The organism is Amycolatopsis pigmentata, assembly GCF_042684065.1.
In the GTDB taxonomy this organism is placed as follows: domain Bacteria; phylum Actinomycetota; class Actinomycetes; order Mycobacteriales; family Pseudonocardiaceae; genus Amycolatopsis_E; species Amycolatopsis_E pigmentata.
The window spans coordinates 57,672-114,198 of the sequence record NZ_JBHUKR010000024.1 but is presented as its reverse complement, the minus strand read 5'-3'; the positions used below and the strand labels follow the sequence as shown (position 1 = coordinate 114,198).

Annotated in this window: 54 protein-coding genes (2 of these 54 only partly in view); 40 read left to right on the top strand and 14 right to left on the bottom strand. The window is 69.6% G+C overall.

What is annotated here, in order from left to right:
• Both ACFSXZ_RS37330 and ACFSXZ_RS37325 read left to right on the top strand, forming a co-directional pair.
• Window positions 1–202 carry the 3' portion of a DUF2332 domain-containing protein gene (locus ACFSXZ_RS37330; RefSeq protein ID WP_378270877.1) on the top strand. The gene continues 893 nt to the left of window position 1, outside the view, so only the last 202 of its 1,095 coding nucleotides appear in the window; its start codon lies off the left edge, out of view; its stop codon occupies window positions 200–202.
• Window positions 203–267: 65 nt separating this feature from the next.
• Complete coding sequence (locus ACFSXZ_RS37325; RefSeq protein WP_378270876.1) at window positions 268–1,872, top strand: acyl--CoA ligase family protein; 1,605 nt, start codon at window positions 268–270, stop codon at window positions 1,870–1,872.
• Here the strand turns inward: ACFSXZ_RS37325 and ACFSXZ_RS37320 are convergent, their stop codons facing one another.
• The gene (locus ACFSXZ_RS37320) at window positions 1,873–2,274 is read right to left on the bottom strand and encodes an NUDIX hydrolase (protein WP_378270875.1); all 402 of its coding nucleotides are present in this window, start codon (window positions 2,272–2,274) and stop codon (window positions 1,873–1,875) included.
• 152 nt (window positions 2,275–2,426) lie between these two features.
• Between ACFSXZ_RS37320 and ACFSXZ_RS37315 the strand changes: the two genes are divergently transcribed.
• The 4 genes from ACFSXZ_RS37315 (at window position 2,427) to ACFSXZ_RS37300 (ending at window position 4,758) form a co-directional block, all read left to right on the top strand.
• Window positions 2,427–2,618, top strand: coding sequence for a hypothetical protein (locus tag ACFSXZ_RS37315; protein ID WP_378271081.1), 192 nt, complete (start codon window positions 2,427–2,429; stop codon window positions 2,616–2,618).
• Window positions 2,619–2,636: 18 nt separating this feature from the next.
• Entirely contained in the window at window positions 2,637–3,197 is a 561-nt protein-coding gene (locus ACFSXZ_RS37310; protein WP_378271059.1) for a PH domain-containing protein, read from the top strand.
• Between the two features lie 69 nt (window positions 3,198–3,266).
• Window positions 3,267–4,127 (top strand): PHP domain-containing protein, encoded by an 861-nt coding sequence (locus ACFSXZ_RS37305; protein ID WP_378270873.1) that lies wholly within the window; start codon window positions 3,267–3,269, stop codon window positions 4,125–4,127.
• Window positions 4,128–4,131: 4 nt separating this feature from the next.
• Entirely contained in the window at window positions 4,132–4,758 is a 627-nt protein-coding gene (locus ACFSXZ_RS37300; RefSeq protein WP_378270872.1) for a MarC family protein, read from the top strand.
• A 48-nt stretch (window positions 4,759–4,806) separates the two neighbouring features.
• Here the strand turns inward: ACFSXZ_RS37300 and ACFSXZ_RS37295 are convergent, their stop codons facing one another.
• Window positions 4,807–5,751: a GlxA family transcriptional regulator gene (locus tag ACFSXZ_RS37295; RefSeq protein WP_378270870.1), complete on the bottom strand. Its 945-nt coding sequence runs from the start codon at window positions 5,749–5,751 to the stop codon at window positions 4,807–4,809.
• 88 nt (window positions 5,752–5,839) lie between these two features.
• On the opposite strand from ACFSXZ_RS37295, the gene ACFSXZ_RS37290 reads away from it, so the two are divergent.
• From ACFSXZ_RS37290 to ACFSXZ_RS37280, 3 genes are all read left to right on the top strand, one after another.
• Complete coding sequence (locus ACFSXZ_RS37290) at window positions 5,840–6,613, top strand: carbon-nitrogen hydrolase family protein (RefSeq protein ID WP_378270869.1); 774 nt, start codon at window positions 5,840–5,842, stop codon at window positions 6,611–6,613.
• A 138-nt stretch (window positions 6,614–6,751) separates the two neighbouring features.
• The gene (locus ACFSXZ_RS37285) at window positions 6,752–7,609 is read left to right on the top strand and encodes a RecB family exonuclease (protein ID WP_378271058.1); all 858 of its coding nucleotides are present in this window, start codon (window positions 6,752–6,754) and stop codon (window positions 7,607–7,609) included.
• Complete coding sequence (locus tag ACFSXZ_RS37280) at window positions 7,606–7,935, top strand: hypothetical protein (RefSeq protein ID WP_378270867.1); 330 nt, start codon at window positions 7,606–7,608, stop codon at window positions 7,933–7,935. Before ACFSXZ_RS37285 ends, ACFSXZ_RS37280 begins: the two co-directional genes overlap by 4 nt.
• A 66-nt stretch (window positions 7,936–8,001) precedes the next feature.
• On the opposite strand, the gene ACFSXZ_RS37275 is transcribed toward ACFSXZ_RS37280, so the two are convergent.
• The 3 genes from ACFSXZ_RS37275 to ACFSXZ_RS37265 form a co-directional block, all read right to left on the bottom strand.
• Window positions 8,002–8,883, bottom strand: a complete 882-nt coding sequence (locus ACFSXZ_RS37275) for an alpha/beta fold hydrolase (RefSeq protein WP_378270866.1) — start codon at window positions 8,881–8,883, stop codon at window positions 8,002–8,004.
• A 58-nt stretch (window positions 8,884–8,941) separates the two neighbouring features.
• Window positions 8,942–10,306 carry an Rv3212 family protein gene (locus tag ACFSXZ_RS37270; RefSeq protein ID WP_378270865.1) on the bottom strand — a complete coding sequence of 455 codons (1,365 nt, stop codon included), beginning with the start codon at window positions 10,304–10,306 and terminating at the stop codon, window positions 8,942–8,944.
• A 137-nt stretch (window positions 10,307–10,443) separates the two neighbouring features.
• Window positions 10,444–11,985: a DEAD/DEAH box helicase gene (locus ACFSXZ_RS37265; RefSeq protein ID WP_378270864.1), complete on the bottom strand. Its 1,542-nt coding sequence runs from the start codon at window positions 11,983–11,985 to the stop codon at window positions 10,444–10,446.
• A 405-nt stretch (window positions 11,986–12,390) separates the two neighbouring features.
• Here ACFSXZ_RS37265 and ACFSXZ_RS37260 point away from each other — a divergent pair, with 405 nt between their 5' ends.
• Complete coding sequence (locus ACFSXZ_RS37260; RefSeq protein WP_378270863.1) at window positions 12,391–13,038, top strand: ferritin-like fold-containing protein; 648 nt, start codon at window positions 12,391–12,393, stop codon at window positions 13,036–13,038.
• Between the two features lie 44 nt (window positions 13,039–13,082).
• Complete coding sequence (locus tag ACFSXZ_RS37255; RefSeq protein ID WP_378270861.1) at window positions 13,083–13,313, top strand: DUF3107 domain-containing protein; 231 nt, start codon at window positions 13,083–13,085, stop codon at window positions 13,311–13,313.
• A 143-nt stretch (window positions 13,314–13,456) separates the two neighbouring features.
• Here the strand turns inward: ACFSXZ_RS37255 and ACFSXZ_RS37250 are convergent, their stop codons facing one another.
• Complete coding sequence (locus ACFSXZ_RS37250) at window positions 13,457–14,200, bottom strand: TetR/AcrR family transcriptional regulator (protein ID WP_378271057.1); 744 nt, start codon at window positions 14,198–14,200, stop codon at window positions 13,457–13,459.
• A 138-nt stretch (window positions 14,201–14,338) separates the two neighbouring features.
• On the opposite strand from ACFSXZ_RS37250, the gene ACFSXZ_RS37245 reads away from it, so the two are divergent.
• Window positions 14,339–15,262 carry an alpha/beta fold hydrolase gene (locus ACFSXZ_RS37245; protein ID WP_378270859.1) on the top strand — a complete coding sequence of 308 codons (924 nt, stop codon included), beginning with the start codon at window positions 14,339–14,341 and terminating at the stop codon, window positions 15,260–15,262.
• On the opposite strand, the gene ACFSXZ_RS37240 is transcribed toward ACFSXZ_RS37245, so the two are convergent.
• Entirely contained in the window at window positions 15,198–15,830 is a 633-nt protein-coding gene (locus ACFSXZ_RS37240; RefSeq protein WP_378270857.1) for a TetR/AcrR family transcriptional regulator, read from the bottom strand. The two genes, ACFSXZ_RS37245 and ACFSXZ_RS37240, sit on opposite strands and share 65 nt — an antisense overlap.
• Before the next feature lie 87 nt (window positions 15,831–15,917).
• Between ACFSXZ_RS37240 and ACFSXZ_RS37235 the strand changes: the two genes are divergently transcribed.
• From ACFSXZ_RS37235 to ACFSXZ_RS37175, 13 genes are all read left to right on the top strand, one after another.
• The gene (locus ACFSXZ_RS37235) at window positions 15,918–16,913 is read left to right on the top strand and encodes an alpha/beta fold hydrolase (protein WP_378270856.1); all 996 of its coding nucleotides are present in this window, start codon (window positions 15,918–15,920) and stop codon (window positions 16,911–16,913) included.
• A gap of 83 nt (window positions 16,914–16,996) precedes the next feature.
• Entirely contained in the window at window positions 16,997–18,097 is a 1,101-nt protein-coding gene (locus ACFSXZ_RS37230) for a DUF3152 domain-containing protein (RefSeq protein WP_378270854.1), read from the top strand.
• Between the two features lie 124 nt (window positions 18,098–18,221).
• Window positions 18,222–19,400 carry an adenylyltransferase/sulfurtransferase MoeZ gene (gene moeZ / locus ACFSXZ_RS37225; RefSeq protein ID WP_378270853.1) on the top strand — a complete coding sequence of 393 codons (1,179 nt, stop codon included), beginning with the start codon at window positions 18,222–18,224 and terminating at the stop codon, window positions 19,398–19,400.
• 285 nt (window positions 19,401–19,685) lie between these two features.
• Window positions 19,686–20,483, top strand: coding sequence for a TIGR02569 family protein (locus tag ACFSXZ_RS37220; RefSeq protein WP_378270852.1), 798 nt, complete (start codon window positions 19,686–19,688; stop codon window positions 20,481–20,483).
• A gap of 316 nt (window positions 20,484–20,799) precedes the next feature.
• On the top strand, window positions 20,800–22,815 hold the full coding sequence (locus tag ACFSXZ_RS37215) for a molybdopterin oxidoreductase family protein (protein WP_378271056.1): 2,016 nt from the start codon (window positions 20,800–20,802) through the stop codon (window positions 22,813–22,815).
• Window positions 22,812–24,254: an FAD-dependent oxidoreductase gene (locus ACFSXZ_RS37210; protein ID WP_378270850.1), complete on the top strand. Its 1,443-nt coding sequence runs from the start codon at window positions 22,812–22,814 to the stop codon at window positions 24,252–24,254. The genes ACFSXZ_RS37215 and ACFSXZ_RS37210 overlap by 4 nt, the downstream gene beginning before the upstream one ends.
• A gap of 14 nt (window positions 24,255–24,268) precedes the next feature.
• Window positions 24,269–25,645, top strand: coding sequence for a nitrate/nitrite transporter (locus tag ACFSXZ_RS37205; protein WP_378270849.1), 1,377 nt, complete (start codon window positions 24,269–24,271; stop codon window positions 25,643–25,645).
• Window positions 25,646–25,684: 39 nt separating this feature from the next.
• The gene (nirB, locus tag ACFSXZ_RS37200; protein WP_378270847.1) at window positions 25,685–28,213 is read left to right on the top strand and encodes a nitrite reductase large subunit NirB; all 2,529 of its coding nucleotides are present in this window, start codon (window positions 25,685–25,687) and stop codon (window positions 28,211–28,213) included.
• Between the two features lie 28 nt (window positions 28,214–28,241).
• Window positions 28,242–28,583 (top strand): nitrite reductase small subunit NirD, encoded by a 342-nt coding sequence (nirD, locus tag ACFSXZ_RS37195; protein ID WP_378270846.1) that lies wholly within the window; start codon window positions 28,242–28,244, stop codon window positions 28,581–28,583.
• Entirely contained in the window at window positions 28,580–29,707 is a 1,128-nt protein-coding gene (locus ACFSXZ_RS37190) for a uroporphyrinogen-III synthase (RefSeq protein ID WP_378270845.1), read from the top strand. The genes nirD and ACFSXZ_RS37190 overlap by 4 nt, the downstream gene beginning before the upstream one ends.
• Complete coding sequence (locus ACFSXZ_RS37185; protein ID WP_378270843.1) at window positions 29,704–30,384, top strand: sirohydrochlorin chelatase; 681 nt, start codon at window positions 29,704–29,706, stop codon at window positions 30,382–30,384. The genes ACFSXZ_RS37190 and ACFSXZ_RS37185 overlap by 4 nt, the downstream gene beginning before the upstream one ends.
• Window positions 30,385–30,727: 343 nt before the next feature.
• Window positions 30,728–31,885, top strand: a complete 1,158-nt coding sequence (locus tag ACFSXZ_RS37180; RefSeq protein ID WP_378270842.1) for a hypothetical protein — start codon at window positions 30,728–30,730, stop codon at window positions 31,883–31,885.
• A gap of 50 nt (window positions 31,886–31,935) precedes the next feature.
• Window positions 31,936–32,097, top strand: a complete 162-nt coding sequence (locus ACFSXZ_RS37175; protein WP_378270840.1) for a hypothetical protein — start codon at window positions 31,936–31,938, stop codon at window positions 32,095–32,097.
• Window positions 32,098–32,099: 2 nt separating this feature from the next.
• Here the strand turns inward: ACFSXZ_RS37175 and ACFSXZ_RS37170 are convergent, their stop codons facing one another.
• Window positions 32,100–33,221, bottom strand: coding sequence for a winged helix DNA-binding domain-containing protein (locus ACFSXZ_RS37170; RefSeq protein WP_378270838.1), 1,122 nt, complete (start codon window positions 33,219–33,221; stop codon window positions 32,100–32,102).
• An 11-nt stretch (window positions 33,222–33,232) separates the two neighbouring features.
• A complete protein-coding gene (locus ACFSXZ_RS37165) occupies window positions 33,233–33,625 on the bottom strand; it encodes a DUF3224 domain-containing protein (RefSeq protein WP_378270837.1) in 393 nt (130 codons plus the stop codon).
• A gap of 64 nt (window positions 33,626–33,689) precedes the next feature.
• On the opposite strand from ACFSXZ_RS37165, the gene ACFSXZ_RS37160 reads away from it, so the two are divergent.
• Both ACFSXZ_RS37160 and ACFSXZ_RS37155 read left to right on the top strand, forming a co-directional pair.
• Window positions 33,690–34,658 carry a helix-turn-helix transcriptional regulator gene (locus tag ACFSXZ_RS37160; protein WP_378270836.1) on the top strand — a complete coding sequence of 323 codons (969 nt, stop codon included), beginning with the start codon at window positions 33,690–33,692 and terminating at the stop codon, window positions 34,656–34,658.
• Window positions 34,651–35,457, top strand: a complete 807-nt coding sequence (locus tag ACFSXZ_RS37155; protein ID WP_378270834.1) for a uroporphyrinogen-III synthase — start codon at window positions 34,651–34,653, stop codon at window positions 35,455–35,457. Before ACFSXZ_RS37160 ends, ACFSXZ_RS37155 begins: the two co-directional genes overlap by 8 nt.
• A gap of 117 nt (window positions 35,458–35,574) precedes the next feature.
• Here the strand turns inward: ACFSXZ_RS37155 and ACFSXZ_RS37150 are convergent, their stop codons facing one another.
• Complete coding sequence (locus tag ACFSXZ_RS37150; RefSeq protein ID WP_378270832.1) at window positions 35,575–35,862, bottom strand: MGMT family protein; 288 nt, start codon at window positions 35,860–35,862, stop codon at window positions 35,575–35,577.
• Window positions 35,863–35,939: 77 nt separating this feature from the next.
• On the opposite strand from ACFSXZ_RS37150, the gene ACFSXZ_RS37145 reads away from it, so the two are divergent.
• The 4 genes from ACFSXZ_RS37145 to ACFSXZ_RS37130 all read left to right on the top strand — a co-directional run bounded on the left by ACFSXZ_RS37145 (window position 35,940) and on the right by ACFSXZ_RS37130 (window position 44,167).
• Window positions 35,940–39,119 (top strand): ATP-dependent helicase, encoded by a 3,180-nt coding sequence (locus tag ACFSXZ_RS37145; RefSeq protein WP_378271055.1) that lies wholly within the window; start codon window positions 35,940–35,942, stop codon window positions 39,117–39,119.
• Window positions 39,116–42,385: an ATP-dependent helicase gene (locus ACFSXZ_RS37140; RefSeq protein ID WP_378270830.1), complete on the top strand. Its 3,270-nt coding sequence runs from the start codon at window positions 39,116–39,118 to the stop codon at window positions 42,383–42,385. The genes ACFSXZ_RS37145 and ACFSXZ_RS37140 overlap by 4 nt, the downstream gene beginning before the upstream one ends.
• A 248-nt stretch (window positions 42,386–42,633) precedes the next feature.
• The gene (locus ACFSXZ_RS37135; RefSeq protein ID WP_378271053.1) at window positions 42,634–43,635 is read left to right on the top strand and encodes a potassium channel family protein; all 1,002 of its coding nucleotides are present in this window, start codon (window positions 42,634–42,636) and stop codon (window positions 43,633–43,635) included.
• Window positions 43,636–43,696: 61 nt separating this feature from the next.
• Window positions 43,697–44,167: a hypothetical protein gene (locus tag ACFSXZ_RS37130; RefSeq protein ID WP_378270829.1), complete on the top strand. Its 471-nt coding sequence runs from the start codon at window positions 43,697–43,699 to the stop codon at window positions 44,165–44,167.
• Between the two features lie 69 nt (window positions 44,168–44,236).
• Here the strand turns inward: ACFSXZ_RS37130 and ACFSXZ_RS37125 are convergent, their stop codons facing one another.
• Window positions 44,237–45,214, bottom strand: a complete 978-nt coding sequence (locus tag ACFSXZ_RS37125; RefSeq protein WP_378270828.1) for a neutral zinc metallopeptidase — start codon at window positions 45,212–45,214, stop codon at window positions 44,237–44,239.
• 223 nt (window positions 45,215–45,437) lie between these two features.
• On the opposite strand from ACFSXZ_RS37125, the gene ACFSXZ_RS37120 reads away from it, so the two are divergent.
• The 6 genes from ACFSXZ_RS37120 to ACFSXZ_RS37095 all read left to right on the top strand — a co-directional run bounded on the left by ACFSXZ_RS37120 (window position 45,438) and on the right by ACFSXZ_RS37095 (window position 51,709).
• Window positions 45,438–46,421, top strand: a complete 984-nt coding sequence (locus ACFSXZ_RS37120; protein WP_378270826.1) for a hypothetical protein — start codon at window positions 45,438–45,440, stop codon at window positions 46,419–46,421.
• Between the two features lie 6 nt (window positions 46,422–46,427).
• Window positions 46,428–47,042: a DUF4129 domain-containing protein gene (locus ACFSXZ_RS37115; protein WP_378270824.1), complete on the top strand. Its 615-nt coding sequence runs from the start codon at window positions 46,428–46,430 to the stop codon at window positions 47,040–47,042.
• A 70-nt stretch (window positions 47,043–47,112) separates the two neighbouring features.
• Window positions 47,113–48,219 (top strand): DUF4350 domain-containing protein, encoded by a 1,107-nt coding sequence (locus ACFSXZ_RS37110; RefSeq protein ID WP_378270823.1) that lies wholly within the window; start codon window positions 47,113–47,115, stop codon window positions 48,217–48,219.
• A complete protein-coding gene (locus tag ACFSXZ_RS37105) occupies window positions 48,216–49,169 on the top strand; it encodes an AAA family ATPase (protein ID WP_378270821.1) in 954 nt (317 codons plus the stop codon). Before ACFSXZ_RS37110 ends, ACFSXZ_RS37105 begins: the two co-directional genes overlap by 4 nt.
• Before the next feature lie 124 nt (window positions 49,170–49,293).
• A complete protein-coding gene (locus ACFSXZ_RS37100) occupies window positions 49,294–50,589 on the top strand; it encodes a DUF58 domain-containing protein (protein ID WP_378270819.1) in 1,296 nt (431 codons plus the stop codon).
• 163 nt (window positions 50,590–50,752) lie between these two features.
• Window positions 50,753–51,709, top strand: coding sequence for a zinc-binding dehydrogenase (locus ACFSXZ_RS37095; protein ID WP_378270817.1), 957 nt, complete (start codon window positions 50,753–50,755; stop codon window positions 51,707–51,709).
• A 193-nt stretch (window positions 51,710–51,902) separates the two neighbouring features.
• On the opposite strand, the gene ACFSXZ_RS37090 is transcribed toward ACFSXZ_RS37095, so the two are convergent.
• The 3 genes from ACFSXZ_RS37090 to ACFSXZ_RS37080 all read right to left on the bottom strand — a co-directional run bounded on the left by ACFSXZ_RS37090 (window position 51,903) and on the right by ACFSXZ_RS37080 (window position 53,528).
• Window positions 51,903–52,121, bottom strand: a complete 219-nt coding sequence (locus ACFSXZ_RS37090; protein ID WP_378270815.1) for a hypothetical protein — start codon at window positions 52,119–52,121, stop codon at window positions 51,903–51,905.
• Window positions 52,122–52,182: 61 nt separating this feature from the next.
• Window positions 52,183–52,434: a hypothetical protein gene (locus ACFSXZ_RS37085; RefSeq protein WP_378270814.1), complete on the bottom strand. Its 252-nt coding sequence runs from the start codon at window positions 52,432–52,434 to the stop codon at window positions 52,183–52,185.
• 89 nt (window positions 52,435–52,523) lie between these two features.
• Window positions 52,524–53,528 (bottom strand): stage II sporulation protein M, encoded by a 1,005-nt coding sequence (locus ACFSXZ_RS37080; RefSeq protein WP_378270812.1) that lies wholly within the window; start codon window positions 53,526–53,528, stop codon window positions 52,524–52,526.
• 22 nt (window positions 53,529–53,550) lie between these two features.
• Here ACFSXZ_RS37080 and ACFSXZ_RS37075 point away from each other — a divergent pair, with 22 nt between their 5' ends.
• The 3 genes from ACFSXZ_RS37075 to ACFSXZ_RS37065 all read left to right on the top strand — a co-directional run.
• Window positions 53,551–54,375 carry an RDD family protein gene (locus tag ACFSXZ_RS37075; protein WP_378270810.1) on the top strand — a complete coding sequence of 275 codons (825 nt, stop codon included), beginning with the start codon at window positions 53,551–53,553 and terminating at the stop codon, window positions 54,373–54,375.
• Window positions 54,376–54,610: 235 nt separating this feature from the next.
• A complete protein-coding gene (locus ACFSXZ_RS37070) occupies window positions 54,611–55,894 on the top strand; it encodes a M16 family metallopeptidase (protein WP_378270809.1) in 1,284 nt (427 codons plus the stop codon).
• Window positions 55,895–56,527, top strand: the 5' end (the start) of a protein-coding gene (locus ACFSXZ_RS37065; RefSeq protein ID WP_378270807.1) for a M16 family metallopeptidase. 750 nt of this gene lie beyond the right edge of the window; the window shows 633 of its 1,383 coding nt (coding positions 1–633); its start codon is at window positions 55,895–55,897; the stop codon falls past the right edge of the window. It begins immediately after the preceding gene.

The window sequence follows — 56,527 nt, the reverse complement described above, 5'->3', positions numbered from 1 at the left end:
CCGCCCCCTGTGGTGGGTTTCCGACGAGCCGTACGAAGTGGCGCTTTCGTACGTCCTCCCGGGCCGCGACGAGGAGGCGTTCTGGGGTGGGACCGGTACGTGCACGCTCGGCCTGGTCCGGTGGAACGACGGCAAGGCCGATGGCGTCGCGCTTGCTCGCACATCCCGCTACGGGCATCGGATGACCTGGCTGGCGCGCTGAGCGCCGGAACGATCGTTTCGTCAGGCGATGTCGACAGGTCGCCACGGGTGCGTGAGGATGGCTAGATGGCCGTCAACGACGACACCTGGTTCACGCCGCTCACCCCGCTGGCCTTCCTGGAACGTTCGGCCCGGGTCTTCCCGGACAAGGACGCGATCATCCACGGCGACCGCCGGGTCACCTATCGCGAGTTCGCGGCCGAAACCACCAGAGTGGCGCACGCCCTGCGCGCGTGCGGCGTCCGGCCCGGCGACCGGGTCGCCTACCTGCTGCCCAACATCCCCGAAATGCTCGTCGCGCATTTCGCGGTTCCGCTGGCCGGTGCGGTCCTGGTCGCGATCAACACCCGGCTCGCGCCCGCCGAGATCCGCTACATCCTGGAACACTCCGGGGCGAAGGTCCTCGTCGTGGACGCGGCGCTGCACGGTTCCGTAGCGCCGGTGGTGGCCGAGGTGGACCTGGCCGAGATCGTCACGGTGATCGACGGCGCCGAACCCGATCCCGCGGTCGGCGGTATCACCTACGCCGACCTCCTCGCGCGGGGTGCCGACGAGGAACTCCCGTGGACGGTGGACGACGAGCGGGCCACCATCTCGATCAACTACACCTCCGGCACCACCGGCAAGCCCAAGGGTGTGATGTACCACCATCGCGGGGCCTACCTGAACTCGCTCGCCGAGATCATCCATTCCGGGCACACGCCCGATTCGCGGTATTTGTGGACTCTGCCGATGTTCCACTGCAACGGCTGGTGCACCACCTGGGCGGTCACCGCGATCGGGGGCACCCACGTGTGCCTTCGCGCGGTCGACGCGGCCGAGATCTGGCGGCTGCTGGAGGCCGAGCGGGTCACGCACCTCAACGGCGCGCCGACGGTCCTGGTCACGATCGCCAACCACGAGGGCGCGCACCCGTTGCCGCGCGAAGTGGTGGTGACCACCGCGGGCGCGCCGCCGAGCCCGACCGTGATCCGGCGGATGTCCGAACTCGGTGCCCGGCTGGTCCACGTCTACGGCCTGACCGAGACCTACGGGCCCTACAGCGTGTGCGAGCAGCAGGAAGACTGGCTGAAGCTGGACATCGCCGAGCGCAGCGCGCTGATGTCGCGCCAAGGCGTCGGCATGGTCGTGACCGATGGCGTGCGCGTCGTGGACGAGGACATGCGCGACGTGCCCGCCGACGGCGCCACCATGGGTGAGGTCGTCATGCGCGGCAACAACGTGATGTCCGGCTATTTCTCCGATCCCGAGGCGACCGCTCGTGCCTTCCGGGGTGGCTGGTTCCATTCCGGCGACCTCGGCGTGATGCACCCCGACGGCTACATCCAGCTCCGCGATCGGGCGAAGGACATCATCGTCTCGGGTGGGGAGAACATCTCGACCATCGAGGTGGAGGCGGCGATCGACTCGCACCCGGCGGTGCTGGAGGTCGCCGTGGTCGGCGTGCCCGACGACAAATGGGGCGAGCGCCCCAAGGCCTACGTCGTGCTCCGCGAACCGGTCGAGAAGGACACGTTGCTGGACCACGTCCGGAGCCGGATCGCGCGGTACAAGGTGCCCGATCGGGTGGAGTTCGTCAGCGCGTTGCCCAAGACCTCGACCGGGAAGATCCAGAAGTTCCAGCTCCGTGAGCGGGACTGGGCCGGGCGGGAGAGCCGGATCCAGGGGTGACTACGCCCGGGGCAGGTGGCCCCACTCGCCGAGCGCCTCGGCGAGGCCTTCGGTGATCTCGAGCCGCGCGAACTCGCCCGCGTCGACCCAGCGCGCGTCGCCGGCATCGTCGCCGGCCCGCAGGGTCCCGCCGCCGACCTCGCACAGATAGTCGTAGATCTCGTACGGGCCGCGGATCACCCGGCCGGCGAGGATGGTCGGGACCACCCGCAAGCCCGTTTCCTCCCGCATTTCCCGGATCACGGCCTCATGGTCGGTCTCGCCGCGCTCGACCCGGCCGCCGGGCAGCGACCACAACCCTCGCCCGGGGTCTCGCGCACGGCGAATCACGAGCAGCCGGCCGGCGCGATCGAACGTGATTCCCCCCACGCACCGCACCAGTTGGTGATCGCCGGGCCCCATTGGTCAAGATTAGCCCAGCAAGCGGCGCGGGAGGGGGACACGCAGAGTAGCCATACGGTATGCTCACGTGCGGGCACTGGCCCAAGCGCGGGACTTTCCTCCCGCAATGGACCTCGGTGCGGTACAACGTTAGTGGCGCACTTGCTAGACCGATGCCGCAGCAACAGACGGGATTGATCGCAGTGAACACGAAGAAAATCGCCGGACTCGTGGCTATCGCGTTGGTCTTGTTCTTCGTGATCGCCCACCCGGGGAACGCCGCACACCTGGTCGGGAACATCGTCGACTTCCTTCGCAGCTCGGCCGAGGCCGTGATCACCTTCGTCAGTAACGTATTCGCCTGATCGGCTGATCCCATGGCTATGTTCGCGCCTCGTGATCCGGACGAGTACCTGCTCGACACGGAGCGGAGGGTCATCCGGGTCCGCAGGCACTGGACGGTGCTGGCGTGGGACACCTTCGAGGCCGTCGCCCTGCTGGCGATCTGCGTCATGGTCTCCTACCTGCTGCCCGCCTCGGCGTGGGTGCTGCAGAACGTGCTGTGGTACGCCGCGCTTCTCGTCGTCCTGTACTACGCCTACAAGGTGATCGAGTGGTGGGTCGAACGGCTGGTGGTCACCGACAAGCGGTTCGTGCTGACCAGCGGCGTCTTCACCACGAAGGTGGCCATGATGCCGATCAGCAAGGTCACCGACCTGACCTACAAGCGCACCGCCTGGGGCCGGATCTTCGGTTACGGCACGGTGGTCGTCGAGTCGGCGGGCCAGATCCAGGCGCTCAACCAGATCGACTTCCTGCCCCGGCCCGAGGAGTTCTACGACACCATCTCCGAGCTGGTCTTCGGTGACAAGGCCAAGCAGGCCGAGCGGTTCTCGATGATCAAGGCTCAACGGCGGGCGCAGGGCAAGCGAATGGTCGGTTGACCACTCTTTGGTGAGGTGAGGACCACCTGAGTGGGGCCTCGCCGGGGTCTCTCGGCGAGAATGGGTGCGATGCGTATCGACCTGCACGCCCATTCGACGGTCTCGGATGGCACCGACACCCCGGCCGAGCTCATGGCTGTCGCCGCCGGCGCCGGTCTCGACGTGCTGGCGATGACCGATCACGACACCACCGCGGGCTGGGCCGCCGCGGCCGACACCCTGCCGCGCGGTCTGACCCTGGTACGGGGCGCCGAACTGTCCTGCGTGAGCACCTTCGACGCCGGTCGTCCCGTCAGCGTCCACCTGCTGGCCTACCTGTTCGACCCGGCCTCGCCCGCGATCGTGGCCGAGCAGCGGCGGCTCCGGCGGGAACGCCGTGAACGGTTGCACGCGATGGCGGCCCGGATGGCGGACGACGGCTTGCCGATCGACCCCGACGAGGTGCTCGGCGTGCTCCCCCCGGACTCTCCCGCGGGCCGTCCACACCTGGCGCAGGCCCTGGTCCGCGCGGGTCTTGTGTCCACTGTGGACGAAGCTTTCGCGGGCTACCTCGGCAACGGCCGCGGCTACTACCTGCCGCGCCAGGACACGCCCGTCGAATCCGCCATCGACATGATCACGGTGGCGGGCGGGGTGACCGTGTTCGCGCATCCCTTCGCCCGCAGCCGTGGACGAATCGTCTCCGCCGACACCATCGCGGAGCTGGCCGCGCGCGGACTCACCGGCCTCGAGGTCGATCATCCGAACCACGACGAGGCCACCCGCGCCGAGCTGCGCGGACTCGCCCGGGAACTGGGCCTGGTACAGACCGGTTCGAGCGACTACCACGGCAGCAACAAGACGATCCGGATCGGCGCCGAGACCACCGATCCGGAGGCCTTCGACGAACTGGTGGCGAAGGCGACCGGATGTCCGCTGGTGACGGGATGATCGCTTGACCTTACGGAACATCTTCGACGTCAACCTGTTCCTCGAGGCCGCGATCACCCTGTTCGTGATCATGGATCCGCCGGGTACGGTCCCGGTTTTCCTCAGTCTCGTCGGCCGCAAGCCCCCCGCGGCGAGAGCTCGCGCGGCACGGCAGGCCGTGCTCGTCTCGCTGGTGGTGATCTCGGTCTTCGCGGTCGCGGGGCAGGCCATCCTGGCCTACCTGGGCATCGGGATCCCCGCCTTGCAGGGTGCGGGCGGTCTGCTGTTGTTGCTTGTGGCGCTCGACCTGCTCACCGGACGCAGCGGCAGCCAGCCGGAGGTGGTGGAGGACGTCAACGTCGCGCTGGTCCCGCTCGGCACGCCGCTGCTGGCCGGTCCCGGGGCGATCGCCGCGACCATCGTGTTCGTGCGCGGGGCGTCCGGGCGGCTCGGTGCGTACGTGGCGCTCGGCCTGGCCATCGTCGCCGTGCATGTGGTGATCTATCTGTTCATGCGCTACTCGGGCCTGGTCATCCGCTTGATCAAGGAAAGCGGTATCACGCTGGTGGCCAAGATCGCCGGTCTGCTTCTCGCCGCGATCGCCGTGGAACTCGTCGCCAGTTCCGTGCGCGGCTTCATCGCGGGCGGCTGACCTCTGGGCGCGGAGTTCTTCGCGGCCAACCCTTCCATGACGAGTGGCTCAGCGCGTCGTGGAAAAGCGTGCCCGGTAGGCGGCGGGGGTGAGCCCGACGTGCCGCAGGAACGCTCGCCGCAACGTCTCGTCGCTCCCGAAACCGCTTGCCTGAGCGGCGGAGGTCACCGCCACACCGGTCACGAGTAACCGCTGCGCGAGCTCTATCCGGGTCATTTCGACGAAGCGACTCGGCGGAAGTCCCAGCTCCTGGCGGAACAGGCGCGCCAGGTGCCGGGTCGACACGCCCGCCCGACGGGCCAGCGAGTCCACGGTGTGCTCGGCTGCCGGGTCGCCTGTCACGGCATCCAGGACGGTACGAAGGGGGCCGGTCCGCACGGCCGGAAGGGCCAGGCGCGTCGAGAACTGCGATTGTCCGCCGGGGCGTTGCATGAACACCACCAGCGAGCGGGCGACATCGCGGGCGAGCTGCGGGCCGTGGTCGTCCTCGACCAGCGCGAGCGCGAGGTCGATGCCGGCGGTCACCCCAGCGGAGGTGAAAACGGTACCGGCGCGGACGAAGATGGCATCGGGCTCGACAGTGACGGCCGGGTAGCCGCGGCGAAGCAGGTCGGCGTAGCGCCAGTGCGTCGTGGCGGCGCGATTGTCGAGGAGACCGGCTTCGGCCAGGAGAAAGCTTCCGGTGCAGATCGAGGCCACCCGGCCGGACACGCGTGCGAGCCGCCGCACCGTCGCCACCAGTACCGGATCGGCGACGGGCGGGCCGTCGGTACCGGGGACCAGCAGGGTGTCGTACCCGTGGCCGCCGGCGATTTCGTCTACCGCCAGCCGTACGCCGCTGGAGGTGCGGACGTCCTCGCCGCCCGCTCCGACCATCGAGATCTCATAGCGGCGCCGCCCCTGGTCGGCTTCGGTGAAGACCTGGACGGGCCCGGCCACGTCGAGCAATGTCATGCCGTCGAAGACCAGCGCACCCACGCGGTGGGTCGTCATCGCCCCCCGCTCGTCGATGTCCGGTTCTGAGGACTATACGTCCGATCGGACATTCCTCGGAGGGGCGCGGTAGTCCGAAGCTGGGCGCATGAGCGAAACCATGGACGTCACCGTCTGCCAGTTGGACTCCCGAGACGACCACCGGCCGGCGGGCATCGCGGCATTGACCGATCACGTCGCTCGTACCCGGTCCGATGTGGTCGTCCTCCCCGAGATGCCGTTCTCGCAGTGGCTGGCGGCCGCACCGGTCTGCGACCCGGCGCGCTGGCGGCGCAGCGTCATCGAGCACGACGAGTCCATCGCAGGGTTGGCCGGTCTAGGCGCGACCACGGTGGTGGCATCACGACCGACTCCGCGCCGGCGAAACGAGGCGTTCGTATGGTCGGCGACGACCGGAGCGGTGGGTGTCCGCGAGAAGTACTACCTCCCTGACGACGAGGGTTACTGGGAAGCCACCTGGTACGACCGGGGCGAGCGGCGTTTCGACTCCTGCCGCGTCGGTCCTGCCCGCACCGGTGTGCTGCTGTGCAGTGAACTCTGGTTCCTCGAATGGGCCCGGCACTACGCCCGCAGCGGGGTCGAATTGTTGTGCGTTCCGCGAGCGACGCCCTGGCAGACGCTGGACCAGTGGCTGGCGGCCGGACGAACAGCCGCTGTGTGCGCCGGGGCATATTGTGTTTCGTCCAACCACTGGGTGCCCTCCGGCTCCGGCATCGAGCATGGCGGAGCCGGCTGGGTGATCAGCCCCGACGGAGTCGTGCTCGCCGTCACCGACGAGAAGGAACCCTTCGCCACCGTCGAGATCGACTTGGACCTGGCCAGGAAGGCCAAACACACCTACCCGAGGTACGTCAAGGAGTGATGCCCCGCCCCAGCCGCACGCTGGGCGTCCTCCGTTGAACTGGAGGAAGGAGCGTTTACTACGGATAGTCCGTAGTAAACATTCCTTGCTGCCCTACCGGAGCGGTGAGTGTCGGTGGTGGTGCGTACGGTGGTGGCTGTGGAGCAACTGGGGTTCGAGTTCGAGGTGCAGCCGCGCCGGCTCACGAAGGTGAGTCCCGCGCGGCTCGCCACCTTCGACGACTGCCCGCGTCGTTACCGGATGGCCTATCTGGACAGGCCGACGCCCACGCGCACCGGTCCCTGGGCGCACAGCACGCTCGGTGCTGTGGTGCACAACGCCCTGCGCGCGCTCTTCGACCTTCCTGCCGCGAAGCGGACACCGGCACGTGCGGCCGCGCTGGTGTCCGAGCAGTGGAACGACGCCGGGTTCGCCGACGCGCGGCAGGCGGCCGTCTACCGCGAACGAGCGCAGGCCTGGATCGCCGACTACGTCGAACACAACGACGTCTCGGCCACTCCGATCGGTTTGGAGCGCTGGGTCTCCGCGCCGGTCAGCGCCGAGCCGGGGACGCCGGCGTCACTGATCATCGAAGGACGGGCGGACCGCATCGACGAACGGGGTCCCGAACTGGCGATCGTCGACTACAAGACCGGCCGCCGCGCGCCCGACGAGTACGAGGCGCGCGCTTCGCAGGCGCTGGCGATCTACGCGGTCGCCGCCGAACGCACGTTGCGGCGCCCGTGCCATCGCGTCGAACTGCACCACCTGCCGACCGGAACGATCGCGGCCGCCGAGCACACCGAGGCGAGTCTGCGCAGGCACTTGGCCCGCGCCGGGGAGACCGCCGAGGATCTCCGCGCGGCCACGGACAATCTGGCGGCGAACGGCGACCCGCAGGCTCTCTTCCCCGCTCGCCCGTCCGCGCGGTGCGGGTGGTGTGACTTCCGTCCCAGCTGCGCCGAGGGTCAGCAGGCCGCGCCGCCCACGAGATCATGGGAGTTGCTGGCGCCGTGACCGACGAGGACGTGGAGACCCGCCCGACGCGGACCGGACCGGAACGCACAAAGTTCGGGCGGCGTTGGCGTGGTTTCACCGGCTCTCTTGCCGTGGGGCTGGTGGCGCTCGCCGTCGTCGTGCTCGGTGCCGGGCTGGTTTCGGCGGCGGTCGGTGCGCCAGGCCCGGGAGTGGCCCCACTGTGTGCGCACCCGCTGGCCGCGATCCTCGCTTTGGCACTCCAGCGGCAGGCCGATCGCCGCGGCGGCCGGGTGGCCGCGGCGGCAGGAACGGGTGTCGTCGTGAGCGTGGTCGTCGTGCTGGTCTTCTTCTGGTGGTGGCCGTAGCCGCCCGTTTTTCGCGGAACAGGAAGGGTTTGCCCGGCCGCAGCCGGCGACGGCTATCGGGCGCCGCTATTCCGTAGTAAAGCCACCTTGCTCCCTATCGAGCCACGAGAGCCACGTCGGTAGCAGGACATCGAGGAGGCCGGCGGGGTTCTCCGTGTTCGGGGAATGGCCGGCGCCGCCGACGAGGGCGAACGGCGCGCCCAGCCGGGCCGCCATGTCGCGTTGGGACGGCACGCTCCAGGCGTCGTCCCACTCGCCTGCCACGACCAGGGCGGGCGTTCGACCGCTCAGACGTTCGGCCAGTGCGTCCACTCGGTCGGGTTCGCGGCGCAGGCCTTCGGCCATCCCGAGCAGGGCGAAGGGACTCGACGAGGTGAACCGCTGGCGGTGGAAGTCGTTCAGTTCGGCCGAAAGCGCGGACGACCGGGCGGTGACACGCTCGCGTACCGCGTACGCGGCGGTGAGCCCCTGTTCGCGCAGTAAGGGTTCGCCGAGGTCGAGCGCCTTGCGCCGGCTCCCCTCGGGCAGGGCACCCGGCCCGCTTCCCAGCAGCGTGAGTCCCCTGACCTCGGCGCCCGCCAGGACCGCGGCCCGCGCCACCAGGCCACCGAAGGAATGCCCCAGCAGGAGCACGGGATTCCCTTCCACCGCAAGGAGTTCCACCAGCTCCACGACCACCGCGCCGAGCGCGGCCGGGAGGTAGACGGATTCGTCGGGCGGTCCGGGCGACTCGAACTGGCCGGGCAGGTCTACGGCTACGGCGCGAAGCCCGGCGTCCGCGATGCCGTCGAGCAGTGGCGCGAAGTCTTCCTTTGAGCCTGTGTAACCGGGTACCAGGAGCACCGTCGCCTTGCCGGCAGCCGTGGTGCGGAGCGCGGCGATCCGGCTGTAGGGACCGGGTAGGTCGATTCGCTCCGCGGAGTGCGGCGTCAGTTGCGAAAAGATCATCGGTGTTCTCGCGGGAGTTTGACGCTGTGGTCACCTTGACAACCGCGCATAAGGGGTGTCATCGGAGCGCGACCACGGTGCCGCCGCGCTGCTCGAGCAGGACCGGGCCGAGCGAGGCCAGTCGGACCGGACCGGCATAACCGTGGCGGTCCACGCCGATGGTGCGGATCGTGGTGCCGTCGTGTTCGTTGAGCACGGCCAGGCCACCCTGGATGGGCACCACGAGCTGGTGGTCGTACACCACGCCCGGGCCGAGGGTGGACGCGAGTGTCCACTGTGGAATGAGAGTCTCCCTCGACAGCGCGATGAGTTTGGTGCCGGTGAACCAGTACACGTTGGAAAGGGCGGTCGAGGTGTCCGTCACGCCGCCGGGCGGGTCATGCGCGAGGTCCGAAGCCGGCAGATCCAGCGGGTAGGCCGACGCCTGTTCTCCCTGCGCACCGTAAAGCTCCAGCAGGTGCTGATCCGGCATCGCGACGGCGGCGAAGTCGCCCGACATCGCGACGAGTTTGGCGGAGTATCCCGGAAGAAGCGCGCTGAACACGACCTGCGGCTGGTCGAAATCCTTCGGCACGGCTCGCAGAACGGTGAGCCGGTCGCCGGATTCGCCCGGGCAGCGCTCGATCAGCCCGACGCGGCTCGATGCCGCGGCCACCGAGCCGTAGGTGCATCCGGTGCGCGGTTGCTTGCCCGGATTGACCAGCGCCGGAACCCGGCCGTATTCCTCGGTTTCCACCAGGTCGTCACGCCAGGTGTTGAGGAGAGTGGGGCCGAACGCGGTCACGTTCGAGCCGTCGGTGACCAGGCGGGTACCCAACTGGGCGCTGCCGGTCCGCTGAGCCGCTCGATGCCCGGTGTCCGGGTCGAGCAGGACGACTTCGCTGCATCCGCTTTCGTTGTTCAGACCGTCCTTGCGATACACGGCGAGCGCTCGTGACCAGGCCGTGCTCATCGTGCACAGCGGCAGATCCCGCGAGTAGCGCCAGCGCACCGCTCCGGTCAGCGGATCACGGCCTGCCACCTCGCCACCGGACGCGGTGACCACCGAAGTGTCCTCCGCGACCGGTACGGGTGTCGCCGCGCTGGGCGCCTGCCAGAGTTCGGTGAGCGAACCGGGCACGGTGTCCGGGGCGGCAGGCAGCGCCGGGCCGGGCGGCGCGGTTTCCGACACCGTCGCGCGGCTTTCACCGCGTGCCCAGACGAGCACGCCCGCGGCGACCGCGATCACCAGGAGCAGCACGCCCACGATCCGGTCCCGCGGGCGGGACCACGGCGATCGTCGCGCGCGGCGTGAACTTGTGGGCGGTACCGGCGCGTCGTGCCGGTTGGGTGTGTTCGGCCCCGGGCCCGCCAGCACGTCCTCGGTGCCGATCTCGGGCACGTCCGGCGCGCGATGCCGGCCCCCCTCCACGGGCTCGCTCACTGACTCTTCCGTTCCCTCATGGCCCTCAAGTGCGAATCCGAAGCCTCCAGCGCCCCGCGCGGCCGGTCCTTACCGAAGGAAGGAGCGTTTACTACGGACTATCCGTAGTAAACACCCCTTCCTGCCTTACGGGCTGCCTAGTCGCTGGACGCGGGGGTGTCCGGGGCGCCCACGCGGCGGCGCCGGCGGCGACGGGCAGGGCGTTCGGCGCCTTCGGCGCTCTCGCGTTCCGCGGGGGGAGCACTGGTGCTCCGGGCTGTGTCGGTGGCGGGCTCCGCCGCGGTGCTGTCGTTGGAGCCACCACCGCGGGTGCGGCGGCGCTTGCGAGTACGGGGAGGGGGTGAGTCCGAACGGCGGCGCCGGCCCAGTTTCTCCTCCGGCTCGGCGGCCAAGCCGGCCCGCGTGCGCTTGGCCAGCGGCAGCCTGCCGGTGGCGTCCGCCGGGATGCCGAGATCGCTGAACAGATGCTTCGAGGTCGAATAGGTCTCGACCGGTTCGGCGATGTCGAGGCCGAGCGCGTCCGAGATGGACTTCCAGCGCGCTTCCTCGTCCCAGTCGACCAGCGTGATGGCGACGCCTGTCTTCCCGGCCCGGCCGGTGCGGCCGATGCGGTGCACGTAGGTCTGCTCGTCCTCCGGCGTCTGGTAGTTGAGGACGTGGGTGACGTCGTCGACGTCGATGCCACGGGAAGCGACATCGGTGGCCACCAGGACGTCGATCTTGCCGGAGCGGAACGCCCGAAGCGCCTGCTCGCGTGCCCCTTGCCCCAGGTCGCCGTGCACCGCGGCGGCGGCGAAACCGCGCTCGGCGAGATCGTCGGCGATCTTCTGGGCGGTGCGCTTGGTGCGGGTGAAGATCATGGTGAGGCCGCGGTTCTCCGCCTGCAGGATGCGGGCGATCACCTCCGGCTTGTCGAGCGAGTGCGCCCGGTAGACGAACTGCCTGGTGCGTTCGTGTACCGCGCTCGCGTCGTTCTCTTCGGCCCGGATGTGCGTCGGCCGGTTCAAGAAGGTGCGGGCGAGGGTGATGATCGGACCGGGCATGGTGGCGGAGAACAACATGGTCTGCCGCTCGTCGGGCACCATCCGCAGGATGCGTTCGATGTCGGGCAGGAAGCCCAGGTCGAGCATCTCGTCGGCCTCGTCGAGCACCAGGGACCGGACCTTGCCCAGGACGAGTTGCCGCTGCTCGGCCAGGTCGAGCAGGCGGCCGGGCGTGCCGATCACCACGTCGACACCCTTACGCAGGGCGGAGGTCTGCTGCTCGTAGGGACGGCCACCGTAGATGGCCAGGGTGCGCACGCCGAGATGCTTGCCGGCTTCGGTGAGATCGTGGGTGACCTGGAGGCAGAGTTCACGGGTCGGCACCACGATCAGGGCCTGTGGCGTGCCGTCACCCGGGGTGGTCAGCCGCTGCAGGAGCGGGACACCGAAGGCCAGTGTCTTGCCCATGCCGGTGCGGGCCTGACCGATCAGGTCCTCGCCGGCCAGCGCCAGCGGCAGGGTGAGCGCCTGGATCGCGAAGGTGTGCTCGATGCCGGCCCCGTTCAGCGCCCGGATGATCTCCGGCCGCACACCGAACTCGGCGAAGGTGGGGTTTCCCGGAGTGACTTCGGCCGTCCGCTGTAGGGGGTGTGACGTGCCGGTTCCGGGCAGGTCGCTCTCGCTGTGCTCGAGCACCCTAGGATCGGATTCTGTTCTGTTGGGGGATGTACTTGCGGTCAGTGTGATCGCCTCTCTCGTACCAGCGCGCACAGCCTGGTCGGGTTCTCAGGCACTCGACCGCTCACACTCGTGGGTCGCGGGAATGCCGCTCACAAAGGCGTGCACGCACACTGTGTCATCCGTGAACGGTGGTGTCCAGCCGCTCACGCTATCCGTCTACGGGAGCGTTGTCCCTGCTAGGCGCCCTGCCGTTGTGACGGTAGCTTCGGTCAATACACCAAGGATTGTACCGCCCGTGCTCCGGGAGCAGGGTTTTTGGGTCTCGGTGTGTCTCGGGCGGCCCTGTCGGGCGCCAAGGTGCACGGGCCGGGTTCGTGCCAAACCACCCCTCGACGTGATCCTGCGGTTACGCTCACGGCCGTGACACGAGAGATCAGCGAAGGCGTGGTGGACCTGCTCGGCGTGATCGCCTACGGCGAGCTGTCGGCGTTCGACCGGCTGGCCGAGGACGCGCGCAGTGCGCCCACCCTGTCCGGGCGTGCCGCGCTGGCGTCGATGGCTGCCGCCGAGATCGGCCACTACGACCTGCTCGCCCGGTTCCTCGCCGAGCACGGCGTCGCGGTGGAGGACGCGATGACCCCCTTCGTCGAGCGGTTCGACGCCTACCATGCTTCGACCGCGCCGAAGTCGTGGCTGGAGTCGCTGGTGAAGGCCTACGTCTGGGACGGCCTGGCGGCCGACTTCTACCGCGAGGTGGCCAACTGGCTGGACACCCAGACGGCCGACCTCGTGCGGACCGTGCTCGCCGACACCGGGCACTCGGCGTTCGCCGAACGTGAGGTCGCCTCGGCCATCGCCGCCGACCCGAAGACACGGGACCGGCTCGCGCTGTGGGGCCGGCGTCTGCTCGGCGAGGGCCTGACCCAGGCGCAGTACGTGGCCGCCGAACGCGACGGTCTGGCCGAGCTGATCGTGTCCGGCTCGGGTGATCTTTCGGGAATCGCGGGGCTCCTCCGGAGGTTGCAGCAGGGGCACACCAAGCGGATGCAGGTGCTGGGACTCGGTTAGCCTTGACCTTGCACAAAGCTCTTCGAACCTGGCGGAGGTCGCACGTGGAGGTCAAGATCGGCATCAAGGACACGCCGCGCGAGCTGGTGGTGTCCAGCGGCCAGTCGGCCGAGGAGGTCGAGTCACTGGTCGCCAACGCGTTGAAGACCGATGACGGGGTGTTCCGCCTGACGGACGACAAAGGCCGCAAGTTCCTTATTCCGTCCGACCGCATCGCGTATGTGGAGATAGCCCCGACCGACGTGCGGAAGGTCGGCTTCGCCGTCGGAGCCTGACCGGCCGTCCGGAAGACCGGAACGGGCCTGGTGAGGGCTGGTCATCGGACGTAGTGGAGGAAGGTGTGTTTACTACGGATAGTCCGTAGTAAACACACCTTCCTGCAGTTCAAGCGCCCGCGTGACCGTCCTCGCCGGACAGCTCACCCCGCGTCCGGCTGTTCCGACCTGAGCTGTACGACCTTGTTCGCTTCTAGGGGCAGGTTCGGGTCGATGGTGATGTCGTACTCCCGCGCCAGGCCGTCGATCGCGGCCCAGATGATCCGGGTCAGGTACTCCACGACGGCGTCCCGGCTCATCGACCGCCGGTCGAGCCACCATTCGCCGGTGTTCTGCACCATGCCGACGATCCCGTACGCCCATGGTTCGGCCGCGCCGGAGTCCATGCCGAACATGCGCATGTAGTCGCCGAGCAGCGTGCTCAGTGCCGTCGCGATGAGTTCCTTGTCCTCGGCGACGACGTCGGAGTCGGCGGGCTTGCCGGCGAAGGTCCCGCGGGCCAGCAGACGGTAGAGGTTCGGATGTTCCTCGATGACGGCGAAGAAGGCGTCGAGCGCGGTCCGGATCCGTGGCACCGGGGCGAGTTCGGCGTTGATCGCCGGGACCAGCCGTGAGAACAGGATCTCGGTGCCGCGCCGGCCGAGCGCCTCGTAGAGGTCCGCCTTGTCCTCGAAATGCCGGTACAACACGGGCTTGGTGACTCCGGCGGCGGCGGCCACGTCCTCCATCGCCAGATCCGGGCCGTGCTCGTCGAGCGCCCGGAGCGCTGCTTCCACGAATTCCGCCCGGCGTTGGACGCGGTGCTTGCGCCACCGGTCCCGGCGAGCGTCGCCGGTGGGAGCGGCCCCGGCCTTCTCCCGCTTGACACGATCCGTCACAGCCGTGATGCTACCAGAGGTAACTGTTACCTCAAGTTACACACACTTTATTGGGAGCAAGGTGGCTTTACTACGGACTATCCGTAGTAAAGCCACCTTGCTCCCCTAACTCCTTCCCCGGCGGCGCGGAGATGTGGGAGGCACGTGATGAGTGGCCGTTTCGTCACCAGCGACGGGACCGCGTTGTTCGTGCGAAACTCCGGTTCCCCGGGCGAGTCACCGACGCTCGTGCTGGTCCACGCCTGGACGCAGGACCACACCGAGTGGGAACCGGTGCTGCCGCTGCTCCCGCCGGGAATGCGGGTGATCCGGTACGACCACCGCGGCCACGGCGGGTCGGGCCCGGCACGCCAGGGGACCGCGACCCTGGCCCAGCTCGCCGACGACCTCGCCGAGCTGATCGGCGAACTGGTGCCGTCCGGGGAACTGGTGCTGGCCGGACATTCGATGGGCGGGATGGCCGTGATGGCGCTGGCCGAGCGGCACCCGGAACTGGTGCGCGAGCGGGTGGCCGGCGTGGCGTTCATCGCCACTTCGTCCGCCAGCATGGACCGCCTGACGCTCGGCCTGAACGGCGCGGCCGGGCGGGCGGCGGCGCGTGCGGACAAGGCGCTCGGGCGAATGCTTTCCCGCTACGGCAAGGAGTTCGTGCCGGTGCCCGCGGTATTGGCGCGGCCCGCGATCCGGTGGCTGGCGTTCGGCAAGGGTGCCGACAAGGCCGGTGTCCGCGCCATGACCGGACAGTTCCTGCGGGCCCATCCCAGCAGTATCGGCGGCTTCCGCGACTCCATGTCCGGACACGACCGGCGGGAGGCGCTGGCGAGGCTACGGGACAAGCGTGTGGTGATTCTGGTCGGCGAACGTGACCGGATCACGCCGTTGCCCCACGCCAGGGTGATCGCGGAAGAGCTGCCCGAGGCCGAGTTCGTGTGTTACCCGGGAGCCGGGCACGAGTTGACCTACGAACGCACCCGGGAGGTCGCCGCGCGGCTGAGCGCGCTGCTGGTCACTGCGGCGGATGCTGGAGCGGGAAGCCGGCGCCGATCCCGCGCCAGGCAAGGGTCGCGGTGAGGGCGACCGCCTCCTCGCGGCTCATCGTGCTGTGATGCGACAGCCAGAACCGGGCACTGACCTGGCTGAGACCGACCAAGCCGACCGCCAGCATCATGGCCTTGTCCTCGTCGAGACCGGCGTCCGCGGTGATGGTCGCGGTGATCGCCTCCACGCTGTCCGAGGTCGCCCTGTCCACGGCCTCCTGGACCGCGGGCTCGCCGCGCAGGTCGGACTCGAAGATCATGCGATAGGCCCCGGTGTCGCCGTTGACGAAGTCGAAGAATGCGCCGACCGCGGCCTGGACGCGCTGCTTGTTGTCCGCGGTCGAGGCCAGGGCGTCACGCACCGCGCGGACCAGTGTGTCGACGTGGTTTTCCAGCAGCGCGATGTAGAGATCGAGTTTGCCGGGGAAGTGCTGGTAGAGGACCGGCTTGGACACACCCGCCTGCTCGGCGATCTCGTCCATCGCCGCGGCGTGGTACCCGTTGGCCGAGAACACCCGTTGTGCCGCGGCAAGCAGTTGCGCCCGCCGCTCCGTGCGGGGAAGCCGCACCCCCCGTTGCTGTGCCGGCGCGATCTCGGTCATGGTCCCCTCCTGCGTTGAACGATTCAAAGATTACTCGGCGGTACCGCCAAGTCGCCAAGTGCCGGGCCGCATAGGCATCCTGAACAAATGACGGAAACACGTCCCGGGACGCCTTCTGACCGGCAGACACCTCTCACTCACGTTCCGCTGTCGGCGAAGCCGTTGCCTGCCCTTGATCCGAAGCTGAGACCTTGGCCAGGGGAAACCGAGACGTTCGGCGACATCTCGGTCCATCTGCGGCGCACGCCCGGGGCCGCGGACGTGACGGTCGTCTATGTGCACGGTCTCGGGGGGTCGTCGACCAACTGGACGGACCTCGCCGCACTGCTCGCCCCGCACGGCCAGGGGATGGCCCTGGACCTGCCCGGCTTCGGGTTCTCCGAGCCTCAGCCCGGTTTCGACTTCAGTCTCGACGCGCACGCCGAGTTCCTCGGCCGGTTCGTCGAGCGACTCGACGAGGGGCCGGTCCACCTGGTCGGGAACTCGATGGGCGGGGCCATCTCACTCCTGCTCGCCGCCCGGCGCCCCGAACTGGTGCGCACGCTGACGCTGATCTCGCCCGCGATGCCCGACCGCAGGCCCGATCCGCGGCGGCTGTCCGATCCGTTGATGGCGCTGGCCTATCTGCCCTTGGTCGGTCGCCCGGTGCGGCGGAGGCTGGCCGCCTACGGGCCGCGGGAACGTGCCGAGCAGGTGATCCGCCTCTGCTACGCGGACCCGTCGGCGTTTCCCCCGCACCGGCTGGACGAACTCGCCGAGGAACACAGCGCGAGGGCCGCCTTCGCCTGGGCGAACCCGGCGCTGGCACGAAGCACGTTCGCCATCTTCCGGACCTGGTTCGCCCGGGGAACGGCTTCGCTGTGGGCGGTCGCACCGAAGGTGGATGTTCCCGCGCTCGTGATCTGGGGTACCGAAGACAAGGTGATCTCGGTGACCAGGGCCGCCCGCACGGCGAAGGCGCTTCGCCGGGCGCGGTTGCTGGTGTTGCCGAGGACCGGCCACGTCGCGCAGATGGAACGGCCGGTCGCGGTGGCGAAGGCGATTTTGGGCATGTGGGAGCGCGTCGAGCAGAATGACTGGTAAGGGCAATTCCGCAACCGAGCGTCAGATTGCGCTCACGCATGGTCCCCGTCAGGGGTGCTGCCGGTGTGTGGCACCCTGAGCGCGTGAACCGGGCGGCGAAGGATGGGCGGAAAGGCCGGGAGCGGGCCCACGACACACCCTCGGGCGAGCCGCGGCGCCGGATACGGCGGGGTGACGAGCAGCGGTACCAGCCGGGTGGCAGGCGCATCTCGGCGGACCCGCTGAGCGCCTCGTGGAAACCGGATCGGCAGGGAGCGCGCGAGGGCGGACCCCAGCGCGACAGTGGCTGGAGGCGGGTTGCCGGGATTTTCGGCTGGCGCGTCTACGTGGTGCCGCTCTTCCTCGTGGCGACCATTCTGGTGGTGATCAACACCACTCGTCAGCCCCCGCAAAACGGCTCCGTGACCCAGCCTTCCGCCGCGGGCACCGGCAGTGACGGTGGCGCCGTGGTGTCGGAGCGGCCCGCCGCGCCGGCGAACCTGAACATCCCGACGGCCGATCTCCCCCAGGGCGGCGCCTTCACCGAGACCGGGAAGGGCACCTGGCATGTGGTTCCCCTGGCCAAGAGCGGTGACAGTGGGAAGAAAGCCGGGACCGGGGCGCACTTCTACCGGTACACGGTGGAGGTCGAGGACGGGATAGACCCGTCCAGCTATGCCGGTGACGACGCCTTCGCGGCGGCCGTCGAGGGCATCCTGTCGGATCCCCGGAGCTGGATCGGCGCCGGTGACATCTCGCTGCAACGGGTGGATGGGACCGGCCCTGCCCCGAATTTCCGGGTGCGGCTGACCAGCATGAACTCGGCCACGAGACCGGACCTGTGCGGGTTCGGGATCCAGTACCCGACCTCGTGCTACGTCAAGGGCTTCGAGCACAGCGTGGTCATCAACCTGGCGCGGTGGGTGCGCGGCGCCAAGGCGTTCGGCGCCGACATGACCGGTTACCGACAGTACGCGATCAACCACGAGGTCGGTCACGCGCTCGGCCTGGGCCACGTCGGCTGCACGGACAACGGTGGGCCGGCGCCGGTGATGATGCAGCAGACCTTCGGCGTGAGCAACGACTACGTCGCCCAGCTCAACTCGGTGGACCAGTACAACAAGACGGCCGTGCCCGCCGACGGCAAGGTGTGCAAGCCGAACTCGTGGCCCGTGCCCGAACTCGGCGACCGCACGCCAGGCTGACTCCCAGGATCTGGGACGGCTGGGAAGACACAGGCCCTACGGTGTGTTGTGAACAGTCGGGGAAGCGAAATGCGAACACGGGCGGGGAAGCCGCCCTCGTACCCCGCGCGAGTATGGAGGAGCGATGTCAGGGACGCTGCCGCCGCTGGTCGAGCCCGCCGCCGAGCTGACCAGGGAAGAGGTGGCCCGGTACAGCCGGCATCTGATCATTCCGGATGTCGGGATGGACGGTCAGAAGCGGCTCAAGAACGCGAAGGTCCTGGTGATCGGTGCCGGTGGCCTGGGCAGTCCCGCGCTGCTGTATCTCGCCGCGGCCGGGGTCGGCACGCTCGGCGTGATCGACTTCGACGTGGTCGACGAGTCCAACCTGCAACGCCAGGTCATCCACGGGCAGTCCGATGTGGGCAAACCGAAGGCCGTCTCGGCGAAGGAGTCGATCGCCGAGATCAACCCGTTCGTCGAGGTCCGGCTGCACAACGAGCAGCTGACCACCGACAACGCGCTGGACGTGTTCCGTGACTACGACCTGATCGTCGACGGCACGGACAACTTCGCCACCCGCTATCTGGTCAACGACGCCGCCGTGCTGCTGGGCAAGCCCTACGTGTGGGGTTCGATCTTCCGGTTCGAGGGACAGGTCAGCGTCTTCTGGGAGGACGCGCCGAACGGCAAGGGCCTCAACTACCGCGACCTCTACCCCGAGCCGCCGCCTCCGGGCATGGTGCCCTCGTGCGCGGAGGGCGGCGTGCTGGGCGTGCTGTGCGCGTCCATCGGGTCGATCATGGTGACCGAGGCGATCAAGCTCATCACCGGCATCGGTGAGCCGCTGCTCGGGCGCCTGATCAGCTACGACGCGCTGGAGATGCGCTACCGCGAGGTCAAGATCCGTAAGGACCCGGAGACGCCGAAGATCACCCAGCTGATCGACTACGACGCGTTCTGCGGCGTGGTCAGCGAGGACGCGGCCGAGGCGGCGGCGGGGCACACGATCACCCCGGCCGAGCTGAAGGCGAAGTTCGACGCGGGCGAGGACTTCGAACTCATCGACGTCCGCGAGCCGAACGAGTACGAGATCGTCAACATCAAGGGCGCCAAGCTCATCCCGAAGGACCGGATCCTCTCCGGTGAGGCGCTCGCGGAACTGCCGCAGGACAAGCCGATCGTGCTGCACTGCAAGTCGGGCGCGCGCTCGGCGGAGGCACTCGCCGCGCTGCACCGCGCCGGTTTCCGGGACGCGACGCATCTCGGCGGCGGGGTACTCGCGTGGGCGAGGCAGATCGACACGAGCCTGCCGACGTACTGACGGCTCGGCGTTTTTAGCGAGCAAGGGGCGTTTACTCGGCCGGAGGCGGCAACGGTAGCGGCATCCAGGCTGAGCCGACCGCCGGAGGCTGCTGCATGCGGCCGGACATGCTTTTCGTCCGGCCGCCGATCGGGCACAGCTATCCGTAGTAAACGCCCCTTGCTTCGTAAACGGAGGCGGCCATGGTGGCTCCCTGGGGGTTTCCGCAGGTCAACGGTTGGGTGCGGGGCGTGATCGTGGTGCGAATCCGGCGACTTGCGCACTTTCAGCCGGTAATCTCGCCGCGTGTCCATCGCCCCGGGAGTCCGTGAGAGCCCGCCGGAGCGCGTACTCACCGCGTTCGGGGTCGCGGACGGGCCGGAGCGGTTGCCGGGCACATCCGTGTGGCGGTGTGGCGGGCTGGTGCTCAAGCAGGTGAGCGACCGGGCCCGCGCGGTGTGGCTGGCGCGCACGCTGCACCGGGTCGACGTTCCGGAGTTGCGCGTCGCCCGCCCGGTCCGCGCGAGCGACGGGCGGTGGATCGTCGGCGGCTGGGTGGCGAGCCGGTACCTGGAGGGCGGGCCCGAATACCGGAACGACCAGATCATCCTCGCCGCGCTGAAACTGGCGGGGGCTCTCGCGGACGAGCCGCGGCCCGGCTTTCGCCGTGACGACACCGCCGCGCTCGCGGATCGTATCGCCTGGGGAGAGGCGAACGTCGCGATCGAGGAAACCAAGGGCGGGCGCTGGTTCGAGGTTCTCGCGGTCGCGCGAAGACAGGTGCGGTTGCCCGACCAGGTCGTGCCCGGCGACCTGTACGGCACCGTGCTCTTCGACGGTCCGGCGCCGCCCGGGATCGTCGAGTTCGACCCCTACTACCGTCCCGCCGAATGGGGCGCCGCCGTCGCCGCGGTGGACGCGGTTTCCTGGGGCGGCGCCGATGTCGAGTTCCTCCGCCGCTGGTCGCACCTGCCCGAGTGGCCCCAACTGCTGCTGCGGGCACTACTGTTCCGGCTGGCCGGCCACGCGCTCGATCCCCGGTCCACGATCTCCGCCCTCGACGGGCTTCGCGCGGCCGCCAGCGCCGTGAGCGAAGTCCTGTGAGTGCGCCGCATCACCCCCACCCGTCTCCCACCACCACCCTCAACGGATGCCCTGCGGGCGGCGGTCCACATCCAGCGTCTCCCACCACCACCCTCAACGGACACGCTGCGCGTGGCGGTCACTTCTCACGGGCAGCGTCCGGGTAATACGCAAGCAATGTCAAACGCCTGAAACACGGCGCCATTTTCAGGTAACACGCCCTTCCTACCGTCGAACGAGTCGGAAGGAGGCGCGCGTGACGCTCGCTGCGGAACCCCGGACCGGGACGGGCACCCGGACGGACACGCACTGCCCCTACTGCGCGTTGCAGTGCGGGATGAGCCTCTCCGGGACCACGGTCGCGCCCAGGGACTTCCCGGCCAATGGCGGAGGTCTGTGCCAGAAGGGCTGGACCTCCGGCAGTCTGCTCACCTCGCCGGCCCGGTTGACCTCACCGCTCATCCGCGTCGACGGCGAACTCGTTCCCGGCTCCTGGGACGACGCGCTCACCCGGATCGTCCGTGGCATCACCGAAATCCAGTCACGCCACGGCAAGGACGGGGTCGCGATCTTCGGCGGTGGCGGCCTCACCAACGAAAAGGCCTATCTGCTGGGCAAATTCGCGCGGGTGGCGCTCGGCACCTCGCAGATCGACTACAACGGCCGGTTCTGCATGTCCTCGGCCGCCGCGGCCGGCACGAAAGCTTTCGGGGTCGACCGTGGCCTGCCCTTCCCCCTCACCGATCTCGGCGAGGCGGACGTGGTGCTGCTGGTCGGCGCGAACCCGGCGGAGACCATGCCGCCGTTCATGCAGCATCTCCGTCATGCGGCCGACACCGGGTCGCTGGTCGTGGTCGACCCCCGGCGGACCCCGACCGCGGAGCAGGCAAGTCTGCACCTGGCGCCCGCACCCGGCACGGATCTGGCGCTCGCGCTGGGCATCCTGCACGCGCTGGTCGCCGATGGCATGCTCGATTCATCCTATGTGGACACCCGAACGCAGGGGTTCGAAGCCGTGTGGCGGATCGTCGCCCGCTGGTGGCCCGAGCGGGTCGAGCGGGTCACCGGGGTCTCGGCGGCGGACCAGCGCCGGGTGGCCGTCCTGCTGGCCGAGGCGGGCAACGCCTACATTCTCACGGCGCGGGGCGCCGAACAGCACGCGAGCGGCTCGGACACGGTCAGCGCCTGGATCAATCTCGCGCTCGCCCTCGGCCTTCCGGGGCGCGCCGGCTCCGGCTATGGCTGCCTTACCGGCCAGGGCAACGGCCAGGGCGGTCGTGAACACGGTCAGAAGGCCGACCAGCTTCCCGGCTACCGCAAGATCGACGACCCGGCCGCGCGGGCGCACGTGGCGCGGGTGTGGGGCGTACCGGCCGACTCGTTGCCAGGTCCGGGCCGTTCTGCCTACGAACTCCTGGACGCGCTGGGCGGCGAGAACGGTCCGCACGGTCTGTTGGTGTTCGGCAGCAACGTCGTCGTTTCGGCGCCGCGCTCGGCGCACATCGCGGAAAAGCTGTCTACTTTGGACCTTCTGGTGGTGGCCGACCTGGTGCTGTCCGAGACCGCCGCGCTCGCCGATGTCGTTCTCCCGGTCACGCAGTGGGCGGAAGAAGACGGGACGATGACCAACCTCGAAGGGCGGATCCTGTTGCGTCGTGCGGCGATCGACCCACCCCCGGGGGTGCGGACCGATCTCGAAGTCCTCAACGAACTGTCGACGCGGCTCGGGCAGCCGCCGGAGCGGTTCTCCACCGACGCCGAAACCGTGTTCACCGAACTCCGCGAGGCTTCGAGGGGTGGTCTCGCGGACTACTCGGGTGTCAGCTACGAACGGCTTCGCGACGGTGAAGCCCTGTACTGGCCGGTGCCGGGCGACGATCACCCTGGCACGCCGAGGATGTTCCTCGACGCCTTCGCGCACGCCGACGGCCGCGCCCGGTTCGTTCCGGTCGACCACCGTGGTCCCGCGGAAACGCCGGACGCGGAATTTCCCTTGCACGCCACCACCGGACGTGTCCTCCAGCACTACCAGTCCGGCGCGCAGACGCGGCTGATCGCCGAACTCAACGAGACCGTGCCGGAGGCGTACGTGGAGGTCCATCCGGAGACCGCCGCGCGGTCCGGCCTCGCCGACGGCGACTGGGCGAAGGTCGTTTCCCGTCGTGGCGAGACCGTCGCGCGGGTACGGCACACCGCGTCGGCACGGCCGGACGTGGTGTTCCTGCCCTTCCATTTCCCGGGTGCGCAGCGCGCGAACCTGTTCACCAACCCGGCGCTCGACCCCACCAGCCGGATGCCGGAGTTCAAGGTCTGTGCCGTCCGGCTCGAGAAGGCCGGGGGTGCTGCACGATGACGCGGCGGGTGGTGGTGGTCGGTTACGGCATGGCGGGCGCGCGCCTGGCCGACGAGATCCGTGCCCGTGACCCGCACGGTGAGCGGGTCTCGCTGACCGTGATCGGCGCGGAGCGGCACGCCGCCTACAACCGGATCCTGTTGTCCGCCATCGTCGCCGGGACGATGCGCCCCGAACTGGTGCGGTTGCACGACGAGGAGTGGGCGTCCGCGCACGGCATCGACCTGAGGACCGGCGCCGATGTCACGCGGATCGACCGGGCGGCCCGCCTGCTCCATCTGGCGGACGGGTCCACTGTGGACTATGACGCGCTCGTGCTGGCCACGGGCAGCAGGCCGTGGCTTCCCCCGGTCGAAGGTCTCACGCTCGACGACGGGAGCCCGTCGCCCGGTGTGGTGACCTTTCGTACGCTCGACGACTGCGATCGCATCCTGGCCGGGGCCAGGGCCGGCGCGCCGGTGGCGGTGCTCGGGGGAGGCCTGCTCGGGTTGGAGGCGGCTCGCGGGCTCGCCGGGCGAGGACAGCTCGTGACCGTGGTGCATCCCGCCGGTCACCTGATGGAACGGCAGCTCGATTCCGGCGCGGGTCAGGTGCTCGCACGGGCGCTCGGCGAACTGGGCATCGACTTCCGGGTCGGCACGGGCGCTGCCCGCTACGTGCCCGGTGACGGCCTGAAACTCGACGACGGCAGCACCGTGCCCGCCGACCTGGTGGTGGTTTCGGCGGGTGTCCGGCCCGCGACGGCGCTGGCGGAGGACGCCGGGCTGATCGTCGACCGGGGTGTGGTCGTGGACGACGCGCTGCGCACCAGCGACGGCCGGATCCATGCCATCGGCGACTGCGCACAGCATCCCGGCACCGTGTCCGGCCTGGTCGAGCCCGCCTGGCAACAGGCCGCGGCGCTCGCCGACCTGCTGACCGGAAACGACGTCTCCGCGCGCTATCGCGGAACGAACGTCGTCACCAAACTCAAGGCCCGAGGTATCGAACTGACCGCTTTGGGAGACGCGCACACCGAGGTCGGAGATCCCGGCGCCGAGGTGTTGTGCCTGACCGATCCGTCTCGTGGCCGCTACGCGAAACTCGTGGTCCGCTCCGACCGCGTCACCGGTGCGATCCTGCTGGGCGTGCCGGACGCCGCGGCCACCATCACCCACTACTTCGACCGTGGGGTCCCCGTCGCCGGTGACCGCCTGGCACTCCTGCTCGGGCGGGCGCTGCCCTCCGGCGCCACCTCCGCGACCAGTCCGGCGGACCTGCCGGCCGCGGCGGTGGTGTGCCGGTGCAACTCGGTGACCAAGGGCCGTCTGGTCGAGGCATTCCGCGCCGGAGCGACGAAAACAGCCGAGCTGGCCTCGGCGACCAAGGCAACAACGGGCTGCGGCAGTTGCCGGGACGCGGTGTGTGGCATCGCGGACTGGCTGGCCGAGACCTCCTGACCGCAAGGAGCATGATGACCACGACCACCGAAGCCGCGCCGCACCGCGGCCGGCGCTGGATAGAGCACTGGGACCCGGAAAACGCCGATTTCTGGGCATCGACCGGAAAGAAGATCGCGAACCGCAATCTGTGGTTCTCCATTTTCACCGAGCACATCGGGTTCTCCATCTGGAGCCTGTGGTCGGTCATGGTCCTTTTCATGGGGCCGAAATACGGTCTGTCCGTCGGTGACAAGTTTCTGCTGACCTCGACGCCGACCCTGATCGGTTCGTGCGTGCGGATTCCCTACACCTTCGCGGTGGCGCGCTTCGGTGGCCGCAACTGGACCGTGGTCAGCGCGCTGTTGCTGCTCATCCCGTCGATCGGCGCGGCCATCGTGATGAAGCCCGGCACACCGCTGGGCGTGTTCCTGGCCGTCGCGGTGCTCGGTGGTTTCGGCGGCGGGAACTTCGCCTCGTCCATGACGAACATCAACACCTTCTTCCCGGAGAAGGCCAAGGGCATGGCGCTCGGCCTCAACGCGGGCGGCGGCAACATCGGCGTGGCCGTGATCCAGCTCGTCGGCCTGCTGGTCATCGCCACCAGCGGCACCACGTCACCGCGGATCGTGCTGGCCGTCTACATCCCGCTGATCGTGGTCGCGGCGCTGTGCGCGGCGCTGTTCATGGACAACATCGCCTCGGTGCGCAACGACAAGAAGGGCATGCGAGAGGTCATGAAGGACGCCCACTCGTGGGTGATGTCGTTCCTCTACATCGGCACCTTCGGCTCCTTCATCGGATACAGCTTCGCCTTCGGCCTGGTGCTGCAGAACCAGTTCGGCCGCACGCCGTTGCAGGCGGCGTACGTGACGTTCCTCGGGCCGCTGCTGGGCTCGGTGTCGCGGCCGGTCGGCGGGTGGCTGTCGGACCGGCTGGGCGGCGGACGGGTCACCTTCTGGAACTTCGTCGGAATGGCCGTGATGACGGTGCTGCTGATCGTCGCCTCCGAGCAGAAGTCGCTGGCGATGTTCACCGCCGCGTTCATCGTGCTGTTCGTGCTGACCGGGATCGGGAACGGCTCGACCTACAAGATGATCCCCGCGATCTTCCGCGCGAAGGCGAAGGCGGCGATCGAAGCGGGCGCGGACGAGGCAGCGGAACTGCTCAACGCGCGCAAGCTTTCCGGTGCGCTGATCGGCTTGGCCGGTGCGATCGGGGCGTTCGGCGGTCTGCTGATCAACCTGGCCTTCCGGCAGTCGTTCCTCAGCACCAAGAGCGGAGTCTCCGCCTTCGTCGGGTTCCTGGCGTTCTACGGCGTGTGCTTCGTGGTCACCTGGGTGGTCTACCTGCGGAAATCATCGGCACCGGTCAGCGAGAAGGGACTCGCGCTGGCCGGCGCACAGGTCTGATCCGGACACCGGAGCAGCGGACAAGGAGGGAAGACGAGTATGCGGACCCTGGTCGTCGTCGGGCACGGGATGGTGGGCCACCGGCTGGTCGAAGCACTGCGAGCCGGAGACTCTGACAACTCCTGGCGGGTGGTCGTGCTCGCCGAGGAGCCGCGCCCGGCGTACGACCGGGTCGCGCTGACGTCCTATGTGGACGGTTGGGATGCCGGAACGCTGACGCTGGCCGGCTCCGGCTACCCCGGTGACGACAACGTGGAGCTGCGGCTCGACGACCCCGTCGCGCGAATCGACCGGGAGGCGAGGACGGTCACCACGGCGGCCGGGTTCACCCAGCCCTATGACGCGCTGGTCCTGGCGACCGGGTCCCGTCCGTTCGTGCCGCCGGTGCCCGGTCACGATCTGCCCGGCTGTTTCGTCTACCGCACGATCGAGGATCTGGACGCGATTCACGAAGCCGTCGAGCGGGCCAACGCGATCAAACGGGGCCGGGCCGCGGCGATGGTGGTCGGCGGCGGCCTGCTCGGTCTGGAAGCGGCGAAAGCCCTGCGCGACATGGGTCTTTCGCCGCACGTGGTGGAGATGGCGCCGCGCCTCATGCCGATCCAGGTCGACGAGGGCGGTGGCAGCCTGCTGCGCAAGCTGGTCACCGGCCTGGATCTGACCGTCCACACCGGAACATCGGCGGAGCGGATCGAGCGTGACGGCGGCCGGTTGCTCACCAGGCTGACCAACGGCACGGAACTCGACCTCGACCTCGTGGTGTTCTCCGCGGGCGTACGGCCACGTGACGAACTGGCCCGCGACTGCGGTCTCGACGTCGGCGAACGTGGCGGTATCTTGGTCGATTCTTCGTGCCGCACCAGCGATCCCGCCATCTACGCGGTGGGGGAGTGCGCGGCGGTCGAGGGCCGGTGTTACGGCCTGGTGGCGCCCGGCTACTCGATGGCCGAGATCGTGGCCGCGCGGTTGCTGGGCAAGGACGGCGTCTTCCCGGGCGCCGACATGTCGACGAAACTCAAGCTGATGGGCGTCGACGTGGCGAGTTTCGGTGACGCCCACGCGACCGCCGAAGACGCGCTCGAAGTCGTGCTCGCCGACGCGGTTTCGGGCTACTACAAGAAACTCGTGGTCTCGTCCGAGGGCACTCTGCTGGGTGGTGTGCTCGTCGGTGACGCGAGCGCGTACAACCTGCTGCGTCCGCTTCTCGGCCGGGCGCTACCCGCCGAACCCGCGGCGATGCTCGCCCCGGAGGGCGGAGGCGGGGGAGTCGGCGTCGACGCGTTGCCGGACGAGGCACAGGTTTGTTCCTGCAACGGCGTCAGCAAGGGTGCGATCACCGAGGCGATCCGCAGCCAGGGCTGTGACAACGTGGCGGCGATCAAGGGCTGCACGAAGGCGGGAACCACCTGCGGCTCGTGCGTGCCCATGCTGTCCAAGCTGCTCGACCTCTGCGGTGTGGCGCAGTCGAAGGCGGTGTGCGAGCACTTCGAGCACTCCCGGCAGGAGCTGTTCGAGATCGTCAAGGCCACCCGGATCACCACGTTCGGGGAACTGATCGCCAAGCACGGCAACGGATCCGGATGCGCGATCTGCAAGCCGGTGGTCGCCTCCATCCTCGCGACCATCGGCACCACCTCCGGCGACGGAGGCCACATCCTCGACGGCGAGCAGGCCACGCTCCAGGACACGAACGATCACTTCCTGGCCAACATGCAGAAGAACGGGACCTACTCGGTGATCCCGCGCCTGGCGGGCGGGGAGATCACACCGGAGAAGCTGATCGTGATCGGTGAGGTGGCCAAGGAGTTCGGGCTCTACACCAAGATCACCGGCGGGCAGCGGATCGACATGTTCGGCGCCACTGTCGACCAGTTGCCGCGGATCTGGAGACGGCTGGTGGACGCCGGGTTCGAGTCCGGTCACGCGTATGGCAAGGCGTTGCGCACGGTGAAGTCGTGCGTGGGGTCCACGTGGTGCCGATACGGAGTGCAGGACAGCGTGGGTATGGCCGTCGAACTGGAACTGCGGTACCGCGGTCTCCGCGCGCCGCACAAGATCAAGGCCGGGGTTTCCGGTTGCGCGCGGGAGTGCGCGGAGGCCAGGGGCAAGGACTTCGGCGTCATCGCCACGGAGAAGGGCTGGAATCTCTACGTCGGGGGCAACGGCGGGACGATGCCGCGGCATGCGGACCTCCTGGTGTCCGATGTGGACTCCGAGTCGCTGATCCGCTACATCGACCGGTTCCTGATGTTCTACGTGCGGACGGCCGACCGGTTGCAGCGGACCGCACCCTGGATCGAGGAGATGGAAGGCGGCCTGGACCACCTGCGCGAGGTGATCGTCGACGACAGTCTCGGCATCTGCGAAGAACTGGACGCCGCCATGGTCAAGCATGTGGAGAACTACGCGGACGAGTGGCGGGGAGTCCTGGAGGACCCCGAGAAGCTGGCGCGGTTCACGTCCTTCGTGAACGCGCCGGGGACGCCCGATCCGACCATTTCGTTCAAAGTGGAGCGGGAACAGAAGGTCCCGGTCCTGCTGGGTGTGCCGGAGGTGGTGAGCCGATGAGACGCGGCGATCAAGAGGGGAGACGTCGATGACCGTGGTGGACGAGCGGACGGGGACGGTCGCGGTGTGCCCCGTCGATCGGCTGATTCCCGGGCGAGGCGTGGCCGCGCTGCTGCCCGACGGTCGTCAGGTGGCGATCTTCCGTACCGGCGACGAACTGTACTCACTGTCCAATGTGGATCCTTTTTCGCGGGCGGCGGTGCTTTCGCGGGGAATAACCGGGGACGCCGACGGTGTCCCGTTCGTCGCCTCGCCGATCTTCAAGCAACGGTTCGACCTCCGTACGGGGGTTTGTCTCGATGACGAGAGCGTGGTGCTTCGCACCTACCCGGTCGAGGTCGTCGACGGGGTGGTGCACATCCGCCCATGACCGGTCATTCCTCCTTCGGCATCCTGCCGCTCGCCGGGTTCGCGGTGGGCATCACGGCGGCGAGGCGCGCCGACGAACTCGGCGCGCTTCTCGTGCGCAAGGGCGCGACCGTGCGCTACGGACCGGCGATCCGGATCGTGCCGCTCGCCGACGACACCGAACTGCGCGCGGCGACCGGCACACTGCTGGAGGACCCGGTCGACATCGTCGTGGCCACCACCGGGATCGGGTTCCGTGGCTGGATCGAGGCGGCCGAAGGCTGGGGCCTCGGGGACGAGCTTCTCACCCAGTTGAGCAAGGCGACTTTGCTGGCGCGCGGTCCGAAGGCGCGAGGCGCGATCCGGGCCGCCGCGTTGTCGGAGGACTATTCGCCGGTCTCCGAGAGCAACGCCGAACTGTTGCAGTATCTGCTGGAGTCCGGTGTGGACGGTAAGCGGATCGCCGTGCAGCTGCACGGGGAACCGTTGCCCTACTTCGTGGAGTCGCTCGTCGGTGCCGGGGCGCGGGTGATCGAGGTGCCGGTCTACCGCTGGGTCGGGCCCGCCGACCCGGGCCCACTCGACCGGTTGATCGACGCCGTACTCGACGGATCGATCGACGCGATGCCCTTCACCAGCGCCCCCGCCGCCGCGAGCACACTGGCGATGGCGAAGCGGACCGGGCGCCAGGCCGCGCTGGTGAACGCCCTGACCCATCGCGTGCTGGTGGCGTGCGTCGGACCGATCACCGCCGCGCCGCTCGCCGCGCTCGGCATCCCGACGGTGCAACCCGACCGGTCTCGCATCGGCGCGCTGGCACGGACGGTGGCCGAGGCGCTGGTGGCACGTTCGCCGCGACTGTGCGCGGCGGGCCGGAAGATCGAACTGCGCGGCCAGGCGGCCATTGTGGACGGTCAGTTGCGTGAGGTCGCGCCCGCGCCGATGGCGGTGCTGCGAGCACTGGCCGCCGAACCCGGTCGCGTGGTGTCCCGCCGGGAACTCACCGCCGCGCTGCCCAGCGGCGGCGAGGAGCACGCGGTGGAGACCGCGATCGGCCGTCTCCGCACCTCGCTCGGGGAAAGCAAGCTCGTGCAGACCGTGGTCAAGCGTGGCTACCGCCTCGCCGTGGAAAGGAGCACGGCATGATCGTTTTGGTGGCGCACGGAACCCGTGCGCCGGAAGGGGCGCGGGTCGTCGAAGAAATCGCCGCGAGGGTGCGGAAAGAGGCGCGGATGCCGGTTCGGGTGGCGTACGCGGACGTGCGCGGACCCGACCTGACCACCGTGCTGGATTCCGTGCGGGGGCATCGTGTCGTGGTCGTGCCCGCCTTCCTCGCCGCCGGCTACCACGTGCGTACCGACATTCCCCGGCAGATCGCGGCGAGCGGACATCCGCACGTCGTCCTCACGCGGCCGTTCGGTCCCGCTCCCGAACTGGTCGAAGTCATGCGGGACCGTCTCGAATGGGCGGGGTACCGGCCGGGCGACCCCGTGGTGCTCGCCGCGGCCGGGTCGAGTGACCCCCGTGCGCTGGCGGAGGTCCGGTCGGCCGCGGCCACGCTGGGACGGCAGCTGCGGACGAGTGTCCATGTCGGCTACGTGGCCACCGCGCGACCTCGTATCGCCGACGCGGTCGCCCTGGCGCGTGGCCGGGGCAGGCGGGTCGCGGTCGCTTCCTGGTTGCTCGCGCCCGGCCTGTTCCAGCGCCGTGTGGCCGATTCGGGCGCCGAAGTCGTCGCCGAACCGCTCGGCGTGCATCCCGGCGTCGTCGACCTCGTGCTGCGACGCCACCACCAGGCGCTGCGCCAAACCGCCGCCGCTTGAAGTGGAGGAAGGAGCGTTTACTACGGATAGTCCGTAGTAAACGCTCCTTCCTCCTGAACGTCCCGCGCCACGGTGCCCGAGCGCGGGGGAGCAAGACACGCGTACGGGCGTGCCGGGTCGGGAAATTTTCGCCGGATTGGTGACCCAGGGTTGCGCGGGTCGCGTTTGCCGGAGTGACGAGTTCCTCCCGCAAAGGGGAAACATGCGCAGGAAAAGTCTCGGTGATCGTGACCGGCGCGGGCCCGAAATGATCTCTTCCCTGGTGGGCGGTACCGGCTTCACCTGGGGAAGGGCTGCTGCGCAGCCGCTTGTCGCCAGTGGCGTCGGTCAGCGGTGGGATGAGGTGGTTCTGCTTGGAGAGCGGGGGCATGTCCCGGTAGCGCGCCTGGCCCATGTCCGGGTGCTTGTCCAGCCGACTCTGGTCGTGCTGGTCGTCCGGGGCCTGGGACTGCTGGCGACGTGGGTAATGTGTCTGGCCGTCGGGCGTCCGGTCGATTTCCGGGCGTGGGACGCTTTCTGGTACCTGGGTATCGCCGAGCATGGTTATACCGGGTTTGATCCGGCGTTGACCTATGACGCGCAGGGCAACTACTTCCCCGAGGCGCCGATGGCGTTCTTCCCCGGTTACCCCCTGGTGGTGCGCCTGTTCGGGGTGCTGCTGGGCGGCCATCTCCTGCCCGCGGCGATCGGGGTGTCCGTGGTGGCGTCGGTGGTGGCGGGGTATGGGGTGGCGCGTCTGGCGCGCCATGCGGGAGCGGGACGGCGTGGCCAGGTAGTGGCGGTAACGCTCACGGCGGGGGCGCCGGGGTCGGTGGTGTACGCGATGGCGTATCCGGAGGCGCTGCTGGTCGCGCTTGCCGCGTGGACGTTGGTGGCGGTGCTGGAACGCCGGTGGGTGCCTGCCGGGTTGGGGGCGGCGGCGGCCGGGATGGTGTCTCCGATGGCGGCCGGGTTGATGCCGGTGGTGCTGGTCACAGCGCTGCCCGAGATCTACCGGAGCCGTTCCCCGTGGCGTGCCACGGTGGCGGTGCTGGGCGCGATCGGCGGGACGACGGGCTATCTGGTGTGGGTGAGCATGGTCGCCACGACACCGGGCGGGTTTTTCGGTATCGAGCGCAAGGGTTGGCACACTTCGTTCGATTTCGGCGCCACCACGGCGAGCTGGGTCGGGCAGGTGGTGCTGCACGGCGGAGACGTTTTCGTGGTCGCCACCGCGGCCGCGGTGCTCGCGTCTGTCCCGGCGCTGCTGTGGTTGGCACGCTTCCTGCCAGGCCCGCTGTGGCTCTACACCGTGGGCACCCTCGCCATGGCCCTCGGTTCCGGCGGTCTGGAACAGGACCGGCTGCGGCTTCTGCTCTCCGCCTTCCCCCTGCTCATCGCCCTCGCCACACGGATCGCCCACACCAGCGGGCCCGCCACCATCGCCATCACCGGCATCCTGGTCACCTGCGGCCTGTGGCTCGGCGCCTACTCACTCTCCGGATGGCGATATGCGATCTGACCAAGTACCAGGGCCGCGCCAGTCCCTCGCGCGGTGGGACAATCGACACCATGAGCGCGAGCGAGGAGCCGGAAGGCGGCGAGGCGGCCTGCTGGCTGGACCTGGTGTGCCCGGAATGCGGCCGGATGTGGGAAGACTCCCCGGCCAAGCGGCCGGAACGCTGCCCCCACTGCGACGCGCCGCTCGACCGGCGCGATGCCGAGGACTCCTGACGTTATTTCCAGCTCACACGCAGGTCCGGAAAACCGCGTACCGAAGCGACCCGTTCGGCTTCTGCCCCGGCTTCCGCCCGGATCGCGGCCGAGAGTGTCCAAAAAGGACTCATGAGGAAGTCCAGGCGCTTGCCTCCACCGGCCTTGGTGCGCCAGGTTCCGGCGACTTCGCCGTGCACCAGCAGGGCACCCGGGTTGCCGATGATCTTCCAGACTTCCTTCTGCCTGGCCCGGTCCGGCACCAGGAGGTCACGGTCACGGGACTGGAGGAACGGATCCCATGGCGGCAACAGCCGGACGAAGCCGGGCGCAGGCGGATTTTCCAGTGAAGGAACATCCTGTGGTGGCAGGAAGGCCTTCCGGCCGTCCACGCTGACCTCGGTCAGTTCCGCCGGCCACATCCGTTTCGCCACACCGGTTTTCGTGCCGACGAAACCCGCTGCCTCCGCCGGAGTCGCGGGACCGTGCAGGCGCAGGTAGTTCACCACGACGGAGGTCGCGGCGGCCGGGTCCGGCTCGGTGCGCATCGGCCCGCGTCCCTCGATCGGGGCGAGCGTGGCAGGCGAGACGCCCGCCTCGAGCCGGACCCCGCCGTGGATCGCGGCGAGCCGCATGACCTGTTCGAGGATGTGGGTCGCCTGGCAGCCGCGGCACCAGTACGAAAGGCCGGGCGGAATGATCTTCGTGACCGCGGTGCTCACCGCGCCCTTCGTCATCGGCTTGTCGACCACCCGCCGGATGGCCCGCGCGGCGGTGAACAACCCGTCGGTCGCGCTGATCCCCGCCGCTTCGACCATCCGCTTCTGGAAGAGCATCCGCGCCATCGCGTCGGATTCGTCGAGCGGGACGAGCGAAGCCGTCACCGCCGGCAGCGCGTCCCGCCGATGGAAATGCGGGGCTCCCCGGTGCGTCCAGGCGAGCACGAACCTCGGATCGTCCACGAGGGACTCTTCGGTCGGTTCACCGGACACCCTGGCCGCGAGAGCGACCTCGGCCGTCTCGCGCTGGGTGCTCTGCAGACCGAGGTCGAAGACCGCGAGCGCGGCGGGATCGCTCTCCACCCGGTGCAGCCCCTGTGCCGCGATCCGGTGGGCGAGGACCTGTTCGCGGTCGACTTCCAGCACGTTCCGCCTCGTCAGAAGGAGTAGTCGAAGGTGTAGTTCATGGTCTCGCTCGCGCCGGAGATGGTCCCGGTGCCGGACAGGCCGGTGAGTTCGCCGGTCGCGGACCCGGGTATCACCGTGAACGTGCCCCGCACGCCGTGTCCCGCATAACCTACCTCGTGCCGGACGACGAAACTGCCTTTCCGGCCCTCCACAGCGCACTCGAACCGCTCGAACCCCGGCGCCGTTTGACCGTCGCCTTCGTAGCCTTCACCCGCGTAGTAGAGCAGGTAGTCGCACGTCGAGGTGCCTTCGATGACGCCGGTGTAGGAGCAGGTGACGTGGGCGTGCGCGAATCTGGGCGCGTCCTCGGCGCCACTGACGATCTTTTCGTCCCATGCCGTGACGGTGAATGTGTCGGTCATGGAGCCCACCCTTCTCCCTCATACCTGCCATCTTGTGTCAGGATTTCGGCGGAGGCTGAATGTCATGCGGGCAAGCCGGTTGCTCTCCGTACTGCTGCTGTTGCAGAACCGGGGACGAATGACCGCCGAGGAACTGGCGGAAGAACTCGAGGTCTCGGTGCGCACCGTGTACCGCGACATCGAGGCGCTGTCCACGGCCGGGGTTCCCGTCTACGCCGATCGCGGGCGTTCCGGCGGATATCGCCTGGTCGCCGGCTACCGGACGAAGCTGACCGGGTTCACCGAAGAGGAAGCGCAAGCGCTTGCGCTCACCGGCCTACCGGACGCTGCCGCGGAACTCGGCCTCGGCGGTGTGCTGGCGGCCGCGCGGCTGAAACTGCTCGCGGCGCTGCCGGAGGATCTCCGGTCCCGGGCCGGACGGCTCACCGAGCGGTTCTTTGTGGACATCCCGGGGTGGTTCCGGGACGTGGAAAGCCCGCCCCTGCTGGCGGCGCTCGCTCATGCCGTTTGGGAGAACAACCGGATACGAGTCGGTTACCGTCGTTGGGACAACAGCGAAGTGACCCGGACGCTGGAGCCGTTGGGGCTGATTCTCAAGGCAGGGAACTGGTATCTTGCGGCACGCCGGAACGGCGCGGACCGGACTTACCGCGTGTCCCGCATTTTCGGGCTCGAAGAGTTGCCCGAACCGTTCGAGCGGCCGGCCGGTTTCGATCTCGCCGGGTACTGGCAGCAGTGGTCGGAGCGGTTCGAGCGGCGGTTGTACCCCAGCGTCGCCCTTGTGCGGCTTTCTCCGCGCGGGCGCGATCTCGTACCGTTCTATCTGGGCGCGGTCGGTGCGCGAGCGCTGCGGGAGTCCGGCGGAGAAGTGGACGAGGACGGGTGGTCGCGAGTGGAGTTACCGGTGGAACCGGGCGCACCGGCACTCGGCGAGCTGCTGCGGTTCGGACCCGAACTGCAGGTGCTGGCGCCGGACGAACTGCGGGCCAGAGTGGCCGAGGCGGTAGCGAAGATGGGGGCGGCGTATGGGTGATCTCACCGGTGTCACCATCGGCGTGACGGCCGAGCGCCGCGCGGAGGAGTTCATCGGCGCGCTCGAACGCAACGGCGCCACGGTCCGGCACGCGCCGTTGATCCACATTGTCCCGTTGTCCGACGACGATCGTTTGCGCCAGGCGACCGACGCCGTGCTCGCCGAACCCATCGACATGCTGGCCGTGACCACCGGCGCCGGATTCGGCGGCTGGTGTGACGCGGCCGAGGGCTGGGGCCTCGGCCCGGAGTTGCTCGACGTGTTGAGCCGTACCCGCATCTTCGTCCGTGGGCCCAAGGGGAAGGGCGCCGTTCGTGGCCGCGGTCTGGTCGAGGAGTGGGCCGCCCCCGAGGAGAGCAACCGGCAGCTCTTCCAGCACCTCCTCGAGTCCGGTGTGGACGGTCGGCGGGTGGCGGTGCAGCTGCACGGCTCCCCGTTGCCCGGTCACACCGCGGCGCTGACCGCCGCGGGTGCCCGCCTGATCGAGGTGCAGCCCTACCGGTGGGAGTGGCCCGCCGACCTGGACCCCGCGGACCGGCTCCTGGACGCCATGCTCGACGGTCAGGTGGACGCGCTGGCGTTCACCAGTGCCCCCGCCAGTTCGAACCTGCTGGACCTGGCGCGTCGTCGCGGGAGGTACGACGAGGTGGTTCGTGCGCTGCGGAAGGACGTGGTCTGCGCGTGCGTCGGCCCGGTGACCGCGGCGCCGCTGGCGGACGCGGGCGTGCCGACCCTCCAGCCCGACCGCCAGCGGCTCGGCGCGCTGGTCAAGCTCCTGGTGTCCGAGCTGGGCCGCTGATCACGCTCAGCGCGCGCCTGAGCTGGGGAAGTGGAGCAAGGAGTGTTTACTACGGATAGTCCGTAGTAAAGCCACCTTGCTCCGCAAAAACGCGACGTGACCAGGGCGTTCCGGTGGTCAGGGGCGCCAGCGGTAGGTGCGGAGGTTCACCCGCTGGCCATCGGCCAGTACGCCTTCGGCGCGGAGTAGCTCCAGCTGCCGGTGCCGCAGGTGCGGCGCGGGGGTGCCGTCCGCGCGGAGGACCCGGTGCCAGGGCAGGTCGGAGCCGTCCTCGGCGAGGATGCGGCCGATCAGCCTCGGAGTCGGCGCACCGGCTATCGCGGCGATGTCGCCGTAGGTCGCGACCTTGCCGAGCGGCACCGTCGAGACGACTTCCCGCACCCGCTCGTGCAGTTCTTCGTCCACCGGTCCAACCTACGCGGCAAGGTCGGAGAACGGACATCGGCGTGCCCTTCGCGCGATTGTCGGGGCGGCGTGATTCCATCACGGGCGTGAGCGGCACCCGAAGGCAAACCCGGTTGGTGCGCCGTGCCGTCGAACCGCCACGTCCACACCACTGGGACGAGCAGGCGTCCGCCCTGCTCGAGCGGCCGCGCGGCTTCGCGCGTGTCCTCGGCGGTCCGGGCACCGGCAAGACGACGCTGCTGGCCACCGCGGCGGCCCGGCGCATCGACTCCGGCGTCGATCCGGAGCGGCTCCTGGTGCTCACCACGTCGCGCCGCGCGGCCGAGGCGATGCGTGCCGCCATCACCGGACGAGTGGTCTCCGGCGCGCACACGATCCGCGAACCGATCGTCCGCACGGTGCATTCGTATGCCTTCGCGTTGCTGCGGTTGCAGGCTGGCGTCCAGGAGATGCCGTCGCCCCGGCTGCTGTCCGGCCCCGAACAGGACGTGGTGGTTCGCGAACTGCTCGCGGGCGACCTCGAGTCCGGCGCCACGGACTGGCCGGAACGGCTCCGTCCGGCGCTGGCCGTTCCCGGGTTCGCCGAAGAATTGAGAGATCTGCTGCTGCGCGCGGCGGAACGCGGTCTCGGCCCCGAGGACTTGATCAAGCTCGGCAAGGGTCTCGACCGCCCGGAGTGGGTGGCGGCGGGCCGGTTCTGGCGACAGTACGAGGAGGTCACGCTCCTCCAGGGCTCGGGCGGCGCACCGGCGCTCGACGCGGCGGAACTGGTGGCGAGTGCCCTGGTGGAGATGGAGGGGGATCCCGAACTGCTCGCCCGGGAGCAGGCTCGCGTCCGCCACGTGTTCGTCGACGACGCCCAGCACCTCGATCCCCTGCAGTTCCGGCTGGTTCGGCTGCTCGGTTCGGCGGCGGAGGAGTTCGTGGTCGCCGGGGATCCCGACCAGGGCGTTTTCTCCTTCCGCGGGGCCGATCCCGCGCTGCTCGCCGACGCCGATCCGACGGGCGACCGCACGGTCACGCTGACCAGGACCCATCGCCTGGGGCCGGCCGTGTGCGAGGCCGTGACCAGGCTCGCGGGCACGCTGCCGGGGGCGGGCAGGCATCGAGCCCTCACCCTGCCTCCCGGCCGGGAAACCGGTGAGGCCGGTGCGGTCAAGGTCCGGCTGATGCCCACGCCCGCGGCCGAGGCGAGCTGGGTGGCCGACCAGCTGCGCCGGGCGCGGTTGATGGACGATGTGCCGTGGTCCGAGATGGCGGTGCTGGTCCGTTCGCCCGGCCGCTCGTTTCCCGTCCTGCATCGAGCACTCCGTGCGGCCGGGGTGCCGGTCGCGTCCGCCGCTGAAGAGTTGCCGCTCGCGCGCCAGCCCGCGGTCCGGCCCTTACTGGCGGTCCTGCGTGTCGCGGCGAACCCGGACGCGCTCGATGTGGACCTCGCCGAAATGCTGCTGTCCTCCCCGCTCGGCGGAGCCGATCCGCTGGCCTTACGGCGGATGCGCCGGGGCCTGCGCAGGCTCGAGCTCGCGGCGGGCGGGCAGCGCTCCAGCGACGAGTTGTTGCTGGAAGTGTTGCGCGACAACGACAAACTCGCGGGCCTCCCCGAGGCCGAAGCCGCGCCGGTGCGCCGCGTCGGGAGCCTCATCGCGATCGCCGGCGCGAGCATCCGGCGCGGCGCGGGGGTCGAGCAGGTCCTGTGGGAGGTGTGGAAGGAAAGCGGCCTCGAAAGGCGGCTGGTGCGCGCCGTCGCGGGCGGCGGGACGCTCGGTTCCCAGGCGGACCGGGACCTCGATGCGGTCGTCGCACTGTTTCACGCGGCCGGACGATATGTCGACAGATTGCCGAAGGCGAGTGTGGCGGCCTTCGCGGAATACCTGACGTCACAGAACATCGCCGGGGACAGTCTGGCACCGGTCGCGGCACGCGGTGAGGGTGTTGCACTGCTGACGGCGCACGGCGCCGCGGGTCGCGAATGGACGGTGGTGGCGGTCGCCGGTGTGCAGGAAGGAAGCTGGCCGGATCTGAGGCTGCGCGGAACCCTGCTCGGCGTCGAGAAACTGGTCGACCACCTCTCCGGTGTGGACGATCGTGCGGTCTCCGCGGTCGCTCCGGTGCTGGCCGAAGAACGGCGCCTGTTCTACGTGGCGGCCAGTCGTGCCCGGAAGACGCTGCTGGTCAGTGCGGTCGCCGGAGAGGACGAGCAGCCCTCCCGGTTCGTGGACGACATCGAAGCCAACAGCGCCGACGAGTCCGGTGTGGACTCCCGGATGAAGCCTCCCGGGCGCTCGCTGGTGCTGGCCGAACTGGTCGGCGAACTGCGCCGGGCCGTCTGTGACGAGCGCGCGGACCCTGACCGAAGGCAACTGGCCGCGCGTCAGCTTGCCCGGCTGGCCGCCGCCGGTGTGCCCGGCGCCCATCCGGACTCGTGGTACGGGGTGGTCGATGTTTCCACCGGCGACCCGCTCTACGGCGTCGGTGACACCGTCCGGGTTTCTCCGTCTACAGTGGACATACTCGCGAAATGTCCGTTGCGATGGCTGATCGAGCGGCATGGTGGCAGTGACCCCGCTCGTCTCGCGGCCGTGACCGGGACCCTGGTACACGGCCTCGCGCAGGCGGCGGCGAACGGAATGAACGACGATCAGCTGCGCCAGGCGCTCGACGAGGCGTGGGCCAAGATCGACGCCGGGGCGCCGTGGTTCTCCCGCCGGGAGCGCGCGCGGGTCGAGCAGATGGTGCGCAACTTCCTGGCCTGGCTGGAAAACAGCCGCGGCGAACTGGAACAGCTCGGGGTGGAGCAGGACATCGAGGTCGAGCTGCCGGTGGACGAAAGCGGCGACGGCCTGCTGGTGAAACTGCGCGGCCGCGTCGACCGGCTGGAAGCGGACCGGGACGGGCGTCCGGTGATCGTCGACCTGAAGACCGGCAAGACCCCGGTCACCTCCTCCGACGCCGAAGGGCACCCGCAACTCGCCGCCTACCAGCTTTCCGTACTGCTGGGCGCCTTCGGGGAGAACCGGGAACCCGGTGGCGCGAAACTGGTCTACCTGGCCAAGTCCCACAACAAGGACGGCGCCACCCAGCGGGATCAACGGCCACTCGACGCCGAGAACGGGAAGCGCTGGCTGAACCTCGTCCGCACGGTGGCGCTTTCCGCTTCCGGGCCGGAATACCAGGCGAACGAGAACACCGACTGCGACCGTTGTCCTGGCAAGGGTTCGTGCCCGATCCGGCCCGAAGGCAGGCAGGTGACCGAGTGAGCCTCGTTTCGCCCGGCGAGGTCGCGATCGCGCTCGGCCTGCATCCGCCGACTCCCGAACAATCCGCCGTCATCGCCGCGCCCGTCGAGCCCGCGCTGGTCGTCGCGGGTGCCGGGGCGGGCAAGACGGAGACCATGGCGGCCAGGGTGGTCTGGTTGGTGGCCAACGGGATCGTGACGCCCGACCGGGTCCTCGGCCTCACCTTCACCCGCAAAGCCGCTCGCCAACTCGCCGAGCGGGTGCGCTCGCGGCTGCGCCGGCTGGCCGGATCGGGGCTTTTGGACCGGCTCGATCCCGGAGGCCGTCGCCGGGCCGAGGTGCTCGCCGGCGAGCCGACCGTGCTCACCTACCACGCCTACGCCGGCCGTCTGCTCGGTGAACACGGGTTGCGGCTCCCCGTGCCACCGGGGGTGCGGTTGCTGTCGGAAACCTCGGCGTGGCAGCTGGCCCACCGGGTGGTGTCCACATGGGACGGTGATCTGGACACCGACCGTGTCCCGGCCTCGGTCACCGCCCAGCTCCTCGCGCTGGCCGGGGAGCTCGGCGAGCACCTCGTCGAGGAGAGCCGGCTCGTCGAATACACGCGGTCGCTGTGCGAGGTGATCGAAAACGCCCCACGCGCGAAGGGACAGCGTTCCGCGCTCCCCAAGGCGATGGTGGAAATCGTGGCGGCACAACGGTTCCGGCTCGCGCTGCTGCCGCTGATCGAGGGATATCACCGGCGCAAGCGGGGTGAAGGGGCGCTGGACTTCGCCGACCAGATGTCCCTCGCCGCACGACTGGCCGAGACCCATCCCGAGGTGGCCGGGGGCGAGCGGGAACGCTTCGGCGCGGTGCTGCTCGACGAGTACCAGGACACCGGGCACGCGCAGCGGATCCTGCTGCGTTCCCTCTTCGGCGGGAGCGCGAACCCGCCGCTCCCGGTGACCGCGGTCGGCGATCCGGCACAGGCCATCTACGGCTGGCGGGGCGCCAGCGCGGCGAATCTGCCGCGGTTCACCACGGATTTTCCCCGCGTCGTCGAAGGCAGGCTCGCCCCCGCGGCGCGATTCGGCCTGCTGACCAGTTTCCGGAATCCGCCCGAAGTGCTCACCCTCGCCAACGGAATAGCCGAGCCGCTGCGGGCGGTAGGGCTGGGCGTCGAGCGTCTCCGGGCACGAGAAGGCGCGGGGCCAGCCGATATCGCCTGTGCCCTGCTGCCCGACATCCGTGCCGAACGCGCGTGGATCGCCGACGCCGTCGCGGGCCGGTGGTTCGCCGAACTCGAGGCGACCGGTTCCCCGCCCACCGCGGCGGTCCTGGTGCGGCGGCGCGCGGATATGGCGCCGGTGGCCGCGGAGCTGCGGGCGCGAGGGCTACCGGTCGAGGTGGTCGGGCTGGGTGGTCTCCTCGACGAGCCCGAGGTGGCGGATCTGGTGGCCACGCTGCGGGTGCTCGCCGATCCGCTGGCCGGTACCGCGACCGCGCGGCTGCTCACCGGTGCCCGCTGGCGGCTCGCCGCCGCGGACCTGGCGGCACTGTGGCGCAGGGCAGGCCGGATCGCCGCACCGCCCCCCACCGAAGAGTCCACTGTGGACGAGCTGTTCGCCGAACATGCCGAGCAGACGGGTTTGGTCGACGCGCTGGACGACCCCGGGGAGCCCGGTGACTATTCCGAAGAGGGATATCGCAGAATCAGGGCGCTGGCCGCCGAACTCTCCCGGCTGCGCGCGCGGCTCGACCAGTCGTTGCCGGAACTCGTCGCCGATGTCGAGCGCACCATGCGCCTCGATGTCGAGTCCCTGGCCCGGCCGGGCGGCGCGGGACGGGCGCACCTCGACGCGTTCGCCGACGTTGTCGCCGACTTCGCCGAGACCGCGCCCGACGCCACCTTGATGTCCTTTGTGGACTATCTGTCCACCGCGGCGCACGCGGAGGACGGCCTGGCGCCAGGCGAGGTCGAGGTGCTGCCGGACCGTGTCCAGGTGCTCACCGTCCACGCGGCCAAGGGACTCGAATGGCGGGTCGTGGCCGTGCCGCACCTGGTCGACGAGGTGTTCCCGACCAGACGCCGCTCGTCGTCCTGGCTGCGCACGGTCGCCTCCCTGCCCGCCGAGTTGCGGGGTGACGCCGAGGACCTTCCGGAACTGGCTGTCCACCCCGGTATGGATCGCAAGGAGATCCTGGAAGCGCTGCGGGAACACGAAGAGGACTTCGCCGAGCGGGAAGCGGGCGAGGAGCGCAGGCTCTGCTATGTCGCGCTCACCCGGTCCGAGCACGCCCTCCTGGTTTCGGGGCACTGGTGGAACGAAACGAGCGCCAAACCGAAGGGCCCGTCGGCGTTCCTGACCGAGTTGGCGGAGCTCACCGAGCCCGCGGTGTGGACGCCGGAGCCCGCGGTAGACGCGGAAAATCCGCTGGCAGACCAGACCCGCTCGGCGCGGTGGCCGGTCGATCCTCTCGGCGCCCGCCGGTCCGCCGTGACCGATGGCGCGCGCCTGGTCCTCGTCGCCCTCAACGAAAACCTCGTCCACGAACAGGAAAAAGCCGCTCCGGCTCCGGACGACCCCGTTGGTGCCGAGGGAGACCCCGGCGGTGACGGCGACGATCCGGACGGATGGATCGCGGACACCGACGTCCTGCTGGCCGAGCGCGCGGCGGCCGGCGCCGTGGGCAGGCAGGTCGCGCTCCCGGGGCAGCTGTCGGTGAGCCAGCTCGTCGAGCTGGCGCGGGACCCGGCCTCGTTGGCCGACCGGCTGCGCCGTCCGCTTCCCGTGCCGCCGAACACCTACGCCCGGCGCGGCACCGAGTTCCACGGCTGGCTCGAACGACGGTTCGGCGGGCAGCGGCTGCTGGAGATCGACGACCTTCCGGGCGCCGCGGACGCCGACGAGGCGGGCGACGACGCCTTCGCGGAACTGTGCGAGGCGTTCGAGGCCAGTGCGTGGGCGCACCGGACCCCGCACGAGGTCGAGGTGCCCTTCTCCACCGAGATCGACGGCATCACCGTGCGTGGCCGGATGGACGCCGTGTTCGCCGACTCCGACGGCGGCTGGACGGTGGTCGACTGGAAGACCGGTTCGGTGCCCGATGACGCACGTCTGCCTGCCCTGGCGGTCCAGCTCGCGGCCTACCGCCTCGCGTGGGCGGCGCTGTCCGGCACGCCGCTCGACAAGGTCCGCGCCGCCTTCCACTACGTCCGCCACGACCACACCCTGAGCCCGGTGGACCTCCTCGACGCGGACGGCCTGCGCGCCCTCCTCCGCTCCGTCCCCGAACCTGCTTGATCTGGAGGAAGGTGGATTTGCTGGGCCGGAGGCGGCAGCGGCGGCCGACTACAGCACAAGCTGCCCCGCCGGAGGCAACCGCACGCGGCCGGACGCGCTTTTCGTCCGGCCGCCGATAGACGCAGCTATCCGTAGTAAATCCACCTTCCTCCACTTCCAGGCCGCCGCGCAGGGGCTGGCCGGGACCCGGATGATCCTTTACGATCCGCCGCGTGCGTGATGCCGACCGGACGCTCGCCGCCGTCAGAATGCCCGAGCCGTCCATCAGCACCAGATGGTCACTCGCGCGAAGGGTCGTCGGCGTCCTTGCGGCACTCCTGGTGACCGTGCTCATCGTCTACCTGGGCCGTTCCGGCTATCGGGACGTCCGCGGTGACGGCTTGTCCTTCCTGGACAGCGTCTACTACTCCGTCGTTTCCCTGACCGGAGCCGGATACGGCGACATCACCCCGGTCAGCGCCACGGCCCGCCTGGCCGATGTCGTGATCATCATGCCCCTGCGGGTGCTGTTCCTCATCGTGCTGGTCGGCACCACGCTCGAGTTGCTCAGCGAGCGCTCACGCCAGGCTTTCCGGGCATACAAATGGAGGTCGAGGGTGCGGAACCACGTGGTCGTCGTCGGGTTCGGCACGAAGGGCCGCGCCGCCGTCAAGACCTTGCTCGGTGACGACGAGGTCGAGCCGAACCACATCGTGGTGGTGGACACCGACCAGGACGTGCTCAGCGCGGCGACCGCACTCGGCCTGGTCACCGTGCACGGCTCCGGGACCAGGTCCGACGTGCTGCGCGTGGCCGGTACCCAGCGCGCGCGGGCGGTGGTGGTGGCGACCAACCGTGACGACTCGGCTGTGCTGGTCACGCTGACCGCGCGGGAACTCGCGCCGGAAGCGCACATCGTGGCCTCGGTGCGGGAGGCGGAGAACGTGCACCTGCTCAAGCAGTCCGGCGCGAACCAGGTGGTCGTGTCCAGCGAGACGGCGGGCCGTCTGCTCGGCATGGCGACGTCGGCCCCGGCCGTGGTGGACGTGGTCGAGGACCTGATCACGCCCGAAACCGGGCTGGCTATCGCCGAGCGGCCGGTCGAGACCGGCGAGGAGGGCGGTTCACCCCGGCACCTGGGCGACATCGTGCTCGGCGTGGTGCGTGAAGGCACGCTGTACCGGGTCGATTCGCCCGAAGTCGACGCGATCGAGCCGGGTGACCGATTGTTGTATGTGCGGAAGGTCACCCCCGCCGATCAGCGGGAGTGATCCGCGCCCGGGGAGCGTCGGCCGCTGTGAAACGTCCGGGGCATCTGGGAGCATTGGCGGCGTGCTGCGCTGGAAGAACCTCGCCGTCGCCGGCGGCGTGCTGCGCTGGAGGACTCTGGCCGTCGCCGTCGTGGTCGGCATCGCCGTCGTTACCGCGGTCTGGTGGGCAGGCCCCGGGGCTCTGGGCGTGACCGCGACCGGCGGAGGCGACACCACGCAGGCGACCGTGACAGCGCCTGCGGCGTGCACCGACGCGAACCCGACGGAGACGGTGCGGTTCGAGCACGGTGGCCAGAACCAGACCGGCACCCTCGACGCGTGTGGGCACGACCGCGACGACCGCGTGTCGATCTCCATCCCGGCGGATTTCGGCGCCGGTTCCACGAAGGTGCATCTCGCCGATGTCGTGCAGGGGCACAGCGATCTCCGGCGTCCGCTCGGCCTGGCCTTGCTCGCCCTTTCCTGCCTGGGCGGCGGCACCTACGCCTTCCTCGTCCTCCGTGGCCCTCGTCGCGAGCCCGCCCTGGCCTGAGGCTCCGCGTTTGTGGAGCAATGAAGCTTTACTACGGATGATGGGTAGTAAAGCTTCATTGCTCCACCATCAGGAGACGTCGGCGGCCGGAGCGGTGAAGGTGTTGCACTTGGCGATGCGGTTGTACTGGGCGCCCACTCGCCACCACGCGGCGTAGTGGGAGTTGGAGCCGTGGTCACGGCTGCCGGAGGTGTTGTCCCCCCGGGTGTCCTGGTCACGCCAAGCCTTCGCGTACATGTCCCGCGTGATCGATCCGCCCCGGTCGACGACGGCGCCCAGGAACATGCCCGAAAAACACTGCGCCTGGAGCTCCTTGCGCCGTGCGAGATCGAGACCGGTGGGGCTGGCCTGACCGGCCTGGTAGATCTTCTGCCACACCGCGTCCATGATTCCGGCGATCTCCTGCACGTGATGGCCGTACTCGTGCGCGATCAGCGCGAGATAGACGCCGGGATTGTCGCCGTACTGGTCGATCTGCAGCCCGCGATAGGGCACGTACAGATTGTTGTCGCAGTAGTACGCCGCGGTCGCGACTCCCACCGCGATGGTCCCGCAGGCGGTCTGGAAGCTGTTGCTGGCCGGAAAGTGCAGCTGGGGCGCGACGAACGGCAGGTGGTAGTAGGTCAGGAACGGTTGCCAGGCCTCGTTGAGGCAGCGCGTCGCCGCGGTGAAGAACGCCTCGGCGGCGGCTTCGTCGCTCGCCCAGCGCGGCAGATCGCAGACGATGTTCTGCAGGCCGGAGCCCGCGTCCTGAAGAATGGGGTGATCGCCCAGTTTGAGTACCTTCTGGCCGGCCGCGACGCCACTGCCGGTGCCGGAGCCATCGTCGGCGTTCTGCGTGGCGCGGGCGCTCGTGCCCGGAGCGGCGGCGGTCGGTCCCTTCGGGGGGTCGCTCGGCCACTTGCTCGCCAGGATCACCACTACCAGCCCCAGGAGCAGGATCGCGACAACACCCTGGACCGCCAGTGCGGCCGGAAACGATGACCCGGGCTTCTGTCGGCGCCGGTGTCCGGAAACGCGGCGTTGGGTACTCGGCGGAGGCGTCATCGGCAGCCAGCATACTGTGCTGATTTCGTTACCATTCCGACGGCGGTCACCGCCGAAAAGGGCCTCTACGAGCAGTTCGGCCGCGGAGGAATCTCCGCCTGCCTTCGGCCGGATCGGTAACGAGGCGGATCACGACTTGACCGCGGACCGGCGCGCCCGGCATGGCCTGCCGCGCGGCGTTCTGCCAGAGTGGGCGGGCGAACCGCGACGACCGGGAGATTTGATGAGCGAGAACGGCGGCTGGGCCAATCCCGGCGGTCAGGGAGACGAGCGACAGCCGCCGCCGGGCGGACAGCCACCTTCCGCCCCGCCGCCACCCGGGTACGGCGCGCCGGCCGGTGGCTACGGCAAACCCGGCGTGATCCCGTTGCGGCCGTTGACCGTCGGCGAGATCCTCGACGGCGCGATCGCCACGATGCGGCGCCACCCGGCCCTGGTCTTCGGTGTCTCCGCGGTCGTCGCGCTGGTCGAAGCCGCGTTGACGGTGACCTTGAGCATCGTGCTGCTCAAGGGCGTGGCGAACGCCCCTCAGCCGGGCCCGGCGGCGACGCAGCAGGAACTCCTCGACTACTTCTACCGGGTGCTCGGCAGCAGCGCGGAGGTCCTCGGCGTCACGGTGCTGGTGACCGTGCTGGTCCGGACCGTGCTGACCGGGTTCATGACGGTCGTGGTCGGCAAGGCCGTGCTGGGCAAGCCGATCACCTTCGGCGAGGCGATGAGTGAACTCGGCCCGCGCCTTCCGTCGTTGCTCGGGGTCACCATCATCTACACGGTCCTGGTCGCGGTGGGATTCTTCCTGTGCCTGCTCCCGGGCATCTGGTTGTACGCGTTGCTGGGCCTGGCCAGTCCCGCTCTGGTGCTCGAGCAGAGCGGGATCGGGCACGCGCTGCGGCGTTCGTCGCTGCTCGTGCGGGGCTCGTGGTGGCGGGTGTTCGGCATCCTGCTGCTCACCGCCCTGTGTGCCGGCGTGATCAGTTTCGTCGTCCAGATCCCGTTCAACCTGTCGCTGGGCATCGGTGGTTCCGACATGAGCGGGCTGGCCAACGCCTCGATCGGCGTGCAACTGCTGTCCGGCGTGGGACAGGTCGTCGCGCAGACGCTCGTCGCGCCCTTCGCCGCGGGCGCGACCGCGCTGCTCTACATCGACCAGCGGATGCGCAAGGAAGGCATGGACATCCAGCTCGCCCGCGCCGCCGGGACAGTGTGACCCGTCGTGCTGCCGTGCCTGCTCACCGATGTCCCGGTGGTGATCGACCGGGACGACGCCCGGCGTGCCGCCGAGGCTGAGCTGGCGAAGCACGAATATCTGACCGCGCAGCCGAATGTGTGGGAACGCGCGATCTCCTGGCTCGGTCACAAGATCGCCGGCCTTTTCGAGCAGGCGTCGCGCGTCACGCCCGGCGGGGCGCTGGGGCTTCTGGTGCTGCTCGCCGTCGTGGTGCTGATCGTCGTGGTGGTCCGGCTCCGGGTCGGCGGGATGGCGCGGGCGAACCGGGTGCGGCGCGAGGTGTTCGAAGATCGCTCGCGCGGTGCGCGGGACTATCGGAACGCTGCCGAGGAAGCCGCGGCAGCGGGTGACTTCGCCACCGCGGTGCGAGAAAGATTCCGGGCGATCATCCGTGAATTCGAAGAGCGGGGAGTGCTCGACGAACTGTCCGGCCGAACCGCGGACGAGGCTGCCCGGGAAGCGGGTGTGCGTCTCCCGGATGCGCGGGACGAGCTCTCGGCCGCGGCCGCGTTGTTCGACGCGGTGCACTACGGCGGCCACCAAGTGTCCAATGTGGACTATGAACGACTGGTGGCGCTGGACCGGGGAGTCCCGGCGTGATACCACCCGAGCCGATTCGGGCGTGTCTCGAAGGTGCGCCGTGTGAAACACAGCCTCGCGGAGGGCGAGCGTGACCTCGATCTCTCCCGATGCCGGGCGCGTCTGGCGCGCCGCGCGTGCCCCGGTGTTCATCGCCGTCGTGGTTCTGCTCGCCGCGATCGTGCTGATGCTCACGCGACCCGGCGGTACGCACGGTAATCTCGAACCCGGCTCCGCGGAACCGGGTGGCTCTCAGGCCTTGGCCAGGCTCCTTGCCGCGCAAGGTGTTCACGTCGTCACGGTCAGGACCTTCGAGGACGCCGGCTCGGCGCTTTCTCCCGGCGCGACCTTGCTGGTCACCGATCCGAGCCTGCTCCAGCCCACGCGGCTGGCCGCCTTGCGAAGTCGTGCCGCCTCGACCGTTCTGGTCGGCGCGCGGCAGGAAACGCTCGACGCGGTCCTTCCCGGTGTTTCCGTCGCGACCGCGCCCGACGTGAGCGTTCGCTCTCCTGGTTGCACGGTGGCGCCCGCTGTCGCGGCCGGGAGCGCCGTGATCGGTGGCATCGGATACACCGCGCACCAAGGTGTGCGTAGCTGCTACGACGGGACTTTGCTCCAGATCGGCGACACCACGCTGCTGGGCGGCGGCGCGCCGATGACGAACGAGCGTCTCGCCACCGAGGGCGACGCGGCGCTGAGTATGCGATTGCTCGGCAGGAACGACACGCTGGTCTGGTACCTGCCCTCGCCGGCCGACGCGGCGGCGGGTGCGGGACCCCGGTCGTTCTTCGACCTGGTGCCGCGCCCTTGGTTGTTCGGTGCCGTCGAGGTCGCGGTCGCGGCCGTGCTGTTCGCGTTGTCGCGGGCACGCCGGCTCGGACCGGTCGTCGCCGAGCCGCTGCCCGTCGTGGTGCGGGCCGCCGAGACCGTCGAGGGGCGGGCCCGGTTGTACCGCCGGTCGGGTTCGCCCGGGCACGCCGCGGATATCCTGCGGCAGGCAACGATCGACCGGCTGCGCCCGGCGCTCGGTCTCGGCGCGGGCGCGGAGCCGGCAGCGGTCGTGGAATCCGTGGCGTCCCGATGCGGCCGCGGTACGACGGACGTCGGTGCCCTGTTGTACGGTCCCGCTCCGCGGGACGACGCTTCGCTGGTCCGACTCGCGGACGAACTCGACCGGCTGGAGAGGGAGGTACGGTGACGGACGAGGCACGGGAGGCGCTCATCGCGCTGCGGGCCGAGGTCGGCAAGGCGGTGGTCGGCAACGACCCGGCGGTGACCGGTCTGATCATCGCGCTGCTGTGCCGCGGGCACGTGCTCGTCGAAGGGGTTCCCGGCGTGGCGAAGACGCTGCTGGTGCGTGCCCTGGCCACGGCGCTCGACATGGAGACGGCGCGCATCCAGTTCACTCCCGACCTGATGCCGGGCGACGTCACGGGTTCGATCGTCTACGACGCGCATTCCAGCGAATTTTCGTTCCGGCAAGGTCCGGTGTTCACCAACCTGCTGCTCGCCGACGAGATCAACCGCACCCCGCCGAAGACGCAGTCGGCGTTGCTGGAGGCGATGGAGGAGCGGCAGGTGTCGGTCGAGGGACGGCCGCGCCCGTTGCCCGACCCGTTCATCGTGATCGCCACCCAGAACCCGGTGGAGTACGAGGGCACCTACCCGTTGCCGGAGGCGCAACTGGACCGCTTCCTGCTCAAACTGACGGTTTCGCCGCCATCACGCGACGACGAGATCGGCGTGCTGGCCCGGCATGCGCAGGGTTTCGATCCGCGTGACCTCGGGGCGGCCGGGGTCAAACCGGTCGCGGGCCCCGCGCAGCTGGCGGCCGCGCGGTCGGCGGTGGCCGGGGTCACGGTGAGCCCGGAGGTGCTCGGTTACATCGTGGATCTCTGCCGGGCAACGCGCTCGCTGCCGTCCGTGCGCCTCGGCGTCTCGCCGCGAGGGGCGACGGCTCTACTCGCGGCGACCCGGGCCTGGGCTTGGCTGGCGGGCCGCGCCTACGCGACTCCGGACGACGTCAAGGCGTTGGCGCGGCCCGCCCTGCGGCACCGGCTGGAGCTGCGACCCGAAGCCGAACTGGAGGGCGCGACCGCGGACGGTGTCCTCGACCGCGTCCTGGCGACCGTCCCCGTTCCCCGATGAACCCCCGGTCGGATCGGTACTGTGCCGTTGGTTATCCATCCGACGGCAGCTACGGCGGAAGCGGGTCTCTCCAAGCGGTTCGGCTGCGGAGTGTTTCCGTCTCCTTTCGGTCGGATCGGTAACCGTGGCGATCAGCGGCCGGGTCGGGGTCTGCGCGCTCGTCGGCGTCGTCGTGGTGGCGCTCGGGGTGCCGTCGTGGACCGGTGTGCTGGCCGTGCTTGCCTTGCTGTGCTTGGGAATCCTGGTGGACCTCGCGCTCGCCGGAGGAGTGCGGGCGCTGACCTTCACCCGGGGAGGGGTCACCGCCGCGCGCCTGGGCGAGGACGTCGAAGTCACCCTGACCGTGACCAATCCCGGCCGCAGGCGGGTTCGGGGCACGATCCGGGATGCCTGGCCGCCCAGCGCGGGGATCACGCGGGACCGGTATCCGATCGCCGTCGCCCCGGGCGGACGTCAGGTGTTCACCGTGAGGCTCCGGCCCAGCCGCCGCGGTGAGCGGGCGGCCGACCGGGTCACCGTCCGCTCGACCGGGCCGCTGGGCCTGGCCGCGCGGCAAGGATCGCATCGCGTTCCGTGGACGGTCCGGGTGTTGCCGCCGTTCCACAGCCGTAAGCACCTGCCGTCGAGGCTGGCGCGGCTTCAGCAACTCGACGGGCGTCAAGCGGCGCTGGTGCGTGGCGAAGGCACGGAGTTCGACTCGCTACGCGAATATGTCATAGGCGACGATGTCCGGTCGATCGACTGGCGGGCGACCGCGCGGGCGGCCGACGTCATGGTGCGCACGTGGCGGCCCGAACGGGACCGGCACCTGATGCTCGTCCTGGACACCGGCCGGACCTCGGCCGGCCGGGTCGGGGACGCGCCGCGGCTGGACGCGGCGATGGACGCGGCACTGCTGCTGGCCGCGCTCGCTTCCCGGGCGGGCGATCGAGTCGATCTCCTCGCTTACGACCGCCGTCTGCGAGCGAAGGTGGCCGGCGCGTCCGGAGGAGAACTGCTTCCGTCGCTCGTCGACGCGATGGCTCCGCTCGAACCGGATCTCGTGGAGACCGACGCGCGCGGTCTGGTCGCCGAAGTACTGCGCCGCGCCGGCCGGCGGTCGCTCGTCGTGCTGCTCACCGGCCTGGAGGCGGCACCGCTGGAGGAGGGTCTGTTGCCGGTGCTGCCCTCCTTGACCGCGCGGCACCGCCTCCTGCTGGCGTCCGTCGGTGATCCCAGGCTGGCCGAAATGGCCCGCGCGCGCGGCGACGCCGAAGCGGTCTACGACGCCGCGGCGGCCGAGCGAACCCTCGCCGAGCGACGCCACGTCACCGCTCTGCTCGCGCGCCACGGCGTCGACGTCGTGGACGCCCTCCCCGACGACCTCCCCTCCGCCCTCGCCGACCGCTATCTCGCCCTCAAAGCCGCCGGCCGCCTCTGACGGCCTTTGTTGTGGAGCAAGGAGCGTTTACTACGGACTATCCGTAGTAAACGCTCCTTGCTCCACTTCCCACGCAAGCGGTGGTTGCGCCGGCCTCCGGAGCTGAGGTATACGAGACGGCGCGGGATGCCCTTCTCGCGTTTCGGTGGTGGCGGGACGGTGCATGATGTGGGCTTATCGCGTCGACGGACCGGGTTTCGTGCGGCGGATCGAACGCCCGGACGACCGGCGGGAGCTCGCCCCCGGCCAGGTGCGGCTGCGCTTCATGGTGGCCGGACTCTGCGGCAGCGACATGCCCAAGCTGAACGGCATTGTCGTCCGCAAGGGCACGCCGGCGCACGACGGCGCCCCGATCCACGAGGTGGTCGGCGAGGTGGTGGAGAGCGCCAGTGCCACGCTCCCGGTCGGGCAGCGGGTCGTCGGCACGGGCGGCGGCGTGACCGGACTGTGCGAGTTCCTCGTGGTGCCGGACCAAAGGCTCATCCCGGTGCCCGACGCATTGGGTGACGTCGAGGCGGTGTCCATCCAATCGCTCGGCACCGTCCTGCGCGCGGCCGACCGGTTGCCGGACCTGTCGGGGAAACGGGTCGCGGTGATCGGAGCCGGCCCGATCGGCCTGAGCTTCCTGCACGTGCTCAAGCAGCGCGGTGCCGCCCACCTGACCTCGATCGACCCCGTCGACCGCGAAGACACCGCGAGGCGGTACGGCGCCGACGAATTCGTGCGGATGCGCAGCACGCAGTGGGTCGACACGCTGCAAGATCACGAGCGGCCGGCGGTGGTCGTGGAGGCGGTCGGCCATCAGCACGCGTCGATCACGGACGCGCTCCGGGCGGTGGCCGACCACGGATTCGTCTATGGCTTCGGCAGTCCTGACGATCCGGACTATGTGCTTCCCTACCAGCAGATCTACGAACGGGGCCTTACCCTGCACGCCGGCCGTACCCTCGGTGACTGGCACGGTGTCCTGGCCGGCAGCCGCGACTACCTCCTCAAGCACCGGGACGATTTTTCCGATTACGTGTCGCACGTGATTCCGGCGAGCGACGCACAGACCGCGTACTCGCTCTACGCGCGACCACAGCGTGGCCGGCTCAAGGTGGCCATCGTCGCCGACTAGGCAGTGTTTCTAAGGCGCGCGATCGGATTTGCGTAGACGGGCCGTGGCTCTCGTCGTCGGCCTGCCTGGGCAGGTAGGCGGCCCGCCTCCGAAAATCCGAGGCCTTCGGCACCCGCGCGCGGCTACTCACCTCGTGCGGAAACACGGGCTTTCGAAACAGGCACTAGGCGTTTCAAAGGCGCGTGCCAGGCCGTCAGCTCGTGGTGATGACCATGAACAGGCGGCGGTTGATGGTCTCCATCACCGCGTCCGAGACATCGCCGAGGTGATCGGCGAGAGAACGTTTCGGCACGTGGTCGAGCCGGGTGTAGGCGATCCGCGTGCCCTCGGTGGCGATCACCTCGAGCGGGTTCGCCCGGTCGACGACCTCCATGGTGATCACGTAGGGCACGTCGGTGAGATCGTTGAACATGTCTCCGCTGTAGATCAGCACACGCCGGGGTCGTGGGCCGGCAACAGTCCAGATCTGTCCTCTACGCGGCCGAGGAGCCACTGGGCATCTCGGTGCGGCACTTCTGGCGAAGGTCGAAGTCCTCGGTGGCCCGGGCAGCCTCTTCGGGGTGGTCCTGCCACCACTCGTTCGTCTTCTCGCAGAGCTGGCGGAAGGCTTCCCGTTCCACCGCCGCGACCAGCCAGGCGTGCACGGACATCCCCGCCCGGTCGGCCAGTTCGCGGATCTGACCGTAGGTGTCGTCGGAGAAGTTCACCGCCTCGCGCTTCGCCACCGCGCCACTATAGGACGTGCCTCCGTGAGGGGCCGGGGAAGATCAACGGCGTGTCACCGAGCTTGCCCGGAAACATCACTCGGTGTCGTTCAGGCGCTCTCCGGCAGCACGTCTCCACCGTGGCGACGGTCCATGTCACCGGTGAAACCGGCTCGTGCGGCCCGTCGGCCGAGGACGAAGACATAGGCCAGGAAAGCGGTTTCGGCGAGCAGCCCGATCCCGATCCGGCCCCACGTGGGCAGCCGCGACGGTGTGACAAAGGCTTCGATCACGCCGGAAACCAGCAGCACGCACGCCAGGCCGAGGGCCAGCGCGGCCGTGGTGCGGCCCACCTCGGCGAGCGCGGCTCCGCGCGAGCGGCCGCCGGGACTGATCACCGTCCAGCCGAGCCGGAGGCCGGCGCCGGCCGCGACGAACACCGCGGTGAGCTCCAGCAGACCGTGGGGGACGATCAGTCCGAGGAAGATGTCGAGCCGCCCGGCCGACGACATCAGGCCCGCGCCCACACCGACGTTCAGCGCGTTCTCCCACAGTGCGGCGATCACCGGAATTCCCGCCAGCACACCGAGAAACAGGCATGTGGCCGCGACCCAGGCGTTGTTGGTCCAGACCCGCGCGGCGAAGGAACCGGCCGGATTGCTCGAGTAGTAGGTCTCGTATTCGCCGCCGGGCCTGGTGAGCGCGCGGATCTCGTCCGGTGCCGCGATGCTCGCCTGTACCCCGGGGTCGCGGGCGATCCAGGCGGCCAGCAGTCCGCCGACCATGATCGTCACGAGCGCCGTGGCGATCCACCATCGCCTGCTGAGGTAGACCGCGGCGGGGAAACGGCGGGCGAAGAAGACGCCGACTTCCCGCCAGGCTGGGTTGTGCGAACCGGTCACCGCCGACCGCGCCCGCGTCACCAGCGCCGAAAGCCGGTGCGTCAACGCGGGATCCGGCGCCGCGGACCGGACCGTCGACAGATGGGTCGCGGTCCGCTGGTACAGGGTGATCAGTTCGTCGGCTTCGGCCCCACGGAGGCGACGGCGGTCGAGAAGTTCGGCCAGCCGGTCCCATTCGGCGCGATGAGAGGCGACGAACAGGTCCACATCCATGCGCTAACACTACAGTTGGCAGGTGGCTGCCGAACCCGATCTCGTCACCGGCGAAGCGGTGGTGGTCGACCTGCGGGTCGCCCGTCTCGCCAGTCGCGGCGTGGCCGCCGCGCTCGACGCGTTGCTCCAGTTCGCCGTGTTGCTCACCGTCCTGGTCGCCATCCTCGTGGCGGGTCTCGACGATCCGGCGCAGTTGGCGGCGATTCTGCTCGGGGTGTTCGTCCTGGTCCGGGTCGGGTACTCGGTGTTGTTCGAGACGCTCGGCCGGGGACGCACGCTCGGAAAGATGGCCCTGGGCTTGCGTGTGGTGCGCGACGACGGCGGCCCGGTCCGGTTCCGGCATGCGCTGACCCGCTCGCTGGCGGGGGCGATCGTCGACTTCGGCCCGGTGCTGGTGTGGAGCGTCGTGGCCGTGGTCGTGTCGTTGTGTTCCGCGCGGTCGAAGCGGGTCGGGGACTATCTCGCCGGGACCGTGGTGGTCCAGGAGCGTGCCCCGGACATGCCCGTCCCGGCGGTGACGATGCCGCCCGCCCTGGCTTCGTGGGCCGGTCAGTTGGATCTGTCCGGGCTGGGTGACGAACTGGCCCTGGCCATCCGGCAATACCTCGCCCGGTACCAGGAACTGCGGCCGGAGGCGCGAGAGGCGCTGGGCCACGACCTTGTCCGGGACGTCGCCGGGCGGATCGAAACGCCGTTACCGTACGGCGTCCCGCCGTGGGCGTACTTGCAGGCCGTGCTCGCCGAGCGCCGCGCACGTTCCCTCGGGCACGCCCCTGCCGCGCTCCCCGTGGCGCCCCCGCCGGACCCCCGCCCGAGCGAGAGCGGCCCCTTCGCCCCGCCGTCCTGAGGCTGGTTTTTGAAGCAAGGTGTGTTTACTACGGATAGTCCGTAGTAAACACACCTTGCTTCAAAAAGCGCAGTGCAGGCGCGGGCTCGCGCAGCGTCGGCCGGAGCGCGGCCCCTGGCGCCCTGCCAGCAAGTCACGCCGGTAACCAGGGGTCATGCGACCCGCTACAGCACGTCGACAGATGTCCCGTCCCTGGCGGCACACTCGAGGGCGGGTTCCCCGTATGGTGGGCGGCATGGCCGCACCTGAAAATCTCCGCTTCACCCTGGACAACGGTCTCCGGGTCGTGCTGGCGCCGGACGGCACGGCACCCGTGGTCGGCGTCGCCGTGCATTACGACGTGGGCTTCCGGTCGGAGCCGGAGGGGCGCACCGGCTTCGCGCACCTGTTCGAGCACCTGATGTTCCAGGGCAGCGAGAGCCTGGAGAAGCTGGCGCACTTCAAGATCGTGCAGTCCAGCGGCGGCACCTTCAACGGGTCGACCCATCCCGACTACACCGACTACCACGAGGTGCTCCCCGCCGCCGCGCTGGAACGCGCGCTGTTCCTCGAAGCCGATCGCATGCGCGCCCCGAAGCTGACGCGGGAGAATCTCGCCAACCAGATCGACGTGGTCAAGGAGGAGATCCGGCTCAACGTCCTGAACCGGCCCTACGGCGGATTTCCGTGGATCCTGCTGCCACCGGTCCTGTACCAGACGTTCCCCAACGCGCACAACGGGTACGGGGATTTCACCGATCTCGAACTGGCCACGCTCGACGACTGCGCGGCCTTCTTCGACACCTACTACTCGCCCGCGAACGCGGTGCTCACCGTCGCCGGTGACTTCCAGCCCGATGCCGCGCGTGAACTCGTCGAGAAGCACTTCGGCGACGTACCGCATCGCCCGGCGCCACCGAAACGCTCGTTCGCCGAGCCGCCGCCTTCCGGTGAGCTGCGCGGTACGCACACCGATCCGCATGCGCCGCTGCCCGCACTCGCGATCGGGTACCGCATGCCCGACCCGGTCAACGAACTGGACGCCTACCTGGCCAATCTCGTGCTGGCGGGAGTGCTCACCGACGGAGACGGTTCACGCCTCCAGCAGCGTCTGGTGCATCGCGAACCGCTGGTGACCGACATCGGTGCCGGCGCGGGGCTGTTCGGCCCGTTCGAGGCGCGTGACCCGGACACCTTCTCGGTGACCGCGATCCACGCGCCCGACGTCTCGCCGGAACGGGTCTTGGCCGCGCTCGACGAGGAACTGGAAAAGCTCGCCACGACACCGCCGGACGCGCGGGAGCTCGCCAAGGTCACCGCGCGCTGGAGCTCCAGCCTGCATTCCGAGCACGACCGGCTGGTCTCCCGCACCCTCGGGCTGGGCGCGTTCGAACTGCTCTACGGTGACCCGTCCCTGATGTACCGGCTGGCCGACCGGATGGCCGCGGTCACCGCGGACGACGTCGCCGCGGCGGCGAAGGCGCTGCGGCCCGACTCGCGCGCGGTCCTGGTCGTGGAGCCCGGAAACGGAGGAGAGTAAGTGACTGCGACGACCCACCGCACCGCGGAGGAGATCGGCCGTACGGAGACCGGGGCACGCCTGGTGCCCGCCCTCGGGGACCAACGTGCCGCCGCCGACCTGCAGCACGTGGACACCGTGCTCGACAACGGTCTCAGGGTGCTTGCCGTGCGCAAGCCCACCGTGCCGATGGTCGAGCTGCGGCTGAGGATTCCCTTCGGGGGCGCCGGTCCTCTGCATGCGGCGACCGCCGAAGTACTGGCCGAGACCATCCTGACCGGGACGGCCCGGCGTGACCGCATCGAGATCGACACCGAGCTCGCGCTGATCGGCGGCGAGCTGAGTACCTCGGTCGACCCGGAACGGCTGGCCTTCACCGGTACGGCGCTGGCCACCGGCCTGCCCACGCTGCTGGACGTGCTCGCCGACGCGCTCACCTCCGCGTCCTATGTGGACAAAGAGGTGGCCAGGGAGGCCGCCCGCATCGTGGAACGCCTCGCGGTGTCGCGTACCCAGCCCCGGGTCATCGCCCGGGAAGCGTTGTTGAAGCACTGCTACGGCGACCACCCGGTGACCCGGGAGATGCCGCGGCCCGAGGACGTGGAGAAGGTCACGGCCGAAGCGGTCCGCGCCCTGCACGCCGAAGCCGTGCTT

Bases quoted from the DNA above. Each gene is read 5' to 3' on its own strand.
- ACFSXZ_RS37215 (WP_378271056.1), top strand. From the start codon at position 20,800: ATGAGCCTCTCCGGGACCACGGTCGCGCCCAGGGACTTCCCGGCCAAT.
- ACFSXZ_RS37190 (WP_378270845.1), top strand. From the start codon at position 28,580: ATGACCGGTCATTCCTCCTTCGGCATCCTGCCGCTCGCCGGGTTCGCG.
- ACFSXZ_RS37305 (WP_378270873.1), top strand. From the start codon at position 3,267: ATGCGTATCGACCTGCACGCCCATTCGACGGTCTCGGATGGCACCGAC.
- ACFSXZ_RS37210 (WP_378270850.1), top strand. From the start codon at position 22,812: ATGACGCGGCGGGTGGTGGTGGTCGGTTACGGCATGGCGGGCGCGCGC.
- ACFSXZ_RS37080 (WP_378270812.1), bottom strand. From the start codon at position 53,528: ATGGATGTGGACCTGTTCGTCGCCTCTCATCGCGCCGAATGGGACCGG.
- ACFSXZ_RS37240 (WP_378270857.1), bottom strand. From the start codon at position 15,830: ATGACCGAGATCGCGCCGGCACAGCAACGGGGGGTGCGGCTTCCCCGC.
- nirB (WP_378270847.1), top strand. From the start codon at position 25,685: ATGCGGACCCTGGTCGTCGTCGGGCACGGGATGGTGGGCCACCGGCTG.
- ACFSXZ_RS37070 (WP_378270809.1), top strand. From the start codon at position 54,611: ATGGCCGCACCTGAAAATCTCCGCTTCACCCTGGACAACGGTCTCCGG.
- ACFSXZ_RS37155 (WP_378270834.1), top strand. From the start codon at position 34,651: ATGGGTGATCTCACCGGTGTCACCATCGGCGTGACGGCCGAGCGCCGC.
- ACFSXZ_RS37290 (WP_378270869.1), top strand. From the start codon at position 5,840: ATGAGCGAAACCATGGACGTCACCGTCTGCCAGTTGGACTCCCGAGAC.
- ACFSXZ_RS37235 (WP_378270856.1), top strand. From the start codon at position 15,918: ATGACGGAAACACGTCCCGGGACGCCTTCTGACCGGCAGACACCTCTC.
- ACFSXZ_RS37135 (WP_378271053.1), top strand. From the start codon at position 42,634: ATGCCCGAGCCGTCCATCAGCACCAGATGGTCACTCGCGCGAAGGGTC.
- ACFSXZ_RS37175 (WP_378270840.1), top strand. From the start codon at position 31,936: ATGAGCGCGAGCGAGGAGCCGGAAGGCGGCGAGGCGGCCTGCTGGCTG.
- ACFSXZ_RS37165 (WP_378270837.1), bottom strand. From the start codon at position 33,625: ATGACCGACACATTCACCGTCACGGCATGGGACGAAAAGATCGTCAGT.
- ACFSXZ_RS37275 (WP_378270866.1), bottom strand. From the start codon at position 8,883: ATGATCTTTTCGCAACTGACGCCGCACTCCGCGGAGCGAATCGACCTA.
- ACFSXZ_RS37245 (WP_378270859.1), top strand. From the start codon at position 14,339: ATGAGTGGCCGTTTCGTCACCAGCGACGGGACCGCGTTGTTCGTGCGA.
- ACFSXZ_RS37295 (WP_378270870.1), bottom strand. From the start codon at position 5,751: ATGACGACCCACCGCGTGGGTGCGCTGGTCTTCGACGGCATGACATTG.
- ACFSXZ_RS37160 (WP_378270836.1), top strand. From the start codon at position 33,690: ATGCGGGCAAGCCGGTTGCTCTCCGTACTGCTGCTGTTGCAGAACCGG.
- ACFSXZ_RS37185 (WP_378270843.1), top strand. From the start codon at position 29,704: ATGATCGTTTTGGTGGCGCACGGAACCCGTGCGCCGGAAGGGGCGCGG.
- ACFSXZ_RS37095 (WP_378270817.1), top strand. From the start codon at position 50,753: ATGATGTGGGCTTATCGCGTCGACGGACCGGGTTTCGTGCGGCGGATC.
- ACFSXZ_RS37125 (WP_378270828.1), bottom strand. From the start codon at position 45,214: ATGACGCCTCCGCCGAGTACCCAACGCCGCGTTTCCGGACACCGGCGC.
- ACFSXZ_RS37315 (WP_378271081.1), top strand. From the start codon at position 2,427: ATGCCGCAGCAACAGACGGGATTGATCGCAGTGAACACGAAGAAAATC.
- ACFSXZ_RS37120 (WP_378270826.1), top strand. From the start codon at position 45,438: ATGAGCGAGAACGGCGGCTGGGCCAATCCCGGCGGTCAGGGAGACGAG.
- ACFSXZ_RS37325 (WP_378270876.1), top strand. From the start codon at position 268: ATGGCCGTCAACGACGACACCTGGTTCACGCCGCTCACCCCGCTGGCC.
- moeZ (WP_378270853.1), top strand. From the start codon at position 18,222: ATGTCAGGGACGCTGCCGCCGCTGGTCGAGCCCGCCGCCGAGCTGACC.
- ACFSXZ_RS37320 (WP_378270875.1), bottom strand. From the start codon at position 2,274: ATGGGGCCCGGCGATCACCAACTGGTGCGGTGCGTGGGGGGAATCACG.
- nirD (WP_378270846.1), top strand. From the start codon at position 28,242: ATGACCGTGGTGGACGAGCGGACGGGGACGGTCGCGGTGTGCCCCGTC.
- ACFSXZ_RS37090 (WP_378270815.1), bottom strand. From the start codon at position 52,121: ATGTTCAACGATCTCACCGACGTGCCCTACGTGATCACCATGGAGGTC.
- ACFSXZ_RS37310 (WP_378271059.1), top strand. From the start codon at position 2,637: ATGTTCGCGCCTCGTGATCCGGACGAGTACCTGCTCGACACGGAGCGG.
- ACFSXZ_RS37205 (WP_378270849.1), top strand. From the start codon at position 24,269: ATGACCACGACCACCGAAGCCGCGCCGCACCGCGGCCGGCGCTGGATA.